The organism is Limnobacter sp. (assembly GCF_036846585.1).
In the GTDB taxonomy this organism is placed as follows: Bacteria; Pseudomonadota; Gammaproteobacteria; order Burkholderiales; family Burkholderiaceae_B; genus Limnobacter.
On sequence record NZ_DAIUBR010000007.1, the window covers coordinates 1 to 56,030 of the forward strand.

A 56,030-nucleotide genomic window follows, 5' to 3' on the forward strand; every position below is an offset into this window, starting at 1 on the left:
TTTCAGCGAATTAAATCAGTTCGGGTGATATCAGCCGAGTGACAGGGTGAACACCGTCACAGCCAAACCGAACCCCTGCGGTCAGACGATCTTGGCGTTGCGGAACAACTGATCAACGGTCAGGCGTGCAAGGCTGCCTTCATCGCGGGGGTCCGTGGATGAATACATGCCAACCTGCAGCGCATCAAGCACTGCAAACAGCCGGTTCACGCTGATGGAACCCGGGTTCTTCTCAAGAGAAGACACGGTTCGCTGGTCAATGCCCAGCCGTTCGCCCAGCTGTCTTTGGGTCAAGCCCAGTTCGCGTCTGCGCGTGCGGATCAGCACGGTGACGTCGCTTAAGTTTACTTTTTTCAGTGCCATATTGTTTCGAATTTGCAATGTAGTTACAGCTTGATGACTGACATTTTTTCCTGTGTCATGTCGCGCATGGTGTGGCCAATTCCGCCCACACCGTAGCCCGACTGCCGACGACCTGCAAACGGCATCCAATCAACGCGGAATGCGGTGTGGTCATTGACCATCACGGCAGTGGCATCAATTTCACGCACACACCGCATGGCGACATTCAACTTCTGTGTGAACACGGCTGCCTGAAATGCCACTGGCAAACTGTTGGCTTGCGCAATGGCATCGCCTAAAGATTCTGTACCGAATACACACACCACAGGGCCAAACACTTCTTGGGTACTTACTTTTGCGTCATGAGGCGGATTGAGCAACACAGTAGGGGCATAGGTGGTATCACCCAGCTTGTGCCCGCCACTGAACAACTGCGCGCCACCGGAAACAGCCTCATTAACCCACTGCTCAACGCGCTTGACTTCATTCGGGTTGACCAACGGACCACACTCGGTGTCGTCAAAAATGGCATTGCCCACTTTCAATTGTGCTGCGCGGTCTGCAATGGCCTGGGCCATAGCTGTGGCCATGTCTTCGGGCACATACACCCGCTGCACGCTGACGCACACTTGACCGGAATGATAAAAACCGCCCTTGACCAGCGCGGGGATCATGGCATTCAAATCGGCGCAGTCGTCTACGATGACAGGCGCAACACCGCCATGTTCCAGCGCGCAGCGCGTGCCGGGGGCCAGTTTGCTTTTAAGCCGCCAACCCACCGCCCCTGAACCAATGAAGCTGAAAAACGCCACGCGTGGATCGGTCACCATTTGCTCGGCTATGTCACTTTTGCAGGGTGCAAAACGACACCATTCTTCGGGCAGGCCCGCTTCATACAGCATATTCACGAAGGCCTTGCAGCTAAGCGGCGTGGCACTGGCAGGCTTCACCAACACGGGGCACCCGGCAGCAATTGCTGGGCCCACCTGGTGCACGATCAGGTTCAGCGGGTGGTTAAACGCCGACACGGCCACCACCGGGCCAATGGGTTCGCGGGTGGTAAACGCCATGCGACCCGCGCCGGCAGCGGTCAGGTCCATGGGGATTTCCGTGCCCGCAAGGTGGCCCAGTTCCTTTATGCACAGTTCAACACCATCAATAGCGCGGGTTACCTCTACCTTGGCGTCCATCAAGGGTTTGCCGCCCTCATTGGCAATTTGAAAGGCCAGTTCATCGAACTTGCCTTGCATCAACTGGGCGGTTTTTTTCAGAATGGCGATGCGCTGGTGCATGGGCAACCAGTTGGCGCGTTTTTTGTGCAGCTGGCTGGCGGTGCTCAGCCAGCCATCGATGGTGGGCCAATCGACCAGTGGCACTTCGCCGATCGGTTTCAGGTCAAAGGGGTTGACCACTTCAAGAATTGATTTGCTCATATCAAACACACCTTGGCTGCAAGTTCGTCGATCAATACTTTTTTGTTCTCGGAATAGTCCACGGGCACGTCCACAATGTGCACGCCACCCGCCTTGAACGCCCGGTCAAATGTGGGCACCAGTTCTGCAGCACTACCCACACGGTGGCCTGTCGCACCGTAGGCTTCGGCGTACTTTACAAAGTCGGGGTTACCAAATTCCAGGCCCCAGTCGGCAAAACCTGCGTGCTCCTGTTTCCAGCGGATCATGCCGTAAGAACTGTCATTCAAAATGGTAACGACCAGGTTCAATTTCAGGCGCACAGCAGTTTCAATTTCCTGGGAGTTCATCATGAAGCCACCATCGCCACAAATGGCCATGACGCGGCGGTCGGGGTACAGCATGGCAGCCATCATGGCCGAGGGCAAACCGGCACCCATCGTGGCCAGCGCGTTGTCCAGCAACACGGTGTTGGGCTCGTACGCCTTGTAATTTCGGGCGTACCACAGCTTGTAAATGCCGTTGTCCAGCGCAATGATGTCTTTTGCGCCCATGGCGCGGCGGGTTTCCGCAACCAAACGCTGGGGAATGACGGGGAAGCGATCGTCGTCAGCACCCTCTTTGATATGCAGCTCCACTTCTTCACGAATGCGGTTGAAGTAGGCCAGGTCGCACACGACTTTGCCGCCAATTTTTTGCGTGAGCTTTTGTACGGAACGGGCCACATCGCCCACCACTTCACACTGCGGAAAGTACACCTGGTCTACTTTGGCAGAACGGTAATTCACGTGAATTACTTTCTTGCCGCCAATTGCCATGAAAAACGGGGGCTTTTCAACCACGTCGTGACCCACATTGATGATCAGGTCGGCCCGCTCAATGGCGCAGTGCAAGTAATCGCCATCGGAAAGTGCCGCCGTGCCCAGAAAATGTGGCGAACCTTCATCGACTACGCCCTTGCCCATTTGCGTGCTGAAAAAGGGAATGCCGGTTGTTTCAATAAACTCCTGCAAGGCCAGGCGTGCCTGTTTGCGGTTGGCCCCGGCACCCAGCAACACCAGTGGCATGCGGGCAGACCGGATCATGGACACGGCCTCGTTCAGCACCACGTCGTCGGCCACGGCATAGTGGCGTTCACCACGCGGAATCACCGACGCGGTGGTAGGTTCTGCTGCAATGTCCTCAGGAAGCTCCAGAAGCACTGCGCCGGGGCGCTCTTCTTCGGCCACGCGAAAGGCTTCACGCACCAATGCGGGAATGTTGTTGCCATGAACAATCTGTTTGCTCATTTTGCAAATGGGCGCAAACAGGTTGACCACGTCGATGATTTGAAACTGCCCTTGCTTGGACTTCTTGATGGGCTTTTGCCCGGTGATCATGATCAGTGGAAATGCACCCAGGTGCGCATAGGCAGCCGGGGTGGTGAAGTTGGTGGCACCAGGGCCCAGGGTGGCCATGCACACGCCTGCGCGGCCGGTCAAGCGGCCGTAGGTGGCGGCCATGAAGCCAGCGCCCTGCTCATGCCGGGTCAGCACCAGCTTGATGCTGCTGTTGCGCAGGCTTTCAACCATGTCCAGGTTTTCTTCGCCCGGCACTGCGAAAATGTGTTTCACGCCTTCTGCTTCAAGGGCCTGTACAAATAAATCAGAAGCTTTGGTGCCGTGGCTGGACATGGGTGTTCTCCAAAAAGGTGAACGCCCAGTGTCTGCCTGTTAGGTTGTAATTTCAATACCCATGTCCAGTCTGCATGGGCTCATGCACAGATCAATCAAGCCACCTTTAGCGCCATTAAACCGGTCCGAATGTGATCGGCGATTCTGGGTTTGACCGTGTTGCCGCAACTGCCGGTCAATACATATTCAGCCGGGTTGAAACGCGCAACACGCATGCGGTACTCTGCGTTCAAGCCGGGGTACAGGGTGTTGTTGCGGCCATTGGGGCTGAGGTACCAGCTGGCACAGCCACTTTTCCACACGGTGTGGTCACTGCGGAAGTCCATCACGTTCACAAACTTCTGTTCCACCTCAGGCTTCACGGCAATGGCTTTCAGTTTGCGCTTCTGGCGCAGCTTGATGGCCTGAATCACGTAGTTGATTTGCGCTTCCGCATAAGCAATTACCGAGGTATGGCCCGGGCCGGTGAACGGGCCTACGAGGAAATACAGGTTGGGAAAACCGGCTGTTGAAATGCCCTGGTAAGCCTCTGATCCGTCTTTCCACTTCTCGTTCAAGCTGGCGCCGCCAATGCCCTTGGTGTCGATGGGTGAACCGGTGTGGCGTACCTCGTAGCCAGTGGCATAAATGATGACATCCAATTCATGCTCAACACCATCGGCGGTGCGAATGCCTTTTTCAGTGATGCAATCAATGGCATTGGTTTCCAGATGCACGTGTTCTTTCTGCATGGTGGGGTACCAGTCGGAACTGACCAGCACGCGCTTGCAGCCAAACTTGAACGTGGGGGTCAGCTTTTTGCGCAGTTCTGGGTCTTTCACCTTGCGAGCCAAATAGCGGCTGGACATTTTCTGGGGCTGAGCCTTGAACATGTCGTACTTCAAAATGAGGAAAGGTGCCGTCAGTTCATTGAACCAGTACACGCCCAGACGGTCCATTTTCATGTTGAAGGGCGCTTTGCGGTTCAGTGCCTTCTCGGCTTCTTCAATGTTGCGGTCGGGGCGCGGCATGATCCAGTTCGCGGTGCGCTGAAACACCACCAGGTTTTTCACTTTGTCTGCAATTGCAGGGCCCACCTGCACGGCTGTGGCACCGGTACCAATCAAGCCAACCCGCTTGCCTTCCAGTTCAACAGAATGGTCCCAGGCAGCGGTGTGCACGGTGGTGCCTTTGAATGTATCTGCGCCCTTGAATTCGGCCACCTTCGGTGCGCTGAAAGGACCAACCGCTGTGACCACATTGCGGGCCTGAATGGTTTTGCCATCGGCGGTGGAAATGTTCCACAAACCGGTTTCCTCATCGAACACCGAGCCTGTAATACTGGTGTTGAACTGGATGTGTGGGTATACACCGTACTTGGTGGCGCAATGGCGCAGGTATTTGTAAATTTCGCCTTGCTTGGCGTAGCTGTTGCTCCATTCGGCCCAAGGCTCGAATGAATAGCTGTACAGGCTGCTTTTTACGTCGCAGCCGCAACCGGGGTAGGTGTTGTCGCGCCAGGTGCCGCCAACATCGTGACCTTTGTCGAAAATCCTGAAGTTGGTTTCACCGGCTTTCAGTAGCTGAATGCCCATGCCCAGCCCAGAAACGCCCGCACCAACAATTGCAACTTCAAGAATGTTCTGTGTTTCTTGTGTCATGGAATGTGTCTCTTCTTTGAATAATTTTTGATGACTTCAGTGTAGGTGCTTGGTGGCAACGGGCGTGAGTGTGAAAAGTGACGACTTTGGAGTCAATTTGGGCCACAACTCAATCGGACTGATGCACAATCAACGCTGGTGGCAACTTTGCAGCAGGTGATTTATGGAATGGTTTCAAGCATTAACAACACTCGCCTTGGGCGGATTGTTCGGTGGCATCCTTGCCTTCTCGGCCTTGTTCGCGCCGCTGGTGTTTACCAAGCTGCCAATGGAACAGGCCGGGCCATTCATACGGGCTGTATTTCCTTGGTACTACCTTTATGTGATCGTTTTTGGTTTTCTCAGCGCTATTTTTGCAGGCCTTGCAGGTGGCGGGTTCTGGGTACTTGTGCCAAGTGCGCTGGTCGGCCTGGCCAGCGTGTACACACGGCAGGTGCTGATGCTTCAAATCAATGAGCTGCGCGACCGCGAACTGGCTGGCGACAAAGCGGCTGGCGCCGAATTCAATGTGAAACACCGCTTGAGCGTGATCATCAACAGTGTGCAGTTGCTGGTGGCAGGCGCAGTGCTGGTGTGCTGGGCATGGAACTGAAAGAACACCCGCAGCTTCGGCTGCTGGAACAAACCACCGTGGCGCAAGCCTACCCGCTGTTTTTCGTGAACTACGCCATGCAGCGTGGCTTTGAAGCCGGGCAGGTTTTAGAACACACCGGGCTAACGCTTGCGCAGCTGCAAGTACCCAATGGACGAATAGCGGCCGCGCAGCACGGGCTGGTGGTGATGAACTTGCTTGCTCTGTTCCAAAGCGAACACATTGCCATTGACATTGGCTTGCAAAGCAGCCTGACCAAGGCAGGTATGATCGGCTTTGGCCTGATGAGCTGTGCAAGCCTGCGAGAAGCCATTGAACTGGGCATTCGTTTTTTACCCACCAAGGTGCCCTTCTACACCATTGACACCAGCGAAGACGAACGCACTTTGGTGTGCCACATACGCGAAGCCATGCCGCTTGAACCCGTGCGCAAATTCGCCATTGAAAATTTTGTGATTGAAGCGTGGCGTTTGTTTGAAAGCCTGTTCAACCCCATGGGCAGCACGCGCGAGGCAAGCGGCATTGAACTGTGGTTCGATTGGCCAGAACCCGCGTACTACGCAAGCTACGCCAGCAGCTTGCCACGGTGTCGCTTCAACGCAGCGGGCAATCAAATTCGAATTCCATCCGCGTGGCTAGACCTGCCCTTGCCCACAGCGAATGCCACCACCGCACAAATGGTGATTCAGCAATGCGAGCAAGAGTTGATTGCGCTGGGCTTGGGTGACAATTTAAGCGGGCGCGTGAAGAACCTGTTGATTTGCCGCGAAGGCCACTACCCACAGCTTGAAGACATGGCCAACACGCTACACATGTCGGTTCGCACACTGAAACGCAAACTGCAAAATGAAGGGCGAAGCTTCACCGATTTGTTGGGTGAAGTGATTCAGCGCGACGCTTGTCTGCTGCTTGAAACAACACGGCTTACCGTGGATGAAATTGCACAACGTGTAGGCTACCAGGACCGCGCAAACTTCACACGCGCGTTCAAAAAACTGACGGGTAAAACACCGAGTGAATACAGGGAATGGGTGGGGCACTCGGGCAATTAAGCCATCAAAAAATGACTCACCAAACCCTGCGCATCCGCATCGTGTGGCAAGCTGACATGGGTAGTACCTTTCACAGTGGCCACCGAAGGCTTGACCGCAAAATGCTGCATCAACCGCAATGAAGAATCATGCGGCACCACCTCATCATTTTCGGCCAGCAACACAAACGTGGGGTTGCGAACATTTACGGCACATTCATTCGATTTGAACTTGCTGCGCAACAACAGCGACACGGGCGCAAGCGGTACCCGGCGCTTGGCAATGTCAATCAGGCTGTCGTATGGCGTCATCAAAACCAGCTTGTGAACAGGCGTGCTGGCGGCCAATTGCATGGCCACCCCAGTGCCCAGGCTACGCCCTATCACCGAAATTTGATTGCGGTCGCACCAGGGTTGCTCAGCAACCCATTTGTAAATTACACGGGCATCGGCCACCAGGTGTTTTTCGATTGGCGTGCCTTGGGAATTGCCATAGCCGCGGTAGTTGAAAAACACCATCGGCATATTCTTGAAGCCCTGCGCCTCGTTGAGCAGCCAGCGAACATCTTCACTGCGCCCGCCAAAATAAATGGCGCAAGGTGCTTTGCTGCCCGCACCACCCATGCCCGCAGGCATGCGAACCCAACCCTCCAGCTCAACACCGGGCGCAGCCTGCAAACGCAGCTCGGTGAATTCGTGCGCGTGGTGGGTCAGTACATCATGGTGCTTCAAGGCCGGGCTGAATATATGCTTTGTTTGACTGAAATACAGGTAAGTCCAGTACGCTGCGAAACCCATGGAGGCTGACAATGCCATGCGTGGCACCAAACGCGGCTCCACCAGGCGTTTTTCTTTTTCTTCGGTGTACTTCATCGCGGCACTTTCTTTACAAAGGGGTTACAGGTCACATACGTTAGTGTATTGAAACCAAATCGTCACAAAGGTTCAAAGTGCTTCGCAAAACCGCGTTAAATCAACGTTTGGAAGGAATTGCCCACATGACCTGTCACAATGACGAGTCATATTTCAGGAAATCTTCCCGGGACGAATTGGGGACACTTCCGTAAGTTGAATGATTAGGGAGAAGAGACATGACGTTAAAAATCACCGCATTGGCGCTGAGCATGGCAGTTGCACTGTCAGCCTGTTCCAAAAAAGAAGAGACCGTGCTGCCGGAAACTTCGGCACCTGTTGAACAAGCCGCGCCGCAAGCCGTGGTCTATGTAACCCACCAAGACGGCCCTGTGACTATTTATTCACTGGCCGACTACGCAAAAATTGGCGAAATAGCCGTGGGTGAAGGTGGCCGTGGCGTGGGCTTGACTGACGATGGAAAATTGTTGGTGGTGGCCGTAAAAGAAACAAAAGACCTTGCCATCATAGACACTGCAACCAACCAGGTGGTGCGCCGCATACCGGTAGGTATTAATCCCGAATTCGTCCGTGTGCTGGGCAAGCTGGCGTTTGTTGCATACGAGCCTTCAGCCAAAGGCGGCCCACCCCCAAAGCCCGGTTCAGCTGAGGCCAAAGCACTTGAAGAAGAACGCGAGGAAGGCGATGAGCTGCCCGCACAAGTGGCAGTAATAGATTTAGTGAAAGGCGAGAAGATCAAGGAGATAACCGCCGGGTTTGAGACCGAAGGCATTGAGTTTTCCGCCGATGGCAAACACATCATTGTGACCAACGAGGCCGATGAAAATGTATCGGTACACGACATTGAAACTGGCGAGAAAATCAAACAGATCGACACCGAAAGTTATGGCATTCGCCCACGCGGTGTGAAACGTTCACCCGACGGTGAGCAGTTTGTAGTCACGCTGGAATACGGCAACAAAATGCTGATTCTGGACAAGGAATACAATGTGGTGAACGAGGCACCCACAGGCGAAGTGCCCTACGGCGTGACCTACAACCGCGATGGTTCTGAAATTGTCGTGGCACTGGCACGTGGCAAAGCCATTCAGGTATTTGATGCAAAAACGCTGGAACTGAAACGCGAAATGCCCGTGGGAGATCGGTGCTGGCACTTCAGCTTTACACCCGATGACAAACAGTTGATTGTGGCCTGTGGCCGCAGCAACAATATTCTGGTGCTGGACTACGCAAGCGGCAATGTGATCAAAGATATTCCCGAAGGCAATATGCCCTGGGGCGTTATGGTTGCTCCGAAATCGGTTGGCTCACTGGATATTCCTGGTTAATCGGCAAGCAAGTAGCACTGGCACTAATTAATTTTTGTGAAGTGACTACGGTGGTTCTACTAAACAAAAAAGGAGTCTGAAAACGACTCCTTTTTTGTTTTCAGATTTTTTTAAACCCATGTACTCCTAAACGAATTTTCAGCGTTAATCAATGAAACGGTTGCCTTGACGCAACACATTCAAATAGTAAAACGCCCCTTGGGAGTTACATATGAGACGCGTATTCAATGTAATTGAATCAAACACCCCTGCCGTTCACGTTCAATTTAAAACCGCACCCGCAGACTGCGTGCCATCGATTCAACGCGAATGGGCCGAGGCCCTGCGTTGCGACTTCGGCCGCACCCGCGAAGCCATGCTTTGCAAACTTGCAGAAACCACGCAGGAACTGGTCATCAGCTACCCGAACGACCCAAAAATTCTGCTCTGGAATGGTGTGGTATTAACAGGCTATGCAAAGTCGCTGGGCGGCCTGGCCGGGCTTGCGTTGCTAAAGCGTGCGAAAGCATCGCTTGAACGCGCAATAACGCTGGCACCCAATGACGGTGCAGCTTATCTGTATTTGGGTTTGCTGTACGAAAGTACGCCAGAATCGCCCTACGGGTTTGGCGATGAAACCTTGGCCAGAACCCTTCTGGAACAGGGTTTGGCGCTGACACTGAACACGCCGAAAAAGCGTTTGCGGAGAATGGGTGCGCACTGAAGCAACCCCAAAAAAAGGAAAGCCGACTCTGCACAGCTTTCCTTTCTTGCTACAACAACTGTCAAGAAATTAACGGTTGGCGATGTACATGGTGATTTCAAAACCGAAACGCATATCTACAAATTGTGGGGTGGTCCAGCTCATGTCTACTTCTCCAAGTTTGTTTTATTAAATCGGCGGCTTTGTGCTGCCATGTAAAAAGCATACCGAACACAGCTCAGGAAATTTGCCCGACCTTCATTGCGTGAAGGACGGCGTGGTCAATCCCCACCCGATTGCAAGCTTGGTCAGCTCAATGTCGTTGCCCACATTCAATTTCTTTTTGATCTGATAATGAATGTTGTGAATGGTTTTTGCACTCAGGAACAACAACTCGCCAATTTGCTCGGCAGACTGCCCGGCCACCAACAGGCACAGTACCTCGAATTCACGACTGCTTAGTTCATCAAGCCCACCGCGATTGTCGCGAAGCCTGGAAAGTGCCATCAAACGAGAAAGGTCAGCGCTCATGAACGTGCGCCCGGCCAGCACCTCGCCGATGGCACGCAACAACACCTCGGGGCGACTGCTTTTGGTGACATAACCCTTCGCACCCGTGTCCATGCAGGCACGCGCCAGCTCAATTGAATTGTGCATGGTGAACATCAGGATCTTCGCATCGGGCCATCGCCCCAGCACCCGCTGAATCAAACTCAAACCCACAGGTTCAGGCATGCTGATGTCGCAAATAATCAAACCCGGCAATTCCTTTTGACAGGCTGCATAGGCGTCTTGCGCATTTTCTGCTTCATGCACCCGCCTGAACCCGCCCTGGGTTTCCAGCAAATGCCGATAACCCGCGCGCACCACCGCATGGTCGTCTACCAGCAAAATTGTGGCCTCGGTGTTTTGCATCATGCTTCCTTCAATTCAAAACGGGCTGAAACCAAAAACAGGCCCGCACTGGCCTGCGAATGAAACACCCCGCCATGCACCCGAACCCGCTCGGCCAACAGGTTCAGACCCATGCCCCCCGAGGGCACGCGGTGACCCTCCTGCCCTTTCGGCTTGCTCAGGGAATTCTCGATTGTCAAATCCAGCACCTTGCCAGTTCGGCTTAAACGAACATTCACGGCAGAACCCTCGGCAGCATGCCGCCTTACATTGGCCAAACACTCCTCGACAGTTCGGTACACACACAATGCCCTGTCTTTGCCCAGGCTGCTTAAAGCCGCGGCATCCAGTTGCAGGTTCACCGTCCAGCCGCTGCCGGAATTGATTTCCCAACGCGTACACAAGTCTTGAATGGCCATGCCAAGGTCGGCGCCCTCTAGCACGGGCGGGCACTTGTTCACCAAGACCGCCCGCATGCGCTCGAATGCACCTTCAATTTGTAGGTCGATTTCTTCCAGCTTTTCTTGAACCTCTGGCTCGCCGTGCTTTAACTGCGCACGCAACTGCGCACAGTTCACGGCGATCAGACTCAAAGACTGCCCAAGATCTGCGTGCACCAGGTGGGCCAATTCCCTGCGCTCTTCTTCCTGAACATCGAGCAACTTCATCAACAATTTGCGCCGGGTCTGCGTAAGCCGCCACAAACGCTCATTCAAACGGTTCACGCCCTGCGCAATGCGACCAAATTCCCGGGGCTGTACATCGGGCAATTGGTCTGGGGGTGGGCTGTCTTCTGAAATGGCAATCGAATCGAGTTTCTCAACCAAAGTAGCGGCGGGTTGCAATGCGCGGCCAATCACAACATAGGTGAGCGCAGCCAGGCTGGCCACAATCAACGTGCTGAGCAGCAGCAAATCGCGCAGGGTGTTCCAGAATTTGGTCAACACCAGTTGAGGGTCGGCGGTAATGTGCAGTTCACCGAAAGGCTGCCCCCACAAACCCACCGGCCTGGGTTCTGACTGTATTTGAACACCCAGCAGTTTCATGAGTTGTGCCTCAACCGGGTGCCCGGTCTGCTTCTCGCACCCTTCCTCGCGAACCTGGCCATTCCAGCCCTCGTAGCGAATACAGTACGGCGCCAGTTGCAGGCCGTACTGACTGCCCACCAACACGGGCGAGCCTTCAATCTCGGGGTTGATCTGCCGCCGGTACATGGAATATTCAACCATTTCATGCAGGCGTGTTGCGTCGCTGGTCAAGGCCTCGTCCACCTCATTGGCCGTTCGCAGCACCACATAGGCGGAAATAATCACCCAGCACAACAGGCCCAGGGTGATCATTCGTACCAGCAAGTAGCGTTTCAGGTTCATGGCAAGTGGATTCGATGTTTTGAATACACTACTGCAATTTTCTTGCCTGTCCTACCCAGTGACACCTGTTTCATGAACTTCAACACCCCCGGTACTGGAAATACCGGGCTACGCCAGGGAATCGGTTAACGCGGATCGCGGCCTTCTTCTTTTCCCGCAGTGATCCAATGATGAAGCGCGTCCCCGAAGCCTAGCGCACCGTATGCCTGCTTCAGGTCAGGGTAACGATTCATGTAATTTTGCACATTGAAATTTGGGCTGCCCACACGGCCCTCGCCGATGCCGTTGTTTAGCCAGTGATTAATGGCGCAGTGCAAGTCGCCCATGCCACATATTTGCACGATGTCGGGGTAAGTGGCCCGGTAAAACACGGGATCAAACTCAAAGCTACCTGCGCGGCCTTGGTAAATCCCATAATCCCGCCAGTGGGTGGCCATGTCCATATTGGCCTGCACCACGTCAGGGTGAGCATCATAGTAGTAATCCCAATCAAACACCGAGGCGGCGAAAATCGGGTCCGGGCCCTTCTTGTGTTTTTTCTTTTTCTTGCCCAACTTGGCTATGGCGTTGCCCGCATCATTGAAAGCCTTGGCCGCGGAATGGGTTGCTGAGTCGGCTACCTTGCGTGCCGCGTTTTTCGTTTGCTCGTATTGCACGCGCACGGCTTCAGCCTGCTGTTGTGCCAGCGCCTGTGCCAACTGCGCCTGTTGTTCCGCCTCTTTGGCCACACGTTGTGCCTCGGCAGCTGCTGCATTGGCTATTTTGTTCAATTCAGCCGTAGCAGCTGTGGCTGTGTAGCCCCCCAAGTGGGCAAACTCGGTCGAAATTTTTCGGTAAGCAGCTTCCAGTTCCTTGCCAATACAATTCTGGATTTTCGAAGGGTCTACATTTACCCCACCGTGCGCATCAAACACATCTGCCAAATTGGTGGTGGGCACAATGGCCAGCTCACCTTTAATCTCAAACGGATTCACGCAGGTGGCATTCACCGAAATACGCATATTGATGGGGCCATGCGCAACCTCCACCTTCTGCCCGGCAATATTGCCAATCATGGCAATTTCCTGCTTGTCTTTGTTGATCAACCAGGATTGAGCCATGTAGAAATCGAGTGGGCCCAGTGGTCCAATCTTCAGCCTGATTTTTTTACCCACTTCTGCACTCAAGCCTGAAAGCCCGGCGGTGCCCTGCATCCACCCCATTTCCTGCCCCATCACCTTCACATTGCCTGCGGCGTACATGAAGGGGCCATCTTGGGCCAGGGGGCCAAGCACCAGAAAGTTGAAGTACTTGTTGTCATCCGGAAATGGCTTGGTGCTGTCACCGAAAACATAAGCCGGTGCCGGGTTGGGGTTGCCCATCTGCATAACAGACAACGGTTTGACCATGGTCAACAAAGCGCCCTTGAACGAGTCAATGCCCTTGATGAAACCGCCACCATATTTTTTCAACCGTGGATCTGGCGAAGCCATGGCCACCATCACATGCGCCGCGTCTTCCATAGTGAAGCTTTGGGGGGTCGACATGCGAAAGCTGAAATCGGCCAGGTCCATGCCACCTGCAGGTGTCAGTGGGGTTTGAAATTGCATCAGCACTTTTTTGTCTTTGGCACCACTGAAGTACGCATTGCCCTTGTAGCCAAACGTCAATGCGTTGTTCAAAAAGAATGTGGCATCGGTCAGCCGCATTTGCGGCAAGCCCATTTTTACAGCAGCCCCAGGGCCAAACTGAAACTCTACGAATGCCTCGGGTTTCAGCGCGTCCATTCCGGCTTTCTTCATGGTGTCCCCGTGGGCAACCGCATCGGCCGCACCGGCACCTGCGCCCGCACCGGCCGTCAGGTCAGTGGGAATAGGCATTACCACCGCAGCACGCATCAGCATGTTGCTGACATCAGCGCCCAAGCTGGCCATGGCCAGTTTGAAAGCACCGCCCACATTGGCACGTGCAGCCAATTGCACACCGCTTGAAAATTCCAGCGAATTCACATTGAAGTATTTTTCACGCACCACATCGCGCAGGGCTTGCGGCATCTTGACCACATCCAATGCATAGTCAGTGGTAGAAATCGAAATCATCGGTGTATTTAGCGATGTCTGACCCAACACCTCTTGAACTTTTTTACTCAGAATGGCGGGCATTTTGACCGACTTGTCCACCACCAACAGCAATGTTTGCTGCGATTTTCCGCTGGTGAAAAAGTAGAGCTGCAAGCGGCCCGAGCGGGTCATGTAACACCCCGTCAAATTGTTGCCACAACTGGTTTCCTTCAGCGATGCAACCATGCCCTGCACATCGTCCTTGATTCCCGCAATTGGCAAACCATGCAGCATCTTTTTCAGGCTTGGCGTTATTTCAGGGGCACCTTTCGCGTGCGTAGGCTGGTAAATTGCGATTGCACTTGCCAAAAGAGCCGCTGTAACAAACCAGCTTTTCTTCATGCGCACAAACCGGGTCTTACCTTCTTGTTTTTCCTGTTCCATCCGCTATGCTCCAAAAAAAGGAGCCCTGATTATCAATGCGCATACGCACGAAGCATCTAGAGAGGAAGGGAACTTTCCCATGACTTAGCACTCTTTAACGAAGAGTGCTAAAATTGACCGGAAATTGGTTCATTCATTCGGAGATAACCGCAATCATGACCGCCACTGCATTAACTCTTGCTAACACCCGCGCCACTGGCAGCAGCCTGGCCGTGCGCGACCCATGGGCGCTGGTGGCCCGTGGCCCGCTTGGCAATCTTGATGCCTACATTTCGGCCACCCACCAAATCCCGATGCTGACGCCTGAGGAAGAAGTTGATCTGGGCGAACGCCTTCAGCGCGACAACGACCTGGAAGCAGCCCGCCGCCTGGTGCTTAGCCACCTGCGGCTGGTGGTTGCAGTGGCACGCCAATACCTGGGCTATGGCCTGCCCCACGCCGATCTGATTCAGGAAGGCAACATCGGCCTGATGAAAGCCGTGAAGCGTTTCGACACCACGCGTGGCGTACGCCTGGTCAGCTTTGCCCTGCACTGGATCAAAGCTGAAATTCACGAGTACATCATTCGCAACTGGCGCATGGTCAAAATGATCACTACCAAGGCGCACCGCAAGCTGTTTTTCAACCTGAACAGCTTCAAAAAATATGGCCAAACGCTTTCGCCCGACCAAATTCACGAGGTGGCCGAGGAACTGAATGTTCGCCCCGAAGATGTTTCAGACATGGAACGCCGCATGGCGGGCCATGAATTCAGCCTGGACCCTGTGATCGACGTAGACAGCGAGGAAAGCAGCTACAACCCCGTGCGCTACCTGGCCGCCGAAGGTGCCGAACCCACCGAGGTACTGGAAGGTGCCAGCATGGAGCGCCTGCACAGTGAAGGCCTGGATGTGGCGCTGGCCAGCCTGGACGAACGCAGCCAACGCATTATTTCCAGTCGCTGGCTGGCTGGCGAGAACGCCAAAACCCTGCACGACCTGGCCGCCGAGCTGGGTGTGTCCGCAGAACGCGTGCGCCAAATTGAAACCCAGGCCATGAAAAAAATGAAAACCGCCCTTCTAAAATACGAGAATGGTGAAGACTGAGCAAAACTTGTAATCATTTTGGGTGAAAACTGACCTACACTAAGGGCTTGGCGACAAGCCCTTTTTTATTGTCCACTACAAAAGCCACCACACCATGATTGAAGTTCACCACCTGGAACATTCACGCTCGCAGCGCATTATCTGGCTGCTCGAAGAACTGGGCCTGCCCTACAAGGTAACGCGCTACGCCCGCGACGCAAAAACCTACCTGGCCCCGCCCGAACTGTTGAAAATCCACCCCTTGGGCAAATCGCCGGTGATTACCGATGGGGACATCACGGTGGCCGAAAGCGGTGCAATCGTGGAATACCTGATCGACAAGGCCGGAGGCGCCAAGCGCCCCGCAGCCGGCACACAGGCTCACCGCGATTACACCTACTGGATGCACTTTGCCGAAGGCACCGCCATGCCCCCGCTGGTCATGACGCTGGTGTTCAACAAAATCGAAAATGCCCCAGTGCCCGCACTGCTCAAACCCATCGTGCTGCCCATTGCACGCGGTATTTCAAAGCAGGTTAAAAACAACTTCATTAACCCGAATCTTGAAAAACAATTCGCCTACATTGAAGGCGTGCTGACCAAGAATGAATGGTTCTGCGGCAGCGAAATGACAGGTGCCGATTTCATGATGAGCTTCCCCCTGGAAGCCGCCATAAGCCGCGCAGCGTCGATCAACAGCATGCCGAAAATTGCGGCCTACGTAAAACGCATTCACGCCATGCCCAGTTACAAAAAAGCACTTGAAGTGGGTGGGCCCTACAACTACGCTTGATCAACATGAACGCAGCAACAGAATCGCTGGAACAACTGGCAACAATCACCTCGGCTATCGGCAATGTGCAGCTGATTCGGGATGGCTTCTTTCTGCCTGCCCAAACGGGAATGATTCTGTTGCCGGGCGACCGGATTGTCAGCGGCCCAAACGCCAAAGCGGTGATCCAGTTCACAGGGGTAGACAATGCGTTGGTGATTGAAAACGACGCCGCAGCAACCTTCAATCTTGAAGTGCTTGAAAACGATCAGCCCCCGCAATGGATCGCAACAGACATGCTGGGCGAAGGTGTTTACTTCGAAGATCAGGCTGCAATTGAAACCACCGCGGCCACCGAGGAAAAAAGCAACATCTTCGGTCTGTTTACCACTAGCACAGAAGGTGATTCCACCGGTTTTCCTGTGCTGGAAAGCGTCGCTTTTCTGGGTGCCACCGCAGCCATATACAGCGACAACGAAAACAACACCACCACGGAAAGCAACACCAACGCTGCCGAATCGGAAACACCCAACAACCCGAACCCACAACCAACGCCAGAACCTGAGCCTGAGCCTGAGCCGGACCCCCAACCCGAACCGGAACCTGAACCAGACACGTTTGGCCCGATTCCCTTGGGCTCATTGCCCCTGCCAGAACAAATCAACGACCCACAGCAAACATTGCTCGCTATCAACTTAGTCTGACACGAAACGATCAGTTCCATTTACACGAAATAAGCATTGGTTCTGCACAACGGAATAAGAAATGTGCATACAACTATGCGTCGCGTGGATATAGCAATTGACTGAATAAGATGCGTATTTGTGTAATTGCAGCAAAGGACGCTTTGAATGACTGACAGCGAACGCTTCGAACTTGATTTCTCCGAAGCCAAAACGATCCCCATCGACTTGTCAAATACACGCATTGCTGAACCGGGAGCCGCCCACAGGTTGGCCAACATTTGGAGCTTTTCCGCGCCGCCCGGGCACAACAATGCCAGCGGCCCGTGTGCCTTGGGCACAGTGCTTCACTTTTACGGAATTGGATGGAACCACCTGCCGCGGGAACAAAATGGTCGCCCCGTGAACGATCCGTTTGTTGAAGAATTAATACGCTGGAGCAACACACCGAACTTGCTTAGCGGCAGTTTGGGTACTTCGCCCGCCATGATGCTTGCAAGCCTTCACAAAGCCGAACTGAACGCGAACTGGTACGCAGGCAACCCGAAGGAACAGACAATGCAATTGATTGAAGATGAAATTCGCTTGGGCCAACCAGTGATTGTTTTGATTAACCACGGGCCTTCCGGGCATCCCCTGCTGCTGGAATGGCAGGTGGCATTCCAGATCGAAGACAACATGATTTGGACAAAGCACTGTGCTGGAAGGAACGCTGAAAAACGATGGCCGATTGAGAAATTTCTCAATAGCCTTGAAATGGACCTGCCCCAGCTAAGCGGCAGCGTCATCACCATTCAAAAAGAATAATCACTTGCCGTCGAGAATTTGCGCAATATCGCTGACCACAGGCGCGGAATCGGCATTGTGGCGTACCAGCAAACGGGCGCGGCCCTGCTGGTCAAACACATAGCTGGCCGACGTGTGGTCCATCAAGTAATTGCCAGGGCTACTGCCCTCTACTTTGCCTGCGAACACGCGCAAGCCAGCCAGCAAGGGCTTTAATTCTTCAGAAGACCTGGCGGTGAGCGCATCAAAAGTGGGGTTAAACTGGGGTACATAGTTGCTCAGCAATTCGGGGGTATCGCGTTCAGGGTCAACCGACACAAACAACACTTGCAGGTTCTCGCCTTTCTCGCCCAGCCTGGCTTTTACCTCGCTCCATTGCTGCATGGTGATTGGGCATACGTCGGGGCAATGGGTGTAGCCGAAAAACATAGCCACCACCTTGCCCTTGTAGCTTTCCATGGTGCGCTCGGTGCCCGACAAGTCTTTCAACTTGAAGTTGGCCACCAAGGCTGAGCCCGTGATGTCGGTGTTGGTAAAACTGGCTGGCCCCACATTGCATGCGGCCAACAAAACCACCACACCCAACGCTGAACCGCGCACCACTTTTTGAAACTTCTTGAACATGCCAGCTACACCATCACATAGTGATCGACCAACAAGGCCGCAAACAAAAACGCCAGGTAGGCGATGGAATACGTGAATGCCTTTTTGGCCAGAGCATCGCTGTAATTTTTCCAGATTTTGTAACCGTAGCCGATGAAAATAGCATTCAAAACAACAGCACAGACCAGGTAAAGCAGCCCGCTCATTTTCATGGCGTAAGGAATGGCTGTGGTGGCCGCCAGCATGATGGTGTACAAAAACACATGGAACTGGGTGAAAGCCGCCCCGTGGGTTACAGGCAGCATGGGCAACCCGGCACGCGCGTATTCCTGTGTGCGGTACAAAGCCAAAGCCCAGAAGTGCGGGGGCGTCCACACAAAAATAATCAGGAACAACACCAAGGCTTCGGCCGACACGCTATTCGTAACTGCAGCCCAACCCAGCACAGGTGGCATGGCTCCGGAAGCACCGCCGATCACAATATTCTGCGGGGTGTTGGGTTTCAACAGCAGGGTGTAAATAACGGCATAGCCCACAAATGTGGCCAAGGTCAGCCACATGGTCAGCGGGTTCACAAACACGTATAAAATCCACACACCGACGCCACCTACCATGCTGGAAAACACCAGCGTTTGGACGGAATTCAATTCCCCACGCGGCAGGGGGCGCGCGCGCGTGCGTGCCATGGCTGCATCAATTTTCTGCTCCACCAGACAATTGAATGCTGCCGCTGCGCCAGCAACCAGCCAAATACCCAAGGTACCGGCGATCAGCACCTGCGCATCGGGCAAGGTGGGCGTGGCCAAAAACATGCCGATCACAGCACAAAACACGATCAAGGCCACCACACGTGGTTTGGTCAATGTCCAGTACTGCTTGGCGACGTGGAGAAATCCACTCGCGGCTTTGGCTTTGTCGGCTTTTGTTGGTGCTGATGGCATGGTGGGCCTTATGAAATTCGATGGCGATTGCCCGCAACCCGATAGTTTACCAAGATCAGGGTGACCAGCAACAGCGCTGCCCCCCCATTGTGCGCCACTGCCAACCACAATGGCAATTGGAACACCACGTTGCCAATGCCCATTGCGATTTGCAATGCAAGCACTGCTGCCACTTTAATGGCCAATGGTTTGGTGCCCGGGTTGCGCCACAAGGCAAACGCTAAAAAGCCCAAAATGGCTGTAACCACCAACGCGCCCACGCGGTGAATAAAGTGAATGGCGGTGAGCGAAGCCACATTCAAAATGTCCCCATTGGGCGTTTCGCCCAGCTCGCGAACAATGTGAAAGGCGTGATCAAATTCCATATGCGGCCACATGCTGCCGTGGCAACTCGGGAAATCAGTGCACACCACCGCAGCGTAGTTGGTGCTGACCCACCCTCCCAGAATAATTTGGGCAATAACGGCAAGCAAACCCAAGCGGGCCAACAACCGCAGCTTACGGACATCTTGAACCGGTGCAACGGTTCGCGCAGGGCTTGTTTGGCGCAGCCACAACCAGGTCAACATGCCCAGGATGGTCATGCCGCCAATCAAGTGCCCGGTCACAATGGCGGGCTTAAGCAGCATGGTCACGGTCCAGGCCCCGAATGCACCTTGAAGGCACACTGCAAAAAACAGCCAGGTTGCCAAGGCAGGCGATTGTTTTAACTCGCTGCGTTTTTTCCAGGCCAACGCCATGATGCCAATGATCAGGATTCCCAGAAATGTGGCCACATAACGGTGCACCATTTCTTTCCAGGCTTTTGGAATGGACACCGGGCCATGATCGCCACCCTGTATTTGAACAGCTTCGGCAATTTCCTCGGCTGCATGGGTCGGCGTCAGCTTGCCGTAGCAACCGGGCCAATCTGGGCAACCCAGGCCCGCGTCGGTCAAGCGCACAAAGGCGCCCAACATGATCAAAAGAAAGGTTAGAACTGTGGTGAAGGCGACCAAACGTTTGTAACTGCTCATGCTGCTCTCTTGCTTATCCAATGTTCGAAGCCCACAACAGGCGGCTTACGTCTTTGCGAAACTTGTCGAACTCAAGGGTGTGGTTCGGCGGAAACCGCATCATCACATGGCCCAGCGGGTCGGCCACAAACACGTGGTCTCGCACGGTGCCAATGTCGCCACTACCTTTGCTGCCCACAATGCCCTGCTCCAGCGGCAGCCAGCTTTTCAACTGCTCTTCACTGGCACGCACAAAATGCACGTTGGGAAACTGGCGCAACAGAAGGGTTTCCAGGGGGGCATCATCGGTCACAAACACCACGCGCTCAATGCGCCCCTGCTCCTTTCCCTTGGATGCGCGGGCCTGGCGCTGGAAATACAGCGTGTTCTGGCACACTGCGTCGCACTGGCTGTTGATGACCTGAATCAGCACCCACTTGTCTGCAACCTGCTGCATGGTGAAATCGTCACCATTGATGTTCTTGAATACGTCGGTGGACACATTCACCTGCGGGTCAAGAATAGTGCCGTAGTTGTTGGTGCCATCGGGCTTGTTGAAAAAATACAGGTAAAAGGCCGCCACAATGGGCAGTGCACAGGTGAGAAACACCAGCAGTAAGGTGATGCGGCTCTTGTTCAGCTTCGCTGGCGCGTTGGCTGCATTCATGTTTTATTTCCCTTGTAAAACTCGCGATATACAAAAAACAAAGTCAACAGCACCAACACCGCCGACATGGCAAACCACTGAAAGGCATACCCCTTGTGCTTGGCCACCTGTTCCTGCAGGGGAACGGCAACATGGTAAAAACCATCCACCTGTTGCGCTGTTTCAGGCTGTGCTTTCGTTTGAACGGTTTGCGCAACCGGCTGCAGGGTCACTACAAAATTGCTGACTGACTGCCCTGCCAGCTCGGCAAACTTGTCAACACTGAAATTCGACCACACCTGAAAGCCGTTGCTTTCTTCCACATAAATTTCATCGGCACTGCCCAGATGCAAGCCACGCAGTTCAGCCGATTGGGCAAAACGCGGCAAAATGGTGCCACGCAATTCAACAGGTTCACCACCCCCGGCAGAACCCGACGGCATACCGGGTGCGCGCCGTGGATTGGCAGGGTCGCGCAACAACAGGCCGCGATCAACCGGAATCAAAAAACCCGCACCTTCTGGCTGAAAACCCTGCACCACCTGCACAGCCGGGCGACCATTGATTTGACGATTGTCTATGTATATCAGGGCTTTGGCATCGAAGGTGCCCCGCAGTTCAATTTTCCGGTAGGACAAATTGTCCAAGTCCAGCCGTGCACTGGCTGGCGAAATCGGCGAAGCCGCCAAGGCACGCGCCTGTACGTCAAACAGCGCCTGCTTTTCCTGTGCACGGCCCGTTTGCCACTGCCCCAAACTAAAAGTGAGCCACACCAAAGCCGCACCGATCAACACGGTAAAGGCAAGCTTTGTCTTGCCGGGTGAATTCACTGCTTTAACCATGACATACTTCCGGATGTGTGTTGTACACGGTTGGTTTTTGAAGGGTGTTCATCATGAAGTTGATCATTGGCCTGGCATTTCTGGGCATTCTGGCAAGCTTGGGTTCGGCGCTTTTTTTTCTGATGAAAGACAAAAGCAAATCGAGCCGCACTGTGAACGCATTGACCATGCGTATCGGCTTGTCCATTGTACTGTTTCTTCTCATCCTCTTTTCCTGGTACATGGGATGGATTGAATCCACAGGTATTCGATAAATTCAAAACTCAAAAAAAAGCCACCGGAAATGTTCCAGTGGCTTTTTCCATTGTTGTTCCCAGCGGTGCTGGCTTACAGCCAGTAAACCACCACATACAGCCCCAACCACACCACGTCAACGAAGTGCCAGTACCAAGCGGCCGCTTCGAACGCAAAGTGGCTTTGCGGCGTGAAGTGTCCCTTGATGCAGCGGATCATGATGAAGAACAGCATGATGGCACCAATCGTCACATGGAAACCGTGGAAACCAGTCAACATGAAGAAGGTTGAACCGAAGATACCGGAAGTCAGCTTCAGGTTCAGGTCTTGGTAAGCATGAATGTATTCATATGCCTGAAAGCCCATGAAAATCGCACCCAGCAATACAGTCAAGGCCAAACCACCGATCAACTGACTGCGCTTGTTGGCGATCAGTGCGTGGTGTGCCCAAGTCAGGGTCAAACCTGATGTAAGCAACAAGGCTGTGTTGATGGTTGGAATGGGCCATGGGCCCATGGTCTGGAATGCATCAATGGTGCCAGCAGGGCCGGTGTTGGGCCAATTGGCAGTGAAGTCAGGCCACAGGAAGGCCTTGTTGTCGATGTCGCCAAGCCAGGGCATTGCAATTTGACGCGCATAGAACAAGGCGCCAAAGAATGCGGCAAAGAACATCACTTCGGAGAAGATGAACCATGACATGGACCAGCGGAAAGAAATGTCCACGCGATCGCTGTACTGACCGCTTTGGGATTCGCCAACTACGTGTTTGAACCAACCGGTCAACACGTAGATCAAAATGGCCATGCTGAGCGCAAACGATGCTGGCCCCCAGCTTACTCCGTTGACCCATTGCGACATGCCCAAAACGAAAAAGAACATGGCAACCGCGCCAAGCACGGGCCAGTGGGACAACCCAGGCACAAAGTAATATGGTGCATTCGCACGCATGGTGGTTTCTCCTATTTCTTTAAATTTAAATGCTTCAATACTTCGAAGGCAGGTTCCGTGCTGCTTATGCAGAGCCCACCACATAATTCACCAAAGCCAGCAGGCCCAGCACAAACACTGCAGCTGCAAGCACACCAACAACAATGACGTGAATGGGGTTCAAATTCTGCATGTCTTCGGAATGGCTTTTGCTCTTCCGGACACCAAAAAAGGACCACAACACAGCCGACAGGGTTTGCAAAAAAACAGCCTTGTTCGCTTTGCGCGATGCGGCCTGTTTGATGTCTTCCGACATTATTGTGCAACCATGGCTGTGGCACCCGCCACTTCAAAAAACGTATAACTCAAGGTGATGGTGTGTACGTCTTGTGGCAACTTCGGGTTGATCACAAACACCACCGGAAACTCTTTTTTCTCACCTGACTTGAACGGCTGCTGCTTGAAGCAAAAACATTCCAGTTTAGTGAAATGTTCAGCCGCCTTGGTCGGCAAATAACTGGGTATGGCCTGGCCTGCCGTGTCTTTTGGCAGGTTGTTGTGCACCACATAATTCACGGTAACCAATTCACCGGGGTGAACAGTCATTCGGTTGGTTTCAGGTTTGAACTGAAAACTTCCCCGCTCATTTGCGTCAAAAATCACTTCAATGCTTCGGCTTTTGTCCACCTGGGTGTTCTTCACAATGTCGGCCGCATTTTTGGTTTGCGGCGTCAGCACGTTGATCCCGGTGATCTCGCAAATGGCCTTGTAAATTGGCACCAATGCATAGCCGAATGCAAACATGGCCACCACAATCACCAAAAGGCGCAGCAGCATCTGCTTGTGCAAACCGCCTGTTTTCTGGTTATGTTCCTGTGCCATGCTGCCCTACCTTCAGTTCACCAAACTCAGAATGCTGGGTTCCATCACCTTGCGGATCAGGATACCCAGAAAAAACACTGCTGCCACTGAGAGCAAAATCAAACCGGTGCGCTTGTTTCGCTTGGCCTTTTCTTTCTCTTCAGGCGTCAAAATCATTTCCTTTTCGGTAAATTACTTCACCAAAGGTGGTTCTTCAAACGTGTGGAACGGGGCTGGTGATGGAACTGTCCATTCCAGGCCTTCCGCACCTTCCCATGGGCTTGCAGGTGCTGGCTCGCCTTTCTGGAATGCCCATGCACGCAGAACACACCACAGGAAGATCAACTGGGACAAACCAAACCAGAACGCACCAACGGTGGCGATGGCGTGGAAGTCAGTGAACTGTGTGGCGTAGTCGGCGTAGCGACGTGGCATACCGGCCAGACCCAGGAAGTGCATGGGGAAAAATGTAACGTTGAAGCTGATCAGTGAAGACCAGAAGTGCAGCTTGCCCAGCTTTTCGCTGTACATGCGGCCAGACCACTTGGGCAACCAGTAGTACGTGCCCGCAAACAATGCAAACAGTGAGCCCGCTACCAACACATAGTGGAAGTGCGCAACCACGTAGTACGTGTCTTGCAATTGAATGTCAACCGGTGCCACAGCCAGAATAAGACCGGTGAAGCCGCCCATGGTGAACACGAAAATGAAACCGACTGCAAACAGCATGGGGGTTTCGAATGTCATGGAGCCACGCCACATGGTGGCCAGCCAGTTGAACACTTTCACGCCCGTGGGCACTGCAATCAACATGGTTGCGTACATGAAGAACAACTGGCCGGTTACTGGCATGCCGGTTGTGAACATGTGGTGCGCCCAAACAATGAAGGACAGGATCGCGATGGACGACGTGGCGTACACCATGGAGCTGTAACCGAACAGGGTTTTGCGGGCGAAGGTGGGCACGATGTGCGACACAATGCCGAACGCTGGCAAGATCATGATGTACACCTCGGGGTGTCCGAAGAACCAGAAGATGTGTTGGTACATCACGGGGTCGCCACCGCCAGCTGCGTTGAAGAATGACGTGCCGAAATGGCGGTCAGTCAACACCATGGTAATTGCACCGGCCAAAACAGGCATCACGGCGATCAACAGGTAAGCTGTGATCAGCCAGGTCCATGCGAACATCGGCATTTTCATCAGGGTCATGCCGGGAGCGCGCATGTTCAGGATGGTGGTGATGATGTTGATGGAGCCCATGATCGAGGAAGCACCCAGAATGTGCATCGCGAAAATGGCGGCGTCCATGCCGGGGCCCATTTGTACGGACAGAGGCGCGTAAAGCGTCCAGCCAGCAGCAGTTGCACCACCGGGCATGAAGAACGATGCGGTCAGAATGATGGCCGCAGGGATCATCAGCCAGAAGCTGAAGTTGTTCATGCGGGCGAAAGCCATGTCTGAACAACCGATTTGCAGCGGGATCATCCAGTTGGCGAAACCCACAAACGCGGGCATCACGGCACCGAACACCATGATCAAGCCGTGCATGGTGGTCAGCTGGTTAAAGAATTCCGGCTGAACTAGTTGCAGGCCGGGCGCAAACAGCTCTGCGCGCAGCATCAGGGCCAACACGCCGCCTTCCAGCAGCATGATGAACGAAAAAATCAGGTACATGGTACCGATGTCTTTGTGGTTGGTTGCGTACAACCAACGGCGCCAACCATGCGGGTGGTCGTGCGCGTGGTCATGGTCGTGGCCATGTCCGTGGGTCAAATCTGCCGCGGTAGTGCTCATGTAAATCTCCTAAGCAATCTATTAACGTGCAGCCGTAACAGCACTTGGCTGAACAACCGGGTCGGTACCTGTGCCAGCGTTGGCCCAAGCGTTTCGTGTGTATGTAATGACTGAAGCGATTTCAACATCGCTCAACTGCTTCCACGCTGGCATGCCAGCGCCCTTGCCATTCAGCAAGATTGCAATTTGGTCAGCCTGCGGGCCTTTGATCGAGGCCGCGCCAACCAGCGCAGGGAATGCGCCTGGAATACCTTCACCGGAAGCCTGGTGACAAGCCGCACAGTTGGCGTTGAAAACCTGTTCACCACGAGCAACCAGATCTTCCTTCATCCATTCTTTGGTTGGGTCGTCTTGCTTGGATTTCATTTCATCCAGCTTGGCCTGAACCCACTTGGAATAGTTTTCCTCAGACATTACTTCTACAACGATCGGCATGTAAGCGTGGTCTTTGCCACAAAGCTCGGCACACTGACCGCGGTAGATGCCTTCCTGCTCGGCTTTGAACCAGGTGTCGCGAACAAAACCGGGGATCGCATCCTGCTTCACGCCAAAGGCGGGAACCATCCAGGCGTGAATCACGTCGTTTGCGGTGGTGACCACACGCACTTTCTTGCCAACAGGCACCACAACGTGGTTGTCCACTTCCATCAGATAATTTTCACCGCGGGCCACTGCCTGGCCCTGGTGGTCTTCAATCTGGTCGCGTGGGGTGGACAGCGTGGACAGGAAGGAAATGCCTTCGCCTTCGCCAGCCAGGTATTCATAACCCCATTTCCACTGGTAACCGGTGGCCTTGATGGTCAGGTCAGCGTTCGATGTGTCTTTCATCGCGACCACTGTTTTGGTGGCAGGTAAGGCCATGCCGATCACAATCAGAAAGGGGATGATGGTCCAGGCAATTTCAACTTTCACGCTGTCGTGGAAAGAGGCCGATTTCGCACCCTTTGATTTGCGGTGCGCAAAGATTGAATAGAACATCACGCCGAATACGGCAACGAAAATAACCAAACAGATTACCAACATCAACGTGTGCAAATCATAGATTTGACGCGCGATTTCAGTAACCGGCTCGACGAGGTTGTACTGCAAGGGCTGCCCAGAAACATTCTGGGCAAACGCTGCACCTCCGAAGGATGTCATCGCAATTGCGGCAGCTGCTGCTACTACTTTGCGAATACCCAAGGACGACTTCAACATGGCGATCCTCAATCTCAAAAAAAATATCAAACTGGTGGAAGCCACATGCCTACACAGGGCATGCAACCCTTGCCAACGCCGCTTTCAGCTCACGATGCAGCGCTGACTTGTCTTTTTCGGCAATGAACCTGCCTATTTTTACTTGTTGACCCTTGTAACTGAACACCAAGGGCTCTTTGTATTTTCCGTTGTAGCTCAAACTGGCCCATTGGGGTGACCATTCAAGCTGGGTCAGCCTGGAACCGTCGGCCTTCACCAGAAGCAACTGGTTTGGCTGAAGCGCGATCATTTCGTAATCGCCTGCATGCCTTGCATAGACCACGAATGCCGTGCCCACCAACAACAATTCAATGCCCGCAAAAGGCAGCACAATCCAGAAGCCCGCCAACAAAAAGCCTGTCGCCACAACCAGGGTGATGAAACAGAGACTTAAGTACCACTGCAAAAGCTGTTTGGGACTTAGCGAACAGTTGCGCCTGAAGACCCATTTACTACTTTGCGGCAGATTTGCCTGACTTGAACTTTCTGGAATCATGCCCATGTACCTCTTGAGGAGCATTCATTCAGACCCTATGCACACTCAAAAGAGTGCATAAAAACCTTCGAATTATAGGCTCAAGGCTCTAAAGCAAGCAACAACGCAGTTGCAATCCGAGCCAGTTTTCCCGGAAATTAATTAGAAACAATGGGCTACATTTAAAAATGCTGCAGAGCAGCACGCTATTTGGACCCTCTGCGTCCCTTGATGTCTGAAACTTTCACCGTCGCAATATCGGTTTTTGCCACTCTTTTCACTTTCCAGGCATGCCCGTACACCAGTTCGAGTGTCAGCGGAATTCGACCTGTTTCAGCGTTGCGCAAACCTTCGAGACAAATCAGAGCCTCGTTGTAACGCGCGGGGGTACGCAAACCTTTTTGCCTTTGTTGCAGCGAATTTCCTGTCAAGGCCCGCCAATCCGCCAGAAGCTTTTCCGGCGTGGTGTAGGTCAGGATCAGTTTTTCCATTTCCATAACCGGGTCTGAAAAACCCTGCTTGCCCATCAAGTCGCCAATGTCGTGCATGTCGACGAAGTCCGGAAAGACTTCACCCAGCGACTGCGCGACGCCATGCAGCTCCTTGCCCGTGTCGGGCCCGAAACAACTGAAAAACACCCCACCCTCGGGCTTTAACACGCGCAACCATTCGGCCAGTTGCTGGCCCGGGTCTTCAACACCGTGCAGCCACAGGGGCGACCAAACCATGGCTTGGCTTGCATCGCCCAAGGGCAAGGGGCTGTTGACCGCCAGGGCGGTGGCGTGGCTTGCTTTTGGCGCGGCTGGGCGCCCCGGCCACAGCTTGGCCAAAAAGGATGCGGCCGCCTGATCCACCGGCGCCACCGGCAATTCAATGGCATGGGGGGCAAATACGGTGAACTGGCGACCAGCAAACAGGTTTTTAACTTCTGGCAGCGTGGCAGGGTGTAACCAGCCTTGATGCACCACCCCTCCCTCGACCGGGCGCATGATCTGCGCACGCGCCAACATGCGTTTGTTGACCTCTTCGAGAATGAAGGGCAAAGGCGCACCCACCCGGCGCAACCATTGCTGCGCCAGCTCGGCATTCGACCGGGGTTGTTTCCAATACTGCGAGGACATTGTGAGAAATACCATGTTGCCAAAACAATTGTGCAACCTATTCTATAGAACTTGCCAAGGGATGGGCGATGCCGTGCTGCCAAGGCGCTGCGTGGCCTGTCATGCCGGGATCAAAAACCCGCATGCCAACCAGTTGGCGCGCTTTGCATGCTGCGCCTGCATTCACCTGCTGGAAGGCATGTCCAATGTTCGCTGCAGACGCTGTGGATTGACGCTTGGCCCACGGCCACAGGCTTTCGGTTGGACACATTGCAGGCACTGCAAACCCGAGGTGGCGGGCAACGTGGACCAACAATCCGGCTGCGTGGTGTGTTGCGATTACACGGCCCCGTTTGACCAGTGGATAGCGCAACTGAAATACGGAAAGGCGCACGGATTGGGAGCATTCATGGGGACGTGGCTTGGCCTGAACACCCAAAAGGCAGGCTGCGCACTACCCGATTTGCTGATCCCCGTGCCCGGCAGCCAGGAAAAACTGAAACAGCGAGGCTATAATCAAGCCGCGCTGATTGCCAAACACGCAGGGCGACATATCCAGCGGCCGGTGTACACAGACTGGCTTGTTAAAACAGGCGAGGCCCGCGCGCAGGCAGAGCTTGGCCGGGGTGAACGGCTACACAACCTGCGGGGTTTGTTTCGGGCCACACGCCCCATGCCTGCTGGTTTGCGCATTGGCCTTGTGGACGATGTAATTACCACGGGCGCCACCCTGCAAAGTTGCGAAGCGGCACTGCGCAAGGCAGGTGCAAAATCGATTTTATTAATGGCTGTTTGCAGGACCCCAGAATGATCCACGTGGTGTTGGTTGAACCCGAAATTCCACCCAATACGGGCAATGTGATTCGCCTGTGCGCCAACACGGGTGTGCAGTTGCACCTGATTGAGCCCTTGGGCTTTCCGCTTGAAGATGCGCGCATGCGCAGGGCCGGGCTGGATTACCATGAATACGCCCGCATGCAAGTGCACACCAGTTGGCAGGCTTTTCTGGACACTTGCAAGCCAACCCCGGAACGCTGCTTCGCCATAACTACCAAGGGCACACGATCGCCTTTCGAAGTGCAATTCAAGGCCGGAGATTATTTGATGTTTGGCAGCGAGACGCGCGGGCTTTCAGAGGATGTTCGGCACTGGTTTACCAAAGAAAACTGGCTGCGCTTGCCAATGCGCCCGGAAAGCCGTTCGCTGAACCTGTCGAATTCAGTGGCTGTGGTGGTGTATGAGGCGTGGCGACAGCTTGGGTTTGAAGGCGGAGCCTGATCGGCGCGAGTCTCAATCACTTGCCTGAAAACCTGTTGATCCCTTTTTGATATTCACACTGACTCACCAAGGCAAGAAATCATTCGGCGTCTTCAGACCTGGCTTCACGCGACAACAATCGAAGAACGCCCTCTCCGGGGCTAACGCCCTCAAAAAGCACCGCATTCACCGCTGCGGTTATCGGCATGTCAACGCCCAGCCTGGTTGCAAGCTCCTTGACCACGGGCGCACACTTCACGCCCTCGGCAACCTGCCCCAATTCCTTGAGAATGACGTCTAGCGACTTGCCCTGGGCCAACATCAAACCGACTCGCCTGTTTCTGGACAGATCGCCAGTGCAGGTCAAAATAAGATCGCCAAAACCGGAAAGTCCGTTCAGGGTTTCAGCTTGCGCCCCCAAGGCCACAGCAAAGCGCTTGATTTCAGCCATGCCGCGGGTAATCAAGGCCGCACGGGCATTCAGGCCCAATTGCATGCCATCGCCAATACCCGTGGCCACGGCCATGATGTTTTTCACGGCACCGCCCACTTCGGCACCCACCAAATCGTCCAGTTCATACACCCGCAAAGCGGCGTGATGCGCTGCACGGACCATGGCCTGGCGTGTTTTTGGGTCAGCCGATGCCGCAGTAAGGGCGCAAGGCAAACCGCGCGCTACTTCTGCCGCAAACGATGGGCCGGTCAGGGCGCCACCACAAGGCTTGCCCAACACTTCTTCAACCACTTGGTGCGGCATCAGTCCTGTGCCCACCTCGAAGCCTTTGCACAACCAAGCCACTGGCGGCCATTGCTCAATGGGCGCGATTTGAAGCAGGTGCTCAAGGGTTTGGCGCAAGGCGCCCATGGGCGTACCCAACACCCACAAGGCATCAGCATGGCCCAAAGCATGTTGGGCAGCCAAAACGAAGTCGCCCTGAACTTTCAGGGCCGGGCTTAATTTGATGCCCGCAAGGTAACGGGAATTTTCGCGCTGATTGGCAATCGATTCCAGCACAACGGGGTCGCGCCCCCACAACACCACATCGTGCGCTAGCGACATGTGGGCAGCCACAGCGGTGCCCCACGCACCGGCACCAAACACGGTGATGTTCATGCGCGCAGCCAATTACGCAGTGGTAATGATGCCGGAACCGTTCTGCTTGGCGCCTTGTGCCTGTTCTTGGGCGGCAGCCAGGCGCTGCTGGTAGAACTGCTCGAAGTTGATGTCTGACAAATGCACGGGCGGGAAGCCGGTGCGGGTGATCAGGTCGGCGACGTTTGCACGCAGGTAGGGATAAATCATGTTGGGGCACAAAATGCCCAACAGCGGATCGAACTGATCTTCCGGCACATTGGCAATTTCAAAAATGCCTGCCTGCTTGCATTCCACCAGAAAAGCGACTTTGTCATCGATTTTCGCTGTCACGGTCACGGTGACTTCGGATTCAAAAATGTTTTCAGCCAGGCGCTGGGCACCCACATCCACCGACACTTCAATTTTCGGTGGGTTTTTCTCGAGGAATATTTGGGGTGCGTTGGGCAATTCCAGTGAGGCGTCTTTGATGTACACGCGCTGCATTTGGAACACGGCTTCTGAGTTCTGTTCGGCCATTTGCTGGCTCCTATCAATGAATGGATAAACGGGTTTTGCGTGGCTTATTCAGCCGAACCCAGTAAAGGCAACAGCTTACCAGTTCGATCCAGATCAAACAGGTCGTCGCAACCGCCCACATGTGTGCTGCCGATGTAAATTTGCGGCACCGTGCGGCGGCCGGTTTCAGCCATCATTTTTTCTTTCTGGGCAGGATCCAGGTCCACACGGATTTTCTCGATGTTCTGCACGCCGCGCTCGCTCAACAAACGTTCGGCACGCAAGCAAAACGGACACACTGCACTGGTGTACATGCGAACGGGAGAATGTTTGCTGCTCATTTTTTACCTGCCTTGACCTTGCTCTGGCTTGCCTTGACTGGCGCATCGCCGGCTTGCTGCACTTTTTTCACGGGCATTCCGGCTTCCTTCCAGGCATTCAAGCCACCATCAAGCACAAACACGTCGGTGTAACCCGCCGCTTTCAATACAGTGGCGGCCGCACCGGCGCGGGCGCCTGTTTGGCAAAGCACGATCAACGGTGTTTCCTTGGTTTTGGCCAGTGTATTGGCTTTGTCCTTCAGGTCTTTGACGGCCACGCGCTTGGCGTTGGGCACCATGCCCGAATTGTTCACGAAATCGTCGTCGCGAATATCGACCATGACTGCCTTGCGCTGGTTCAGCATCAGCGTGGCCTGGGGCACCGTAACACGGGTGCCGCCGCCTTTGGTAAGAATTGGCCAGATCAACATAAGGCCAGAGCCTACGGCGAGGGCGATGAGCCAACTGTTTTGAATCAAAAATTCCTGCGACATAAATCCTGCAATAAGTGGGTCTTGATGGGTTGACCATTATATCCCCTTGAATCGAGGCTAAAATGGAGGTTTGCCTAATTAGACAGCAACTTAAAGGCCCCGAACATGTACAAACTTGTATTGATGCGCCACGGCGAGAGCCAATGGAACCTGGAAAACCGATTTACTGGCTGGGCCGATGTGGACCTGACCGACAAAGGCCGCGAAGAAGCTCGCAAGGCTGGCGACCTGCTGAAAGCCGAAGGCTACACTTTTGACCTGGCCTACACTTCGGTGTTGAAACGCGCCATTCGCACCCTGTGGATTGCCCTGGACCAGATGGACCAGATGTGGTTGCCCGTGGTGCACGCCTGGCGTTTGAATGAACGCCACTACGGCGATTTGCAAGGCCTGAACAAATCAGAAACCGCCGCCAAATTTGGCGAAGAACAAGTGCTGATTTGGCGCCGTGCCTACGCAATTGCGCCCAACCCGCTGAAGGTGGACGATCCCCGCTTTGCAGGCAACGACCCCCGCTATACCCGCCTGAAACCCGAAGAAATTCCCCTGACCGAGTGCCTGAAAGACACGGTTGATCGGGTTATCCCACTGTGGAAAGAAGGCATTGCCCCGGCCATCAAGGCTGGCAAGAAGGTGCTGATCGCCGCGCACGGCAATTCACTGCGCGCACTGATCAAGTACCTGGACAACCTGAGCGAAGACGATATTTTGAAGGTGAATATTCCAACCGCACGCCCCTTGGTGTACGAACTGGATGAAAACCTGAAGCCAATTCGCAGTTATTACCTGGGCGACCAGGCCGAAATTGAGGCAGCCATGGCTGCTGTGAAAAACCAGGGCAAGGCCAAGTAAAAACCAGTGCACACCTATTCCCGTTTGATTGTCTGTATTGGTGGAGCCTTGCTGATTGGCGCCCCCCTGACCGCCCCGCTGCCAGCTGCTGCACAAAGTGCCGTGCGCGACCCCGCGGGCGTCAAACAGGAACGGGATGAGGTTCGCCGCAAACTGGATGCGCTTAAGAAGGCCATCAAGGAAACCAGCGGCGAGAAGAAACAGGCTGCCAAGGCATTGGATTTGCTGGAAAAAAGACTGGAGCAAACCCAAAACCGCTTGAACACACTGGACAAAGACCGCGACGCACTTGAAGCAGACATCAACAAACTGGCGAGCGAAGAAATTCAACTGCAAAAAGACCTGGAAAACACCCAGGCGCGGCTAGCCGTTGTGATGCGCAATCAGTACCGCCGCGTAGAAGTAAACCCGACGCAAGCCTGGCTTGCAGGCAAATCTGCCAGCCAGGCTGCACGTGAAAGCTATTGGTATGAGCGCATTTCTGCGGCGGAACGTGATTTGGCAGCGCAACAGGCAGCGCAGGCCCGTGAACTGGAGGCCATTCGACTGGGCCTGGAGAAAAAACAGGACCGGCTGGACAACACCATTGCCGAGCAAACCAAAAGCCGGCGTGAATTGGTGGCGCAGCGCGAAGAGCGCAACCAACTGATCGAAGACCTGAATTCAAAACTGAAGAATCAGGAACTGGAACGCAAACGCCTGCAACGCGATGAAGCACGCTTGAGCAATGTAATTACCCAGCTGACCCGTGCCATTGAAGAAGCCAAACGCAAACAGGCGCTGGCAGCACAACAGCAAAAACAACAGGGCCAAACCGGCGGAGGCCGCAAATCACCAGAAAAACCGGAATACACCGCCCCACCCCCCATGCCTAACACGGGGGAGTTCGCAAAATTGAAAGGCAGGCTTGTTCTGCCCGTGCAAGGCACTGTGGCCGGGCAGTTCGGACAAACCCGATCGAAAGACGGTCAAGGCCCATCTTGGAAAGGCATTTTTATTGCAACTGAGGCTGGGCAAGGCGTTCGGGCTGTTGGCGCGGGCCGCGTGGTGTTTTCAGAATGGCTGCGCGGATTCGGTGAGATTGTGATTATTGACCATGGCGACCAGTTCCTGAGCGTGTATGGCAACAATGGTAAATTATTGAAAAGATCCGGGGATTCCGTGAAAGCGGGTGACACCATTGCTGAAACGGGCAACAGCAGTGGTAACCTTGATACGGGTTTATACTTTGAACTAAGGCATCAGGGACAACCCTTCGATCCTGTTTCGTGGACCAAAGGTCGGTAGGAATTATGCGTCAAAAATTACGGCAAATCAGTTTGGTATCGGTGGGTGTGGTTGCCGGTGTGTTGGTCAGCGTTGGCATCAGCGCAGTGGCCCAACGGCAGCAACCCGAGGCATTGCCCTTGAACGAATTGCGCCAGTTCACCGAAGTGTTTGGTGCCATCAAGAATTTTTACGTCGAGCCCGTGGGCGACGACAAGCTGTTCAACGGTGCCATCAGTGGCATGGTGTCCAACCTTGACCCCCATTCCAGTTACCTGGATGCAGAAGCATTCAAGGAATTGCGTGTGGGCACGCAAGGTGAATTTGGTGGACTGGGTATTGAAGTGGGCACCGAAGACGGCTTCATCAAGGTCATTTCCCCGATTGAAGACACCCCCGCCGCAAAAGCCGGCGTGAAAGCAGGCGACTTGATCGTGAAAATTGACGACAAGCCGACCAAGGGCATGAGCCTGTCCGATGCGGTCAACCTGATGCGCGGCAAACCCAAAACCGAAATTCGCCTGACCCTGCTGCGCAAGGATGTCGAAAAGCCAATTGAAGTTAAAATCATGCGCGATGTGATCCGCGTTCAAAGCGTGAAGTCCAAAATGCTGGACGACAACATTGGTTACGTGCGCATTACCCAATTTCAGGAACACACGGGCGAATATTTGGTGAAAGCCATCAACACCCTGCAAGGCAAAACCCCCATGAAGGGCTTGGTGCTTGATTTGCGCAACGACCCCGGTGGCTTGCTGAACGCTGCCGTGGGCGTGAGCGCTGCATTCCTGCCGCAAAACACCTTGGTGGTTTCAACCGACGGTCGCACTGAAGATTCCCAGCGCAAGCTGGTGGCCGGTCCTGAAGACTACCTGCGTGGCCGCGAAAAAGACTACCTGAAAGAATTGAGCCCGATTGCCAAAACCGTGCCCATGATTGTGGTGGTGAATGGTGGCTCGGCTTCCGCCTCCGAAATTGTGGCGGGTGCCCTGCAAGATCATGGCCGTGCGAAGGTGCTGGGTACACAAACCTTCGGCAAGGGTTCGGTGCAAACCATTTTGCCACTGAACAACAACACGGCGATCAAACTGACCACCGCGCGTTACTACACGCCGAATGGTCGCAGCATTCAGGCCAAGGGCATTGAACCCGATTACCTGGTCACTGAAACCCCTGAAGGCGACATCATTGAACGCGTTCGCGAGGCGGACCTGACACGCCACTTGAGCAACGACAAGGGTGAGGAAACACCAAGCGAGAAGAAGTCGGAAAGCAGCAAGAATGCGGACATGAAGCCGATTGTGTTTGGCGAAAAAGACGACTACCAATTGCAGCAAGCCTTGAATTATCTGAAAGGCAAACCTGTTGTGCAAAACCGCAAGGCCGACCAAACCGCAAAAGTGAAAAAGTAAACAGCCTGACAATGGAACTGCGAGACCTGAATGACGAGGAGCTACTTCGGTACTCCCGTCACATTCTTCTGGATGAAATCGGGATTGAAGGTCAATCGCGCATTGCCAGTGCCAAGGTGCTGGTGGTTGGCGCGGGTGGTTTGGGCTGCCCCAGTGCACTTTATCTGGCCAGCGCGGGCGTTGGCACCATTTACATTGCAGACGACGACGAGGTCGACCTGACCAACCTGCAGCGCCAGGTGTTGCACACCACCGCCCGCGTGGGCATGGCCAAAGTAGAATCGGCCAAACAACACCTGAATGACCTAAACCCCTGCAGCACCGTTGTGCCAATTCCCCACCGCCTTGAAGGCGAGGAACTGGAGCAACTGGTTGCGCAGGTGGATGTGGTGCTGGACTGTTGTGACAACTTCAAAACCCGCCACGCCGTGAACCGCGCCTGCGTGAAATTCGGCAAACCTTTGGTTTCTGGTGCGGCCATTCGGCTGGACGGCCAGCTGGCCGTTTTTGAACTGAATAACCCGGAAGCACCCTGCTACCATTGCCTGTTCCCGGAAGGGGATGATGTTTCTGAAGTGCGCTGTGCCACCATGGGTGTGTTCGCGCCGCTGACCGGTGTCATTGGCACACTGCAAGCCAGCGAAGCGTTGAAAATTCTGGCCGGGTTTGGGCAGCCCATGTACAGCACCTTGCAAATTTACGATTCCCGCAGCTGTGAATTCACCAAGGTGAAAATTCGCAAAGACCCAAAGTGTGGGGTTTGCGAGGCTTAAAACCTCGCCGTGCGAATGGCCTCAAACTGCCGTATGCGGTGTTTCACCCGCCCGGTCAAACCACGCGGTTTGAACCCCAGCCCGGGAAACGTGATCCAGCTGGTTTGTATGCCATGGCGTGCAGCCTGCTCCAGGTGCCCAAAGGTGTCGTCAACCAACAGGGTTCTTCGCCCCTTCAACTTGCTTTTCAGGTTTGGCCATAAAATGGACGCAGGTTTTGGGCGCCAGGTTTGATGAACCACCATGTCTTCGATGGCGATCACCGCGTGCAGGTGCCGGTACAGGCCAAGCTCCTTGCACAAGGCCACCGCGTAGGCGCGGGGCGCATTGGTCAGCATGATGCGCACGCCATTCAAGGTGCGCAGGCGATGTGGCACACTGCCGTGGCGTGAACTTAAGCGCTTCAGTTCGCCAAACTGGTGGGTGTTGGCCAGAAAGTGATGGGGATTGGTTTGGTGATGGCGCATCATGCCCAGCAATGTGGCGCCATAACGCAACCAGTATTGGGTGCGCAGGTCGCTGGCCTGCTGCGGATCCAAAACCAGGTGCTTGACCAGATACTGGGTCATTTGGCGATTGATCTCGGGCAGAATATGGGTGGACGCGTGGTGCAGGGTATTGTCCAGGTCGAGCAGGTACACCTTGCCAGACAGGCCCGCATGGGGACGACGAATATAACGAATGCGCAAAACGAATGAACCTGAAGTTGAGTTTTCATCCTGAATTTTGTCAGGACACCTTGTGCCATTCTGACACTGCGCGGCGGTGCGGTCTAGACAACCACTGCCCGCCCGAATTGTTGGGCAATCTCAGCAGGCTGTCGGCATTGCTGGGGGAAATTCAACAGTCCCTGAATATTCGAAGTGGTGCGTTAAAGATCAACAGCGGCTTTCGGGCCGAGGCCTTGAATGCGCATGTAGGCGGTGTGCCCAATTCCCAGCATTGCCTGGGTTTGGCGGCCGATGTGGTGTGCCCTGAATTTGGTCCACCCTGTGACTTGGCCATGGCGATTGCACAATTGCCATGTGAGTTTGATCAACTGATTCTGGAGTTTGGCAAATGGGTGCACGTATCAATAGCACCTTTGGACCAAACACCCCGGCGGGAATGCCTGAGCATTTTCAGCAAAGACGAAGGTTATCTGGAAGGTATTGTGAAGCGATGAATAAAAACAATGTGTTGAAGCTGACCGTGTTAATGGCGTTGTGTTTTGGTACCGCTGCTGGTGCCCATGCTGCCCAGGCCACATGCAAAGGCATGGGCAAGCAGGTAGAAGACGCCGATTTGCGTTTTTCACTAGGCCACAGCCAAATCCCTGGCGAATTGGCTGTCAGCACACACAAACTGCGTGTGGCAGGCACGCAGTACAAACTGGAATCGATATCGCAGGCCAAGGGGTTTTTGGCGCTTCTGTATTCAGGCCAATTGACGCAGAAAAGTGAAGGCTTGGTGGATCCGCAACTGGGCCTGACCCCGCTGTACTATGCTGAACAACGCGGCAAAAAACCTGTGGCGGAATCCATGCTGAATGCCGAAACTCAGCGGGTGCTGTTCAAGCGCAATGGCGAATCAGCACCTTACGAAAAAGGCCTGCAAGACCGCCTCAGCATGATTTATCAAATATCAGCCCGCCTGCGCTGCAACGGCAGTTTGGCGGTGGGCGACACCCTGACCTTGCGGGTAATGAGCACAGGCCGCTTGAGCAACGAGGTGTTTACGCTGCAAAAGAAAGAAGACATGAAGCTGGATTTTGGTCAGGGTGACCGGCGTTTAAACACACTCCAATTCGAAACCAGCCCTGAAGAACCCGGCGATGAAATTGTGCGTATTTGGTATGCGAAAGACCTGAACTGGCAACCCGTGAAAATCCAGATTCAGGATGCCGAAGGCAAAGCCTTGACCCAAACACTGATTGGCATGGGCAAGCCCCAACCGTAATTCTAAGCGCTAACCGTTCGCAGGCACGCGGCGCAGCATGTTGGGATCTGCTTCCAGAATGGGCAGGTTGACTTGGTGGCGCTGCCCACTGCGGCGCATTACCGCAAAGGTGGGCCCGACTTCTTCCAGGGTCCAGCCATTGGCCACTTCATCGCCAACGCGCCTGGACTGGGCGGGCTGGCCCTCAATTGACATGACCGCAGCGCCCTTGCCTTCGCTGTTGGCAAAAATGCCCAGCAAACTCACCGAGGGCGGTGTCAAGCCACCTGCAGTTTCCACCCCCATCAAACGTGCTTCAGGCGATTGGTCGATCTGGTATTTGGCAGATGCCTGCGCAGGCATGGCAGGTGCCACTTGGGGGGCTGGCGCAAACAACTGGATAAGCACCCACACAGCCAAGGCCACACAGGCAAGCCACAGCAGCGTGCGCAAACCCGGAACCAGGCGAGGCGAGGGACTGAAGCTGGCAACAGGTCGTTTTAAGGCGAGTTTCATGGCAAGACTCAAAGAAAATGCACGGGAACAGGTGATGGAATGCATCATAACCCGCAAGCGGGCAACGGTTCAAAAAAACCTGTTCCGTGACAACCATGCTGGCGTTACCGGTCAACCCGGGGCAACGGCACCCCACACGCTGTAGCAAGCCTGGTGCGGTTCGCTGTCAAATTTTCATAAAATGGGTGTAACCTTCGACAAGGATAATTTTGGATCTTTATTACGGTTGTTTATGAAAAAATCAAATTTGCATCAAAAACATGTTCAGGGAAAACGCCTGAGCAAGGGCTTCACACTGATCGAAATCATGGTGGTGGTGGTGATTTTGGGTATTCTGGCCACGCTGGTGGTGCCGAAAATCATGGGCCGCCCCGACGAAGCCCGTGCCGTGGCGGCAAAACAGGACATCGCATCCGTTATGCAGGCGCTGAATTTGTACCGCCTGGACAACAGCCGTTACCCCACGACCGAGCAAGGCCTGCAAGCCTTGGTCGAGCGCCCCACAACCGAACCCCAACCCCGCAACTACAAGCAGGGTGGTTATTTGGGGCGCCTTCCCGTTGATCCATGGGGCAGCAATTACCAGTTTCTGAGCCCCGGCATCAATGGCGAAGTGGATGTGATGAGCTTTGGTGCAGATGGCAAAGCCGGTGGCGAGGGCGTGAATGCCGACATTGGTTCCTGGAGCCTCTAAGCAGGGTTTCACCCTGCTTGAATTGCTGGTGGTGATCGTCGTGCTGTCGATCGCCGCCGGCCTTATTGTGGTTCGGGGCACGCCTGGCGATTCAAATTACCTTGAGGCGGACGCGAAGAAGCTCTCGCAGTTACTGCGTATTGCGCAACAAGAATCGCTCTTGAAATCCAAAGACATTCGTTTTGTGGCCGGGGATGAGGGTTACACCTTTGAAGAATTCACGGGCAGCCGTTGGGTACCTGTAAGCACCGAGCCCATGCTGCGCGCGCGCCAGTGGGACAACGGCCCATTCAAGGTGACCTTGATCAATGAAGGTCTGGAAAACAGATTCCTGACCCTTGAAAGCCAGGCCGGGCTGACGCGGCAGGCCATTGTGCTTCAGCGCAACCAGGTGCAGGTGGTACTTGAAAGCCAGGCCAGCGGCGTGTTTCGGGTGGGCAAACCCAACACGGTGCTGAACAGGAACAGCCAAAGCCTATGAATGCGCAGCGCGGTTTCACCCTGATTGAAGCATTGGTTGCCATGACAATTATCGCCGTGGCGCTGATCGCCTGCCTGAAAGCAGCTGGCAACTTGAATATTCAGCAAGACGACATGATCAAGCGCCAGTACGCACAATGGAGCGCCAAGAACACGGCGAACTTCATTCGCGTGGCGGGCGTATTCCCCAGTGCGCAAACGGCGCAGCACGCTTGCCCGCAAGGCAACTTCCGTTTCACCTGCCTGGTTGAAATTACCAACACCCCCAACCCGAATTTCAGACGGGTTGAGGTGCAGGTGAAAGATGCATTCGAAGGCGATGCGGGCAACCAGTTGGCCAGGTTGGTGATTTTTCTGAGCAGCGCACCATGAACAACCAGCGCGGCTTTACATTGCTGGAAGTTCTGATTGCCTTGGGCATTGTGGCCGTAATTTCCATTTTGTCCTGGCAAGGCTTGGAAGAGGTTCTGCGTTCGGCCAACCGGGTTACCCAGGTGGACGAACAAGTACAAACCGTCAGCGCGGTTTTTTCCCAGCTTGAAAAAGACCTGGGCGCACTGGAATTAAGCACCGAACCACCCACGCCAGACAGCGATTTGGTGGAGGTGACCGGCAACGGCCTGTTGATTCAGTACACCCAACGCAAAACCAGTGAACCCGCTTACCGGGAGCGTGTGGAGTGGATTCTGAACGAAAACGGCCTGCTTCGCATTGCACGGCGTGAACTGAACCCGGACCAACCTTCCATTAGCGAGCCCATTGCCACCCGTGGTTTGCAGGTGCGCCTGTTGCGTGAACCCGGCGGCTGGACCAGCCCTGTCATTTTCGGCAACCACGCTGCACAAGAACGCAGCGACCTTGAACTGCAAGGCCCGGCTTTGCAACTGAACACAGGGGCGCCAGCCAACCAGCCGCCCGTGGATGGCGAACCCCCGGAAATACCCCAGGCGCAAACCGTGCAAAGCCTGGTACGGGCTGTAGAAATCAGCTTGACCCAGCCCAACAACCAGGCGGTAAGCCGTGTGTTCCTGACCGGCGGGGTGTACTGATGACAAACAGGAAGAACCAGCCACAAGAAGGTGCTGCCGTGGTGATGGCGCTGTTCATTGTGGTGCTGTGCACCTTGGCGGTAAGCCCCTTGATCTGGAATTTGTTTGCCACCGCGAAAACCATTTCAGTGGCTGCAGCACGCGACCAGGCTGACGCGGTGAGCCGAAGTGGCGTGGACTGGGCCAGGGTCATTCTGCGCGAAGATGCCCGTGTGTCCACTACCGACACATTGACCGAACCCTGGGCAGTGCCACTGGCCGAAAGCCGGATCAATGAAGGCTTGTTGCGCAAAGAAGAGAATGCCACCGAGGCCGATGACAGGGAGGTGGTGCTGACAGGGCGCATTGAAGACGCGCAGGGACGCTTTAACCTGCGCAACCTGGGTGCCGACAACGCGCGCCAGCTGATGTGGCTGAACGGTTTTACCAAACTGTGCGATTTACTCAGTGTGCCCGGCGATCAACGCGCCTTGCTGGTTCAAACACTGAACAGCATGTTCATGCCCAAACTGACCAACCCCGAGGAACAAGGCATTAACCCCAACGAGCCGCCTTTGCTTGCGGCACTGCGCTGGGAAGAATTTCGGGGCAAGTACGGAATTTCAGAGGAAACCTGGGATCAGCTTCGGCCCTACGTGGTGATACTGCCCAAGGCCACCGCGGTGAACGCCAACACTGCATCGGCCGAAGTGCTGTATTCAATCATTGAAGACATCAGCTTTGGGGATGCACAACGCTTGCTGGCCCAGCGCGAAAGGGTCACATTCCGCAATGTGGCCGACATTCGCAGTGCCTTGAACGCGAATGTGACCATAAACAATGATTTAATAACAGTGAACAGCAATTACTTTCTGGTAGAAGGCACTGCGCAGGTGGAGGAAGCGTTGATCCGTACGCGGGCATTGCTCGAGCGGCGCGACCAACGCGTGTTTGTGATGTGGAGACAATAATTGAACAACAACCAACCCCTGTTGGTGATTTGGTGGCCCAAGGCCCTGGACCAAACCCGAGCCGAAGAAGAAGGCCGAACCATTCGCGTTCGATATGAAGTATTGGCACGAAGTGGCGACAAACTTCACGGTGGTGACGAAGCCCTGAACAAACTGCCCAAAGACCTGCCTTGCCTGGTGTTGGTGAACCCCACCGAGCTGGGCCTGTTTGCCGTGGTGCCCCCGAAATTATCAGGCGCCAAGTTGAAAGAGGCCCTGCCCTTTCTGGTTGAACCGTACCTGCTGAACGAACCCGAAGAAAACCATGTCAGCCTGTGGTCCAATTTACCCAGCCACGCCAACGGCGCGAGACTGGCGGCGGTGTTGGGAAAAATACGGGCACGCAGCATTGTAAGCACGTGCACACAACACGGATTGAAACTGGCGGGCTTAAGCTGTGAAACCCTGCGTGAACGCACCGGCAGTGAGGGCGCGGCCTGGTTAAGCGGGCAAGATTTTATTTTGGTCGATGGAATTGACACCCCTTTGCTAACCCCGACTGGCCAGCCCGCCGTGCTGAAAGTGATGTTGCAGCGCCGTTTGCAACAGCTTGGGGCACCCATGATTCAACTAAGCAGCAACGACCATGCGTGGTTGCACAGCCAGGTGGACGGTGCACTGGGCGAGAACAAAATTCAAGCCACTGACCGCGCACCCGTTGAACCCCTGCCCCGCCTGCTGACCAAAAGCCTGCTGGGCGCCGATGAACTTCGCAAAATGGGCATGCGCCCCATGGCCAACCAAGGTGGCTTGAGCAAGCTTTTAACCCCTGCACTGGTATTGGCTGCGGTTGCTGTGTTGGGCTTGAATGCATTGGCTTTCAAGGCCGAGCGCGCCAACGCCGCGATTGAAACACAAATTACCGAAAGCTACACGCAGGCTTTGCCCAACATCCCCATGGTGGCAGACCCATTGCTGCTGATTGAACGCGAGAAACGCAACCTGAATGCAGGACTGGACACCAGCAATGCACAAGGACTAAGCGCCCTGCTGCACGAGGTAGGCCAGGCCATGGACCAGGCACCCTTTAACAGCATGGTTGATTTCGCCTGGGCCGACAACACACTAAGCGTGCGCTTTAATGCAAACGTAACGGAAGAACAGCAAGGAGCAGCCCTTCAAAAACTGAAGGCCCGCAGGTTGGACGCAAAGTGGTTGACCGGTGCGAAATCGAATTTGCCTGTGTTGCAAGTGAAAAAGGGAGCCACGCGATGAAAGCCGCTTCCCTTGTGAACAAATTACAAAACCGGCTCGACCAGTTAAACACGCGCGAACGCAAGTTGGTGACCCACGGCGGTTCACTGGCCGCTGTGTTGATTGCCTGGTTTGTGTTGATTGAACCCGCCCTGCTGACCGTGCAGCAAGCCCCGGCCAATCAGGCCGCACTGGTGGACAAGGCGGGGCAGGTTATGCGTGCGGCCCAAGACCTGGAAGCCCTGCGTGGCGCGCGTTCACGCGTGGTGGTGCCTGAAAGCGATTTGCAGGCCCGGTTGCAACAACTGCTGGATGAACAGGGCATTACCGAACAGGCGAACCTTGTGCGCACTGAAGAAGGCGACATTCGCGTGGAATTCAACAATGTGTCAGCCAGCGGTTTTCTGGCCTGGGTGGCGCGTGCAGAGGCCATTTCAAGCCTGACCCTGAATATGGCTGAAGTTGAGAAAGTGGAAGCTGGCGTGGTGAAAGGCTATGCAACCCTGCTACCGGGTACCCAGGGCAACCCGGGCGCTGCGAAATGAGATGGATTCGTCAGCTTTGGCCCTTTGCCTTGATTGCGCTGGCCGTGCTGGTGTGGAATTACCCGGTCTATGCCGTTGCGGGGAAGATTGAAACGGCAAGCGGGGGCAAGGTTCAGGTGTTGAGCAGCAGTGGCTCGGTTTGGGCTGGGCAAATGCAACTGGGGCTGTCCGACGGTGCCCGTGTTTACTCCATACCTGAGGCTGTGCAATGGCGGCTGAAATTTGGCCAAGGCGGTAACTGGCTGACAATTGCTGTGGAACACCCAAAATTGGTTGCTCCGCTGCATCTGGGATTCAACGGCGAAGGTATTACTGTAGATGGCGGAGAACTTCGCATGCCTGCATCGTGGTTGGGGGCAACGGGCGCGCCATTCAATACCATTCGACCGGAAGGCCTGTTGCAGTTAAGCTGGGCTGCATGGCAAAGTGGGGGCGGTTTGCAAGCCACACTGAAATGGCTGGACGCGCAATCGGCTTTGGCCAGCATTCGGCCATTGGGGGAATATGTCATCACCGTGACAGGAAACCCTGATACAAGGATAGACATGACACTGGCTACCAACAAAGGCCCCTTGATGCTTGAGGGAAGTGGGCAGTGGACAAACGGACAACGATTTGTATTCAATGGGTATGCCAGTGCACAGGAACGCAGCAAGGAGGCGTTGACCGGGCTGCTCAGCCAGATGGGACGACTTGAGGGTGATCGATATCGCCTGGGTGTATTTTGATGACAGCAACAAAAACAAAAGGAACAGTGAGCTTGAACACTGCACACACGTGGCGCTTGAAACGCTCATTTTTGAACCTTGCCCTGATGTCGATGGGATTGGGTTTGGGGCTTGCCAGCCATGCGCAAAACCTGAATTCGCAAAGGCAACAACCCGTTCAAAACAGCCAGGAAGACAAGTTTGCCCTGAATTTCGTGAATGCCGAAATTGACGCTGTGGTGCGTGCCATCGGTTCATTCACCAACCAGACCTTTGTGGTTGACCCGCGCGTGCGGGGCACCATTTCACTGGTATCGCCTGAACCACTGAGCGCCAGGGATGCGAAAAATGCACTGCTGGCTGCGTTGCGCCTTCAAGGTTTCACCATTGTTGAAAGCGGTGGTGTGGCCCGTGTGCTGCCCGAAAACGATGCCAAAGTTCAGGCCGACAACAATGTAGACCCCCGCAAGGCAATGAACCAAAGCGGCAATGCCATCGTAACGCAGGTGTTTCAGCTGAACTATGAATCAGCCACTGCACTGGTGCCAGTGTTGCGTCCCTTGATTGCACCCAACAACACAATTGCGGCCTACCCCAACAACAACACACTGGTCATTACCGATTACGCCGACAACCTGCAACGCATTGCCCGCATTATTGCCAGCATTGATGGCCCCTATTCCGGCGATCTGCAAATCGTTAACCTTGAGCATGCACTTGCTGTGGACCTGGCCGCCATTCTGGGCCGTATGCTGGACGAAGGCAACCGTGGCACCGGCGCTGCGGTAGACGCAGGCCAGCGCCTCTCCGTGATGGCCGACCCTCGTACCAATTCACTGCTGCTACGCACGCCAAGCAAGGCCCGGTTAAACCTGGCCAAGGCACTGATCGCCAAACTGGATCAACCAACCAAACAGCCGGGCAATGTGTGGGTGGTGTACCTGAAAAACGCCGAAGCCGCGAAACTGGCAAAAACACTGCAGGCTGTGCTAAGCAGCAGCCCGATTTCAGACAACACCACATCCAGTTCACTTTCATCAGGCAGCGGCCTGGGTGGCGGTGCAGGCGACACATCGAACACCAACAACAGCACACGCAACGTCACCAACGGCAGCCCGGGCTTGGGGGGCGGTTCCAGCGGGTTGGGTTCATCACTGGGTGGGGGCACTTCCAGCGGACAGCTTAGTGCAGCCTCTGGCAATGTTGAACTGAACAGTGGCGGCATCGTGCAGGCCGACCCCTCAACCAATTCGCTCATCATTACTGCGCCGGAACCGATTTACCGCAACCTGCGTTCCATCATTGAGAAGCTCGATGTACGCCGCGCGCAGGTGTTTGTTGAATCGCTGATTGTTGAAGTATCCACCGACAAAGCTGCTGAATTTGGCATCCAGTTTCAAGGTCTGTCGGGTGTGGGTAGTGACGGTGTCAGTGTTATTGGGGGCACCAACTTCAACGACCCCGGTTCTGGCAGCAACATTCTGGGGGCTGCGGCCAACCTGGGTTCCGTGGGCCGGGGCTTGAACATTGGGGTGATTGACGGGCAGGTGAACATTCCCGGCATTGGTACCATTTCCAACCTGGGCTTTTTGGCCCGCGCACTGGAAAGCAAAGCCAACGCCAACATTCTTTCAACGCCAAACATTTTGACCCTGGACAACGAGGAAGCCAAAATCGTAATCGGCCAGAACGTGCCCTTCATCACCGGGCAGTTCACCAACAGTGGCGGCAACGGCGCGACAGTAAACCCGTTTCAAACCATTGAGCGGCAGGACGTCGGTCTGACCCTGCGGGTGAAGCCCCAGGTGTCGGAAGGCGGCATTGTGAAGCTGGGTATTTTTCAGGAAGTCAGTTCCGTGGTGGACAGCACCAACGTGTCGGGCATCATCACCAACAAACGGTCCATTGAAAGCAATGTGCTGGTTGAAAGTGGCAACATCATTGTGCTGGGCGGCCTTGTTGAGGATCGTGTTACCGGAAACGAAGAAAAAGTGCCGGGCCTGGGCGATGTGCCCGTGCTGGGGCAGTTTTTCCGCTACGACAACCGGCGCCGCCAGAAAACCAACCTGATGGTGTTTTTGCGGCCCGTGGTGGTACGCAACGAAGACCAGGCGCAAAGCATTGTGACCAACCGGTACGACTACATGCGCCAGTTGCAACAGCAAAACCAGCCCGAGAAACGTTTTGCCCTGCCCGACATGCAGGCACCCGTTTTGCCTGCGCGTGAGCCACAACCCGTGCAAGGCAATGGGGACAGCATCAACCTGACACCCAGCAGCCGCATTCTGGTGATTCCGCGTGCCAGCTCATCCAGTAACAAGGAAATCAATTCCAACCTGGGCACAGGGCCCACCGGGGGTAACAAGCCGTGACCGAGCTGCGCTTCAACCCACAAACGGTGGGCAGGCTGCATTACGGCTTTGCAAGGCAAAACCAGGTACTGTGTCTGGACGCACAAAGTGAATTGTGGCGTTTGGCGTTTAGCCCGCGCACACCCAGCCATGCATTGATTGAAGCGCAACGCGTGGCCCCCTGCCCCATTGACTGGGTGTTTTGCGAAGACGCAGTGGTGCTGGAAAAAACAATCAACCAGGCGTATTCCAACCAGGAAACCAGCGCGGCCGCAGTGGCCGATGAAGTGGCTGGCGACCTGGATCTGGACCAGTTGATGCAAGACATTCCCGCCGTGGAAGACCTGCTGGAAACCGAAGACGACGCGCCCATTATCCGCATGATCAATGCCTTGCTAACGCAAGCCAGCCGCGATGGTGCTTCAGACATTCACATTGAAGCGTTTGAAACCCATTCGGCCGTGCGCTTTCGTGTGGATGGCACGCTGCGCGATGTGTTGCAGCCCCGCCGTGAGTTGCATTCCGCGCTGATTTCCCGGATCAAGATTATGGCAAGCCTGGACATCGCCGAAAAACGCCTGCCACAAGACGGCCGCATTACCCTGCGCATTGGTGGCAAGCCCATGGATGTGCGGGTATCTACCCTGCCCACAGGCCACGGCGAACGGGCGGTGCTGCGTTTGCTCGACAAGGAAGCAGGTCGGCTGGAACTAAGCCGCCTGGGCATGCCCGAGCACACGTTGAAAGAAATGGACCGCCTGTGCAACATGCCACACGGCATTATTCTGGTGACAGGGCCAACAGGCTCAGGCAAAACCACCACGCTGTACGCCGCGCTGTCGCGCATTGACTCGTCCACCACCAATGTAATGACAGTGGAAGACCCGGTGGAATACGACCTGCCCGGCATCAGCCAAACCCCGGTGAATGCCAAAATCGACATGACCTTTGCGAAGGCTTTGCGCGCGATTTTGCGCCAAGACCCCGACGTGATCATGATTGGTGAAATTCGCGACCTTGAAACTGCACAAATTGCGGTTCAGGCCTCGCTGACTGGTCACCTGGTGTTGGCCACCCTGCACACCAACGATTCCGTCAGCGCCGTGACACGTTTGGTCGACATGGGCGTAGAGCCGTTTTTGCTGTCGTCCAGCCTGTTGGGCGTACTGGCCCAGCGCCTTGTACGCCGCCTGTGCCCGAATTGCAAAACAAGCACGCTGGATGAACAGGGCCACACCCACTGGCATGCCAACGGGTGCGACCAATGCAGCCACACAGGCTACATTGGACGAACAGGTGTGTACGAATTGTTCACCATCGACGATGAATTGCGCACCATGGTGCACAACGAAAACGCCGAAGCGGAAATGCGCCAGCGCGCACAGGCCAAAGGCATGAAGAACATGCGTGAAGATGGCCAGCGCTGGGTTGAAAGTGGAACCACCACGCTGGAAGAATTGCTGCGCGTGACCAGAGACTAATACCATGGCCGTGTTTCGATACGAGGCGTTGAACGCCCAAGGAAAAACAGTCAAAGGCTCGATGGAAGCCGACTCACCCCGCGCCGCACGCAACCAGATGCGCATGCAGGGCATGACCCCCATCGAGGTGCTGGAAGTGGGCAGCGCCAAAATGACTGGCAAAAAAGCCGGGCGTTTTGACCGAGAACTGAGCAACCGTGAAGTGGTGCTGTTGACCCGCCAACTGGCCAGCCTGCTGCAAGCCCGCCTTGCGCTAGCGCAAGCCCTGGCCGCGCTGGTGGAACAAGCCGAGAAACCCTTGATTCGCGAACGCATCAACAGCATTCGCTCCGAAGTTGTTTCAGGTACCCCCTTAAGCCAGGCCCTTGCGCAATACCCAAAAGCATTTCCGGAAATGTATGTGGCCACGGTGGCCGCTGGTGAAAACACCGGAGATCTGGGCGGTGTGTTATCGAAACTGGCCGATGCGCTGGAAGCCCGCCAGGCCTTGCAACAAAAAGTAAGCGCTGCATTCATTTACCCCGCCATTGTGACGTTGGTTGCATTGATGGTGGTGATTGGCCTGCTGACCTATGTAGTGCCACAAGTGGTGTCGGTGTTTGAAAGCAGCAATCAGGAATTGCCCACCATCACGGTGGTGATGATCGCCCTTTCGGACCTGTTGCGCAGCTGGGGCTGGTTAATGGCCTTGGTGATCGCGCTTGCAATTTATCTGTTCCGCAATGCCCTGAAAAACAAGGTCTTCAAACTGAAGTTTGACGAAACCGTGCTGACCATTCCCGTGGTGGGCCCCTTCATCCGCGCTGTAAACACCGCGCGTTTGGCATCCACCCTGTCCATTCTGGTGGGCAGTGGCGTACCCATATTAAAAGCATTGGCTGCAGCCAACCGCACACTGGGCAACAGTGCGCTGCAACTGGCCATGGTCGAGGTGCAGGAACGCGTGAAAGAAGGCAGTGGTTTAAGCAAGGCCATGGGCAAAAGCGGCTTGTTTCCACCCGTGCTGACACACCTTGTGGCCAGCGGTGAAGCGACAGGCCAGTTGGCCGCCATGCTGGAACGCGCCTCGGAAAGCCAGCGCACCGAAGTGGAACGCAAGGCCATGTGGCTGACCAGCCTGATGGAACCCATTCTGATTCTGGTGATGGGTCTGATTGTGTTGCTGATCGTGCTGGCCGTGATGATGCCGATTATTGAAGTCAACCAGCTGATTCAATGAACATTCAAACCAACAAGGAAACTGGCGAGGATGTGATCCGTGTGATGTTGGTGGATGACGACGAACTGATTCAACAGGCCCTTCGCCAAGCCATCGAAACGCACCCGGAACTGGCGCTGCTCGGGCAAGCCTACACGCTGAATGAGGCCATGGTAGCCGTGCAAGAACTTCAACCCGATGTGGTGCTGGTTGACCTTGGGTTGCCCGACGGCAGCGGGCTCGAATTGATCCGCCATATTCATCAGCACATGCCTGGCTGCGAGAGCATGGTGCTCACCGTGTTTGGTGATGAATCACATGTGATGTCGAGCATTGAAGCCGGGGCCACCGGCTACCTGACCAAAGACACCCGCACCGCCGACATTCTGGACCGGTTAAAACAACTGCGTGCGGGTGGATCACCCATCAGCCCGGTGATTGCGCGCCGCCTGCTCAATCGGTTCAGGGGATCCACAACCCTGCCCGCCAGCAAAGTGACGGGCACTGAATTCACCCCCTTGTCGGAACGAGAACAACAGGTGCTTGAAATGGTGGCCAAGGGTTTCATGCAGGCTGAGATTGCTGAAATAATTGGTGTGTCCATCAACACGGTAAGCACTTACATCAAACGCATTTACAAAAAGCTGGCAGTGAATTCCCGTACCAGCGCGGTGCACCGCGCCAATGCCCTGGGTTTGATCAATTTAAAAGACTGCTAGGCACTTATGGCCCAGGCTGACGCCCCCCCTGCAAACCCAAGCTGGTTGAAACGACTCGGCCTGTTTTATGTATGTGCCACACTGATCGCCTTGGCGGGCGCTGCCATCCTGTTTTATCAAATTTCCAAAGCCACACCCACAGACCCCGGCGCCCTTGAAGTCAAAGTCGCCCGGTTTTCCGAACAGGCCGCATACAAAACCCGCCCACCCAAAGCGCTGGAACAGGCCTTGCGGGTGCAACTGCCCCACCGCATCGACCACATGCTGAGCAGCCCAGGCGGCTTTTACTGGTATGAATTCGACTTCACAACCCTGCCCGAAAACAGGCTGGAGGCACTTTACATTCCGCGATTCGCCATGAATGCCGAGGTGTACCTGAATGGCGAACGGATTGCTTTTTTTGGCCCCATGACCGGTGAATTTGCTGAACGCAACTGGAACCGGCCGCAGATTGTAAACCTTGGCCCCCATATGGTTCAAACCGGTCAAAACACGGTGGCAATCCAGGTGCGCGCTTTTCCGGATTACCTGGCCGGTTTATCCTCGGTATGGCTGGGTTCCGACGAAAACCTGCGGGAAGCCTACCGTTCACGCTACGAAGTACAAGTTACCTCGGTCTACCTGAGCACCGCTTTTGTGTTGGGTGCGGGCATCGTGCTGAGCATTCTCATTGGCATGGGAAAATCGCGCAGCGGTTTGCTCATGCTGCTGGCCGCCACCTGCTTTTTGTGGGGGGTTCGAAACCTTGCCTTTCTGACCACAGTGCCTCCAGTTGGGCACGGCACCTGGATCCAGATCACGCAAGGCGGTTTGCTGCTGTTTGCAAGCCTGATTGTGCTGTTGATTTTGTTGTACTGCCAGGTGTCGCGAAAGCGGCTGGAATGGAAAATATGGTGGACTTACTCCCTCAGCTTTCCGGTGTTGTTGCTGATCAATGAAAACTGGGCGCTTCGCTTGGTGGCCTACTACGGGGTTCTGGGCCTGTGCATGTACACCTGGAACGTGTATCTGCTGGTGCTTCACGGCAACAGCAAACAGTCACTGGCGCCCCATGCATTTGGATTTGGTTTGTTGTGTTTCATGGCGCTCAGCGTGTCAGACCTCCTGTTTCTGGCAGGTATCCAGCCGTTCGACGGATACTTTTTGAACCAGTACATGGGCATCGCGATGTTTCTTGCGATGAGCTATTTTTTGATCGAGCGCTACAGCAACATGCTGAAAGAATCTGACAGATTCAACGAAACGCTGCAAGGCCGGTTGATGGAACGTGAAGCCGAACTGGCCGAGCAGTATCAACGCCTTCAGAAAATTGATGAAGACAAAGTAAAAATGGCTGAGCGGCAACGCTTGATGGCCGACATGCACGACGGTTTGGGCGCACACCTTGTGGCAGCCATTCACCACCTGCAATCGTCTAATTTCAACAGACGAAACACGCTGAATCTGCTTGAATCGGGGTTGCGGGATTTGCAATTGACCATTGATTCGCTTGAGCCCATTGAGCAAGACCTGACAACCCTGCTGGGGGCATTTCGCTACCGGATTTCAGACAGCATGCGAAGTGCCGGCATTCGACTGCATTGGGCAATTGATGAAGACATTCCTGCAATTCCCTACCTGGATGCGCGCAACTGCCTGCATGTGCTGCGTATTGTTCAGGAAATTTTCACGAATATCCTGAAGCATGCGCAGGCCACCGAAGTAAGCCTGGAGGTGTCAAGGGGACCAAAATATGTGGGTGTGCAGATACTGGACAACGGGGTAGGATTTGAACTGGACGCTCAGCACGCAGGGCGAGGTTTAAACAACCTCAAGCAACGTGCGGCCAGCTTGGGGGGTAGCATCGACATGTCAACCGCAACCGGGCTTGGCACTCGATACCTGCTCAAATTACCGTTGACCATTCAAACCTGACCACCGATGAACGCGCAAGACCTGGATCAATTTGAATCAAAGCCTTTCGGCGTGATCCTGGTCGAGGATGAACCTGCAACCCAGGATCACCTGGTCCGCGTGATCGAATCATCCACCCGGTTGAAGCTGCTGGGCGTGGCCAGCACAGCGCAGGACGCCTATTCCCTGCTGTTCATGACCAGCCCCAAAGTTGTGTTGATTGATCTTGGTTTGCCAGACTCATCGGGCATTGAGATCATTGACTGGTCGAGCAAGAACAAACCAGAAACAGAATGTTTGGTGATCACCACGTTTGGCGATGAAGACCACGTGGTTCGAAGCCTTGAAGCCGGCGCAAGTGGTTATTTGCTGAAAGACTATTCCAGTGACCAACTAATCGAACACATTCTGGAAGTGGCCAACGGCGGTTCGCCCATCAGCCCGCTGATTGCACGGCAACTGCTGTTCAAGATCCAGCAAGAAAGTATCACTGAACATCTCCACGTGCAAGCCATGGCCGACCTTGATAAAACCCGGAAAGCATGCTGCATCACAGACCGTGAACTGACCGTAATGCAGCAAGTGGCGCGTGGTTTCACCGCGCATGAAATTGCAGGACAAATGGGTATTTCAACCCACACCGTGGCCACCCACGTGAAACGCATTTACAAGAAACTCCACGTACACAGCCGCTCAGAAGCAGTGTACGAAGCAACCATGCTTGGGCTTCTCGACCTTTGAAGCCAACAACCACCGATACCTGGTTCGCCTGGCGATTCTCCCTGCTATTCATGCTGAGCCTGTTCATCGTATTGTGGGGCACATTCAACGCACCCCTACATGCATTGGGCAATGACAGCACACGGCAATCTGGTTATCTGCTTGACCACGCCCGCGTACTGTTTTCCGGCAACCCAGACCTTACAGCAGAAGAAGTATTGCAGCGAAGCGGGAAGAAAACAGTCATTCTTCCCGACTCCTGGGATGTGACACAGCAAAATTTCGAGGGGCAAGGCTGGTACCAGATCGAGTTCCGCCTCGACCCGGCGAAACCCAAACCCGACGCGCTGTTCATGCCCAAAGCGATCATGAACGCACACGCGTACCTGAATGGCCACTGGATCGGCGGGCATGGTTCGATGCGCGGCGAGATTGCACGCCACTGGAACTACCCTTATCTGTTTCAGTTTTCCCCCGCCCTGTTGAACCAGAACAACAATGTGCTATTGATCCAGGTGGCTGGCTACAAAAACTACCGCAGCGGCTTGGGCCGTGTGTGGTTGGGCCCAAGTGAATTGCTTGAACCGCTTTATGCCTCGTCTTACCGCTGGCAGGTTACCGGCTCGATGCTGGCCACGCTCGTGGCTTTCTGCAGCGGTTTGTTGTTGCTGGTTTTTGCACAGGTTTTTCGCGAACAGGAAGGATTCTTTTTCCTCAGCCTGGCTGTGATCATTTTTGCCCTGCGCAACACGGGTTATTTTTTGAACTGGACCCCACTTCCACACGCACAATGGGGGCAACTGGTTCACAGCCTGCACGCATGGTTTGCATGCCTGTACGGCCTGTTCCTGATTCAATACATGGGCCTGAAGCGGATGTGGATTCGCAAGGCACTGTGGGTGTATGCCATCGGAGTGACCGTGTTGACCTTCGGGGCTGGCAGCCAGGAAATATTGCAATTCACTTTTTGGCTGCTACTGCCCATTATTCCAGTCATATTTGTTTTGAATTTGATGCTGCTTGGCCAATCCTGGCAACACAAGAATTTCGAAGGTGCCATTCTTGGGTGCAGTTCAATGTTGTTTGTGTTGTTGAGCATTCGCGACCTGAGCATCATGCTGGGCACCTTGCCGGTTGAATCGGTTTTGCTGTCACAGTACACGGGCATTTTGCTGTTTGTATCTGCTTGCTGGATCATCTTCCGACGTTACAAGTCGTTGCTGGAAGACCTCGAAACATCCAACGAATTCTTGAATTCAGAGCTGGCCGTGCGGGAACAACAGCTGTTTCACCAATTCAACCTGCTTCGCAAAATTGAACAGCAACGCACACAAGATGATGAGCGACGGCGCATTATGCAAGACATTCACGATGGCGTGGGATCAAGCCTTGTGTCGGCCCTGAACCTGACTGAAACCCGGCCACTGGGCCAAGAGGAAATGCGCGAGGTACTGCAGGAATGTCTGGATGACCTTCGCATGGCCATTGATTCGCTGGATCCGCAAAGCGACGACCTGCTGGCACTGCTGGGCAATTTCCGCTGGCGATATGAACGCCGATTGAAAGCCTGCGGGGTGACCTTGCTGTGGACCGTGACCGACATTCCAAAACTGGAGGGTTACAGTTCGCGCGACCTGTTCGATTTGCTTCGCATTGTGCAAGAAGTTTTTGCCAACATCCTGAAACATGCCAAGGCGTCGAAAATTGAATTGAGCGTGCGGTGGGATGAAGGGAACAGCAAGGTATTGTTGAACATCAGCGACGATGGCATTGGCATGCCCACCAACACGCTTGGCCGAGGACGCGGCTTGGCGCACATGAAAATACGCGCAAAGTCCATTCGCATTGAACTGTACACGGGCGTTGGCATTGAGGAGCGTGGCGTGGGGGTGTTCATGGCCATTCCAAGAATGCGCAAAAAATGATGCTGCTTACTGAAGCTTGTTCCACACCGCGCGGCCTGCGCGGCTGATGTAAGGCTTGCCAATGCTGCCGGATATCCAGGCACCTGTTTGCACCAGCCTGTTCAAATCCAGCCCGGTTTCAATGCCCATGCCATGCAGCATGTAAACCACATCTTCAGTGGCCACATTGCCTGTGGCACCCTTGGCGTAAGGGCAGCCGCCCAGGCCAGCGATCGAGCTGTGGAAGGTGGCCACACCCAGTTGCAGTGCCGCCAAAATATTGGCCAGTGCTTGCCCATAGGTGTCATGAAAATGGCCCGCCACATGTTGCAGCCCCACGCTGTGGCCCACGGCTTCAAACACTTGGCTAACCCGTAGCGCGGTGCCCACGCCAATGGTGTCGGCCACATCGAATTCCTGCACGCCAATGCCCTGCAGGCGCAAGGCCACCTCAGCCGCGCTTTGAATGGGCACATCGCCTTGGTAAGGGCAACCCAGTGCGCATGAAATAGAGCCACGCAAATGAATATTGTGCGCGCGGGCCAGTTCAGCCACCGGCTTGAAACGCTCAATACTTTCTGCGATGGTGCAGTTGATGTTTTTTTGCGTGAAGGCTTCCGACGCCGCGGTGAACACCACCACTTCCTGCACACCCGCTTCAATGGCGGCTTCCATGCCCTTCAAGTTGGGCACCAGGGCCGAGTAGGCGACTTTGTATTTTTCAAGCACTGGCATTGCTTTCAAACCAGCCAACACATCAGCCCCATCGGCCATTTGCGGCACCCACTTCGGCGACACAAACGCTGCTGCTTCCAGCCTGCGAATACCTGCCTGGATCAACTGCTTGCACAGATCCACTTTGATGGCTGTGGAAATGGGTGTTTTTTCGTTCTGAAGGCCATCGCGCGGACCGACTTCGACGAGGGTGACTTGGGTGGGAAGTTTGATCATGCTCATGTTGACTTGGCGTCGTCTGAAAAATGAATAAGCTCTGTGCCTTCCGTCACCTGATCACCCACCGGGTGGGGAATGGTTTGCACCACGCCATCACAAGGTGAATTCAGGGTATGTTCCATTTTCATGGCCTCCAGGCCGATCAGGGGCTGACCTTTTTTCACAGTGTCGCCCACCTTCACAAACACGGCAAATACTTTGCCCGGCATGGGGGCGGCCACACCGTGTGCGTCATGCCCCTGGTCTGCGTGAATGTGCGCCGGGTTTTGCCATTGCAGGTTTGCTTGTTCTGCGCCCACGTGCACGCTGAGGTTGTCGCCGTGCCAAATCAAATCAAATACGCTGCCTGCATTCGCACCATTTGTGATGGTGCCTTTCAAGCGGGGCAAGGCAATCAAATTGCCACTGTTGTGCAACGTACAAATCAATGCAAATTCGCGGCACTGAATGTGCACAACATCGCCTTGCGCAGC

General features: G+C 54.7%; 63 protein-coding genes (1 of these 63 running past the window's edge). 33 read left to right on the forward strand and 30 right to left on the reverse strand.

Going from position 1 to position 56,030, the window contains the following annotated elements; genetic code table 11:
• Positions 1–81: 81 nt before the first annotated feature.
• From V7028_RS04900 to V7028_RS04915, 4 genes are all read right to left on the reverse strand, one after another.
• Positions 82–363 carry a helix-turn-helix domain-containing protein gene (locus V7028_RS04900; RefSeq protein WP_305563951.1) on the reverse strand — a complete coding sequence of 94 codons (282 nt, stop codon included), beginning with the start codon at positions 361–363 and terminating at the stop codon, positions 82–84.
• Positions 364–386: 23 nt separating this feature from the next.
• Positions 387–1,775 carry an aldehyde dehydrogenase family protein gene (locus tag V7028_RS04905; RefSeq protein WP_334118987.1) on the reverse strand — a complete coding sequence of 463 codons (1,389 nt, stop codon included), beginning with the start codon at positions 1,773–1,775 and terminating at the stop codon, positions 387–389.
• Entirely contained in the window at positions 1,772–3,427 is a 1,656-nt protein-coding gene (locus V7028_RS04910) for an acetolactate synthase large subunit (protein WP_334118988.1), read from the reverse strand. Before V7028_RS04910 ends, V7028_RS04905 begins: the two co-directional genes overlap by 4 nt.
• Before the next feature lie 95 nt (positions 3,428–3,522).
• Entirely contained in the window at positions 3,523–5,067 is a 1,545-nt protein-coding gene (locus V7028_RS04915; protein WP_334118989.1) for a flavin-containing monooxygenase, read from the reverse strand.
• 163 nt (positions 5,068–5,230) lie between these two features.
• Here V7028_RS04915 and V7028_RS04920 point away from each other — a divergent pair, with 163 nt between their 5' ends.
• Complete coding sequence (locus V7028_RS04920) at positions 5,231–5,659, forward strand: DUF4149 domain-containing protein (protein WP_334118990.1); 429 nt, start codon at positions 5,231–5,233, stop codon at positions 5,657–5,659.
• Positions 5,650–6,711 carry an AraC family transcriptional regulator gene (locus V7028_RS04925; protein WP_334118991.1) on the forward strand — a complete coding sequence of 354 codons (1,062 nt, stop codon included), beginning with the start codon at positions 5,650–5,652 and terminating at the stop codon, positions 6,709–6,711. Before V7028_RS04920 ends, V7028_RS04925 begins: the two co-directional genes overlap by 10 nt.
• Here the strand turns inward: V7028_RS04925 and V7028_RS04930 are convergent.
• Positions 6,708–7,562: an alpha/beta hydrolase gene (locus V7028_RS04930; RefSeq protein WP_334118992.1), complete on the reverse strand. Its 855-nt coding sequence runs from the start codon at positions 7,560–7,562 to the stop codon at positions 6,708–6,710. The genes V7028_RS04925 and V7028_RS04930 overlap by 4 nt on opposite strands.
• Before the next feature lie 218 nt (positions 7,563–7,780).
• Here V7028_RS04930 and V7028_RS04935 point away from each other — a divergent pair, with 218 nt between their 5' ends.
• Both V7028_RS04935 and V7028_RS04940 read left to right on the forward strand, forming a co-directional pair.
• Positions 7,781–8,890, forward strand: a complete 1,110-nt coding sequence (locus V7028_RS04935) for a cytochrome D1 domain-containing protein (protein ID WP_334118993.1) — start codon at positions 7,781–7,783, stop codon at positions 8,888–8,890.
• Positions 8,891–9,101: 211 nt separating this feature from the next.
• Positions 9,102–9,593 (forward strand): hypothetical protein, encoded by a 492-nt coding sequence (locus V7028_RS04940; protein WP_334118994.1) that lies wholly within the window; start codon positions 9,102–9,104, stop codon positions 9,591–9,593.
• A 69-nt stretch (positions 9,594–9,662) separates the two neighbouring features.
• Here V7028_RS04940 and pqqA read toward each other — a convergent pair whose 3' ends face one another.
• From pqqA to V7028_RS04960, 4 genes are all read right to left on the reverse strand, one after another.
• Positions 9,663–9,737, reverse strand: a complete 75-nt coding sequence (gene pqqA / locus V7028_RS04945; protein WP_008247588.1) for a pyrroloquinoline quinone precursor peptide PqqA — start codon at positions 9,735–9,737, stop codon at positions 9,663–9,665.
• A 93-nt stretch (positions 9,738–9,830) separates the two neighbouring features.
• Complete coding sequence (locus tag V7028_RS04950; protein ID WP_334118995.1) at positions 9,831–10,490, reverse strand: response regulator transcription factor; 660 nt, start codon at positions 10,488–10,490, stop codon at positions 9,831–9,833.
• The gene (locus tag V7028_RS04955; RefSeq protein WP_334118996.1) at positions 10,487–11,836 is read right to left on the reverse strand and encodes a sensor histidine kinase; all 1,350 of its coding nucleotides are present in this window, start codon (positions 11,834–11,836) and stop codon (positions 10,487–10,489) included. Before V7028_RS04955 ends, V7028_RS04950 begins: the two co-directional genes overlap by 4 nt.
• Before the next feature lie 125 nt (positions 11,837–11,961).
• Positions 11,962–14,319 (reverse strand): lectin, encoded by a 2,358-nt coding sequence (locus V7028_RS04960; protein WP_334118997.1) that lies wholly within the window; start codon positions 14,317–14,319, stop codon positions 11,962–11,964.
• 155 nt (positions 14,320–14,474) lie between these two features.
• Here V7028_RS04960 and rpoH point away from each other — a divergent pair, with 155 nt between their 5' ends.
• From rpoH to V7028_RS04980, 4 genes are all read left to right on the forward strand, one after another.
• On the forward strand, positions 14,475–15,404 hold the full coding sequence (rpoH, locus tag V7028_RS04965; protein WP_334118998.1) for an RNA polymerase sigma factor RpoH: 930 nt from the start codon (positions 14,475–14,477) through the stop codon (positions 15,402–15,404).
• Positions 15,405–15,498: 94 nt separating this feature from the next.
• Positions 15,499–16,176: a glutathione S-transferase gene (locus V7028_RS04970; RefSeq protein ID WP_334118999.1), complete on the forward strand. Its 678-nt coding sequence runs from the start codon at positions 15,499–15,501 to the stop codon at positions 16,174–16,176.
• A 5-nt stretch (positions 16,177–16,181) separates the two neighbouring features.
• A complete protein-coding gene (locus V7028_RS04975) occupies positions 16,182–16,859 on the forward strand; it encodes a hypothetical protein (protein ID WP_334119000.1) in 678 nt (225 codons plus the stop codon).
• A 147-nt stretch (positions 16,860–17,006) separates the two neighbouring features.
• On the forward strand, positions 17,007–17,645 hold the full coding sequence (locus V7028_RS04980; RefSeq protein ID WP_334119001.1) for a hypothetical protein: 639 nt from the start codon (positions 17,007–17,009) through the stop codon (positions 17,643–17,645).
• Here the strand turns inward: V7028_RS04980 and V7028_RS04985 are convergent, their stop codons facing one another.
• The 5 genes from V7028_RS04985 to V7028_RS05005 are packed head-to-tail and all read right to left on the reverse strand — an operon-like array spanning position 17,646 to position 21,651.
• Complete coding sequence (locus V7028_RS04985) at positions 17,646–18,248, reverse strand: SCO family protein (RefSeq protein WP_334119002.1); 603 nt, start codon at positions 18,246–18,248, stop codon at positions 17,646–17,648.
• 5 nt (positions 18,249–18,253) lie between these two features.
• Positions 18,254–19,168, reverse strand: a complete 915-nt coding sequence (gene cyoE, locus V7028_RS04990) for a heme o synthase (RefSeq protein WP_334119003.1) — start codon at positions 19,166–19,168, stop codon at positions 18,254–18,256.
• A gap of 8 nt (positions 19,169–19,176) precedes the next feature.
• Positions 19,177–20,184 carry a COX15/CtaA family protein gene (locus tag V7028_RS04995; RefSeq protein WP_334119004.1) on the reverse strand — a complete coding sequence of 336 codons (1,008 nt, stop codon included), beginning with the start codon at positions 20,182–20,184 and terminating at the stop codon, positions 19,177–19,179.
• Between the two features lie 13 nt (positions 20,185–20,197).
• On the reverse strand, positions 20,198–20,830 hold the full coding sequence (locus V7028_RS05000; protein WP_334119005.1) for an SCO family protein: 633 nt from the start codon (positions 20,828–20,830) through the stop codon (positions 20,198–20,200).
• Positions 20,827–21,651: an SURF1 family protein gene (locus V7028_RS05005; RefSeq protein WP_334119006.1), complete on the reverse strand. Its 825-nt coding sequence runs from the start codon at positions 21,649–21,651 to the stop codon at positions 20,827–20,829. Before V7028_RS05005 ends, V7028_RS05000 begins: the two co-directional genes overlap by 4 nt.
• A 53-nt stretch (positions 21,652–21,704) precedes the next feature.
• Between V7028_RS05005 and V7028_RS05010 the strand changes: the two genes are divergently transcribed.
• Positions 21,705–21,905 carry a twin transmembrane helix small protein gene (locus V7028_RS05010; protein ID WP_334119007.1) on the forward strand — a complete coding sequence of 67 codons (201 nt, stop codon included), beginning with the start codon at positions 21,705–21,707 and terminating at the stop codon, positions 21,903–21,905.
• A 73-nt stretch (positions 21,906–21,978) separates the two neighbouring features.
• Here the strand turns inward: V7028_RS05010 and V7028_RS05015 are convergent, their stop codons facing one another.
• From V7028_RS05015 to V7028_RS05050, 8 genes are all read right to left on the reverse strand, one after another.
• Complete coding sequence (locus V7028_RS05015; protein ID WP_334119008.1) at positions 21,979–22,833, reverse strand: cytochrome c oxidase subunit 3; 855 nt, start codon at positions 22,831–22,833, stop codon at positions 21,979–21,981.
• Between the two features lie 64 nt (positions 22,834–22,897).
• On the reverse strand, positions 22,898–23,128 hold the full coding sequence (locus V7028_RS05020) for a DUF2970 domain-containing protein (RefSeq protein ID WP_334119009.1): 231 nt from the start codon (positions 23,126–23,128) through the stop codon (positions 22,898–22,900).
• Entirely contained in the window at positions 23,128–23,694 is a 567-nt protein-coding gene (locus tag V7028_RS05025) for a cytochrome c oxidase assembly protein (RefSeq protein ID WP_334119010.1), read from the reverse strand. Before V7028_RS05025 ends, V7028_RS05020 begins: the two co-directional genes overlap by 1 nt.
• Before the next feature lie 12 nt (positions 23,695–23,706).
• Positions 23,707–23,850 (reverse strand): cytochrome oxidase small assembly protein, encoded by a 144-nt coding sequence (locus V7028_RS05030; RefSeq protein ID WP_334119011.1) that lies wholly within the window; start codon positions 23,848–23,850, stop codon positions 23,707–23,709.
• 15 nt (positions 23,851–23,865) lie between these two features.
• On the reverse strand, positions 23,866–25,470 hold the full coding sequence (gene ctaD / locus V7028_RS05035) for a cytochrome c oxidase subunit I (RefSeq protein ID WP_334119012.1): 1,605 nt from the start codon (positions 25,468–25,470) through the stop codon (positions 23,866–23,868).
• A gap of 21 nt (positions 25,471–25,491) precedes the next feature.
• Positions 25,492–26,667 (reverse strand): cytochrome c oxidase subunit II, encoded by a 1,176-nt coding sequence (gene coxB, locus V7028_RS05040; protein ID WP_442918682.1) that lies wholly within the window; start codon positions 26,665–26,667, stop codon positions 25,492–25,494.
• Positions 26,668–26,716: 49 nt separating this feature from the next.
• On the reverse strand, positions 26,717–27,226 hold the full coding sequence (locus tag V7028_RS05045; RefSeq protein ID WP_334119013.1) for a DUF2244 domain-containing protein: 510 nt from the start codon (positions 27,224–27,226) through the stop codon (positions 26,717–26,719).
• A gap of 161 nt (positions 27,227–27,387) precedes the next feature.
• Positions 27,388–28,302, reverse strand: coding sequence for a methyltransferase domain-containing protein (locus V7028_RS05050; RefSeq protein WP_334119014.1), 915 nt, complete (start codon positions 28,300–28,302; stop codon positions 27,388–27,390).
• A gap of 61 nt (positions 28,303–28,363) precedes the next feature.
• On the opposite strand from V7028_RS05050, the gene V7028_RS05055 reads away from it, so the two are divergent.
• Together V7028_RS05055 and trmL are read left to right on the forward strand one after the other, a co-directional pair.
• Positions 28,364–29,092 carry a ComF family protein gene (locus tag V7028_RS05055; protein WP_334119015.1) on the forward strand — a complete coding sequence of 243 codons (729 nt, stop codon included), beginning with the start codon at positions 28,364–28,366 and terminating at the stop codon, positions 29,090–29,092.
• Positions 29,089–29,559 (forward strand): tRNA (uridine(34)/cytosine(34)/5-carboxymethylaminomethyluridine(34)-2'-O)-methyltransferase TrmL, encoded by a 471-nt coding sequence (trmL, locus tag V7028_RS05060; RefSeq protein WP_334119016.1) that lies wholly within the window; start codon positions 29,089–29,091, stop codon positions 29,557–29,559. Before V7028_RS05055 ends, trmL begins: the two co-directional genes overlap by 4 nt.
• Before the next feature lie 79 nt (positions 29,560–29,638).
• Here trmL and V7028_RS05065 read toward each other — a convergent pair whose 3' ends face one another.
• From V7028_RS05065 to V7028_RS05080, 4 genes are read right to left on the reverse strand one after another with little or no spacing between them, the layout of a single operon-like run.
• Positions 29,639–30,652, reverse strand: a complete 1,014-nt coding sequence (locus tag V7028_RS05065; RefSeq protein ID WP_334119017.1) for an NAD(P)H-dependent glycerol-3-phosphate dehydrogenase — start codon at positions 30,650–30,652, stop codon at positions 29,639–29,641.
• Positions 30,653–30,664: 12 nt separating this feature from the next.
• Positions 30,665–31,150 (reverse strand): protein-export chaperone SecB, encoded by a 486-nt coding sequence (secB, locus tag V7028_RS05070; RefSeq protein ID WP_334119018.1) that lies wholly within the window; start codon positions 31,148–31,150, stop codon positions 30,665–30,667.
• Between the two features lie 44 nt (positions 31,151–31,194).
• Positions 31,195–31,470, reverse strand: coding sequence for a glutaredoxin 3 (gene grxC / locus V7028_RS05075; protein WP_334119019.1), 276 nt, complete (start codon positions 31,468–31,470; stop codon positions 31,195–31,197).
• Positions 31,467–31,880, reverse strand: coding sequence for a rhodanese-like domain-containing protein (locus V7028_RS05080; protein WP_334119020.1), 414 nt, complete (start codon positions 31,878–31,880; stop codon positions 31,467–31,469). Before V7028_RS05080 ends, grxC begins: the two co-directional genes overlap by 4 nt.
• Before the next feature lie 168 nt (positions 31,881–32,048).
• On the opposite strand from V7028_RS05080, the gene gpmA reads away from it, so the two are divergent.
• Genes gpmA through V7028_RS05100 form a run of 4 tightly spaced genes read left to right on the forward strand, consistent with a single transcriptional unit; the run spans position 32,049 to position 36,246 of the window.
• Complete coding sequence (gene gpmA / locus V7028_RS05085; protein ID WP_334119021.1) at positions 32,049–32,795, forward strand: 2,3-diphosphoglycerate-dependent phosphoglycerate mutase; 747 nt, start codon at positions 32,049–32,051, stop codon at positions 32,793–32,795.
• A gap of 6 nt (positions 32,796–32,801) precedes the next feature.
• Complete coding sequence (locus V7028_RS05090; RefSeq protein ID WP_334119022.1) at positions 32,802–34,082, forward strand: murein hydrolase activator EnvC family protein; 1,281 nt, start codon at positions 32,802–32,804, stop codon at positions 34,080–34,082.
• 2 nt (positions 34,083–34,084) lie between these two features.
• A complete protein-coding gene (locus V7028_RS05095) occupies positions 34,085–35,473 on the forward strand; it encodes a S41 family peptidase (RefSeq protein ID WP_442918685.1) in 1,389 nt (462 codons plus the stop codon).
• Positions 35,474–35,499: 26 nt separating this feature from the next.
• Positions 35,500–36,246, forward strand: a complete 747-nt coding sequence (locus tag V7028_RS05100) for a HesA/MoeB/ThiF family protein (protein ID WP_334119095.1) — start codon at positions 35,500–35,502, stop codon at positions 36,244–36,246.
• On the opposite strand, the gene V7028_RS05105 is transcribed toward V7028_RS05100, so the two are convergent.
• Entirely contained in the window at positions 36,243–36,935 is a 693-nt protein-coding gene (locus V7028_RS05105) for an HAD family hydrolase (protein ID WP_334119024.1), read from the reverse strand. The two genes, V7028_RS05100 and V7028_RS05105, sit on opposite strands and share 4 nt — an antisense overlap.
• A 5-nt stretch (positions 36,936–36,940) precedes the next feature.
• Between V7028_RS05105 and V7028_RS05110 the strand changes: the two genes are divergently transcribed.
• Positions 36,941–37,411: a D-Ala-D-Ala carboxypeptidase family metallohydrolase gene (locus V7028_RS05110; protein ID WP_334119025.1), complete on the forward strand. Its 471-nt coding sequence runs from the start codon at positions 36,941–36,943 to the stop codon at positions 37,409–37,411.
• Complete coding sequence (locus tag V7028_RS05115) at positions 37,408–38,184, forward strand: DUF3108 domain-containing protein (RefSeq protein ID WP_334119026.1); 777 nt, start codon at positions 37,408–37,410, stop codon at positions 38,182–38,184. Before V7028_RS05110 ends, V7028_RS05115 begins: the two co-directional genes overlap by 4 nt.
• A gap of 9 nt (positions 38,185–38,193) precedes the next feature.
• Here the strand turns inward: V7028_RS05115 and V7028_RS05120 are convergent, their stop codons facing one another.
• A complete protein-coding gene (locus V7028_RS05120; protein WP_334119027.1) occupies positions 38,194–38,679 on the reverse strand; it encodes a type II secretion system protein N in 486 nt (161 codons plus the stop codon).
• Here V7028_RS05120 and V7028_RS05125 point away from each other — a divergent pair.
• The 16 genes from V7028_RS05125 to V7028_RS05200 all read left to right on the forward strand — a co-directional run bounded on the left by V7028_RS05125 (position 38,678) and on the right by V7028_RS05200 (position 54,624).
• Positions 38,678–38,824, forward strand: coding sequence for a hypothetical protein (locus V7028_RS05125; RefSeq protein ID WP_334119028.1), 147 nt, complete (start codon positions 38,678–38,680; stop codon positions 38,822–38,824). The genes V7028_RS05120 and V7028_RS05125 overlap by 2 nt on opposite strands.
• A gap of 87 nt (positions 38,825–38,911) precedes the next feature.
• Positions 38,912–39,373 carry a type II secretion system major pseudopilin GspG gene (gspG, locus tag V7028_RS05130; RefSeq protein ID WP_334119029.1) on the forward strand — a complete coding sequence of 154 codons (462 nt, stop codon included), beginning with the start codon at positions 38,912–38,914 and terminating at the stop codon, positions 39,371–39,373.
• Entirely contained in the window at positions 39,345–39,854 is a 510-nt protein-coding gene (locus tag V7028_RS05135) for a prepilin-type N-terminal cleavage/methylation domain-containing protein (protein ID WP_334119030.1), read from the forward strand. Before gspG ends, V7028_RS05135 begins: the two co-directional genes overlap by 29 nt.
• The gene (gspI, locus tag V7028_RS05140) at positions 39,851–40,225 is read left to right on the forward strand and encodes a type II secretion system minor pseudopilin GspI (protein ID WP_334119031.1); all 375 of its coding nucleotides are present in this window, start codon (positions 39,851–39,853) and stop codon (positions 40,223–40,225) included. Before V7028_RS05135 ends, gspI begins: the two co-directional genes overlap by 4 nt.
• Positions 40,222–40,902: a PulJ/GspJ family protein gene (locus V7028_RS05145; protein ID WP_334119032.1), complete on the forward strand. Its 681-nt coding sequence runs from the start codon at positions 40,222–40,224 to the stop codon at positions 40,900–40,902. Before gspI ends, V7028_RS05145 begins: the two co-directional genes overlap by 4 nt.
• Entirely contained in the window at positions 40,902–41,852 is a 951-nt protein-coding gene (gspK, locus tag V7028_RS05150; RefSeq protein WP_334119033.1) for a type II secretion system minor pseudopilin GspK, read from the forward strand. The genes V7028_RS05145 and gspK overlap by 1 nt, the downstream gene beginning before the upstream one ends.
• Positions 41,853–43,106: a type II secretion system protein GspL gene (gene gspL, locus V7028_RS05155; RefSeq protein WP_334119034.1), complete on the forward strand. Its 1,254-nt coding sequence runs from the start codon at positions 41,853–41,855 to the stop codon at positions 43,104–43,106.
• Entirely contained in the window at positions 43,103–43,630 is a 528-nt protein-coding gene (gene gspM / locus V7028_RS05160) for a type II secretion system protein GspM (protein WP_334119035.1), read from the forward strand. The genes gspL and gspM overlap by 4 nt, the downstream gene beginning before the upstream one ends.
• Positions 43,627–44,358 carry a type II secretion system protein N gene (gene gspN, locus V7028_RS05165; protein ID WP_334119036.1) on the forward strand — a complete coding sequence of 244 codons (732 nt, stop codon included), beginning with the start codon at positions 43,627–43,629 and terminating at the stop codon, positions 44,356–44,358. The genes gspM and gspN overlap by 4 nt, the downstream gene beginning before the upstream one ends.
• Before the next feature lie 26 nt (positions 44,359–44,384).
• Positions 44,385–46,709: a type II secretion system secretin GspD gene (gene gspD, locus V7028_RS05170; RefSeq protein ID WP_334119037.1), complete on the forward strand. Its 2,325-nt coding sequence runs from the start codon at positions 44,385–44,387 to the stop codon at positions 46,707–46,709.
• Positions 46,706–48,169, forward strand: a complete 1,464-nt coding sequence (gene gspE, locus V7028_RS05175) for a type II secretion system ATPase GspE (RefSeq protein ID WP_334119038.1) — start codon at positions 46,706–46,708, stop codon at positions 48,167–48,169. The genes gspD and gspE overlap by 4 nt, the downstream gene beginning before the upstream one ends.
• Positions 48,170–48,173: 4 nt before the next feature.
• On the forward strand, positions 48,174–49,388 hold the full coding sequence (gspF, locus tag V7028_RS05180) for a type II secretion system inner membrane protein GspF (RefSeq protein WP_334119039.1): 1,215 nt from the start codon (positions 48,174–48,176) through the stop codon (positions 49,386–49,388).
• Positions 49,385–50,086 (forward strand): response regulator transcription factor, encoded by a 702-nt coding sequence (locus tag V7028_RS05185; RefSeq protein ID WP_334119040.1) that lies wholly within the window; start codon positions 49,385–49,387, stop codon positions 50,084–50,086. Before gspF ends, V7028_RS05185 begins: the two co-directional genes overlap by 4 nt.
• 6 nt (positions 50,087–50,092) lie before the next feature.
• Positions 50,093–52,000, forward strand: a complete 1,908-nt coding sequence (locus V7028_RS05190) for a sensor histidine kinase (protein WP_334119041.1) — start codon at positions 50,093–50,095, stop codon at positions 51,998–52,000.
• Positions 52,001–52,006: 6 nt separating this feature from the next.
• A complete protein-coding gene (locus V7028_RS05195) occupies positions 52,007–52,720 on the forward strand; it encodes a response regulator transcription factor (protein WP_334119042.1) in 714 nt (237 codons plus the stop codon).
• Positions 52,717–54,624 (forward strand): sensor histidine kinase, encoded by a 1,908-nt coding sequence (locus tag V7028_RS05200; RefSeq protein ID WP_334119043.1) that lies wholly within the window; start codon positions 52,717–52,719, stop codon positions 54,622–54,624. Before V7028_RS05195 ends, V7028_RS05200 begins: the two co-directional genes overlap by 4 nt.
• Positions 54,625–54,630: 6 nt before the next feature.
• Here the strand turns inward: V7028_RS05200 and V7028_RS05205 are convergent, their stop codons facing one another.
• Both V7028_RS05205 and V7028_RS05210 read right to left on the reverse strand, forming a co-directional pair.
• Entirely contained in the window at positions 54,631–55,551 is a 921-nt protein-coding gene (locus tag V7028_RS05205) for a hydroxymethylglutaryl-CoA lyase (RefSeq protein ID WP_442918686.1), read from the reverse strand.
• Positions 55,552–55,556: 5 nt separating this feature from the next.
• Positions 55,557–56,030, reverse strand: partial view of an acetyl/propionyl/methylcrotonyl-CoA carboxylase subunit alpha gene (locus V7028_RS05210; protein WP_334119045.1) — the 3' end only. 1,581 nt of this gene lie beyond the right edge of the window; the window shows 474 of its 2,055 coding nt (coding positions 1,582–2,055); its start codon lies off the right edge, out of view — the gene reads right to left on this strand; its stop codon occupies positions 55,557–55,559.

Excerpts from the sequence above, each read along its gene's own strand:
- V7028_RS04900 (WP_305563951.1), bottom strand. The coding sequence starts at position 363 with ATGGCACTGAAAAAAGTAAACTTAAGCGACGTCACCGTGCTGATCCGC.
- V7028_RS04905 (WP_334118987.1), bottom strand. The coding sequence starts at position 1,775 with ATGAGCAAATCAATTCTTGAAGTGGTCAACCCCTTTGACCTGAAACCG.
- V7028_RS04910 (WP_334118988.1), bottom strand. The coding sequence starts at position 3,427 with ATGTCCAGCCACGGCACCAAAGCTTCTGATTTATTTGTACAGGCCCTT.
- V7028_RS04915 (WP_334118989.1), bottom strand. The coding sequence starts at position 5,067 with ATGACACAAGAAACACAGAACATTCTTGAAGTTGCAATTGTTGGTGCG.
- V7028_RS04920 (WP_334118990.1), top strand. The coding sequence starts at position 5,231 with ATGGAATGGTTTCAAGCATTAACAACACTCGCCTTGGGCGGATTGTTC.
- V7028_RS04925 (WP_334118991.1), top strand. The coding sequence starts at position 5,650 with ATGGAACTGAAAGAACACCCGCAGCTTCGGCTGCTGGAACAAACCACC.
- V7028_RS04930 (WP_334118992.1), bottom strand. The coding sequence starts at position 7,562 with ATGAAGTACACCGAAGAAAAAGAAAAACGCCTGGTGGAGCCGCGTTTG.
- V7028_RS04935 (WP_334118993.1), top strand. The coding sequence starts at position 7,781 with ATGACGTTAAAAATCACCGCATTGGCGCTGAGCATGGCAGTTGCACTG.
- V7028_RS04940 (WP_334118994.1), top strand. The coding sequence starts at position 9,102 with ATGAGACGCGTATTCAATGTAATTGAATCAAACACCCCTGCCGTTCAC.
- V7028_RS04950 (WP_334118995.1), bottom strand. The coding sequence starts at position 10,490 with ATGATGCAAAACACCGAGGCCACAATTTTGCTGGTAGACGACCATGCG.
- V7028_RS04955 (WP_334118996.1), bottom strand. The coding sequence starts at position 11,836 with ATGAACCTGAAACGCTACTTGCTGGTACGAATGATCACCCTGGGCCTG.
- V7028_RS04960 (WP_334118997.1), bottom strand. The coding sequence starts at position 14,319 with ATGGAACAGGAAAAACAAGAAGGTAAGACCCGGTTTGTGCGCATGAAG.
- rpoH (WP_334118998.1), top strand. The coding sequence starts at position 14,475 with ATGACCGCCACTGCATTAACTCTTGCTAACACCCGCGCCACTGGCAGC.
- V7028_RS04970 (WP_334118999.1), top strand. The coding sequence starts at position 15,499 with ATGATTGAAGTTCACCACCTGGAACATTCACGCTCGCAGCGCATTATC.
- V7028_RS04975 (WP_334119000.1), top strand. The coding sequence starts at position 16,182 with ATGAACGCAGCAACAGAATCGCTGGAACAACTGGCAACAATCACCTCG.
- V7028_RS04980 (WP_334119001.1), top strand. The coding sequence starts at position 17,007 with ATGACTGACAGCGAACGCTTCGAACTTGATTTCTCCGAAGCCAAAACG.
- V7028_RS04985 (WP_334119002.1), bottom strand. The coding sequence starts at position 18,248 with ATGTTCAAGAAGTTTCAAAAAGTGGTGCGCGGTTCAGCGTTGGGTGTG.
- cyoE (WP_334119003.1), bottom strand. The coding sequence starts at position 19,168 with ATGCCATCAGCACCAACAAAAGCCGACAAAGCCAAAGCCGCGAGTGGA.
- V7028_RS04995 (WP_334119004.1), bottom strand. The coding sequence starts at position 20,184 with ATGAGCAGTTACAAACGTTTGGTCGCCTTCACCACAGTTCTAACCTTT.
- V7028_RS05000 (WP_334119005.1), bottom strand. The coding sequence starts at position 20,830 with ATGAATGCAGCCAACGCGCCAGCGAAGCTGAACAAGAGCCGCATCACC.
- V7028_RS05005 (WP_334119006.1), bottom strand. The coding sequence starts at position 21,651 with ATGGTTAAAGCAGTGAATTCACCCGGCAAGACAAAGCTTGCCTTTACC.
- V7028_RS05010 (WP_334119007.1), top strand. The coding sequence starts at position 21,705 with ATGAAGTTGATCATTGGCCTGGCATTTCTGGGCATTCTGGCAAGCTTG.
- V7028_RS05015 (WP_334119008.1), bottom strand. The coding sequence starts at position 22,833 with ATGCGTGCGAATGCACCATATTACTTTGTGCCTGGGTTGTCCCACTGG.
- V7028_RS05020 (WP_334119009.1), bottom strand. The coding sequence starts at position 23,128 with ATGTCGGAAGACATCAAACAGGCCGCATCGCGCAAAGCGAACAAGGCT.
- V7028_RS05025 (WP_334119010.1), bottom strand. The coding sequence starts at position 23,694 with ATGGCACAGGAACATAACCAGAAAACAGGCGGTTTGCACAAGCAGATG.
- V7028_RS05030 (WP_334119011.1), bottom strand. The coding sequence starts at position 23,850 with ATGATTTTGACGCCTGAAGAGAAAGAAAAGGCCAAGCGAAACAAGCGC.
- ctaD (WP_334119012.1), bottom strand. The coding sequence starts at position 25,470 with ATGAGCACTACCGCGGCAGATTTGACCCACGGACATGGCCACGACCAT.
- coxB (WP_442918682.1), bottom strand. The coding sequence starts at position 26,667 with ATGTTGAAGTCGTCCTTGGGTATTCGCAAAGTAGTAGCAGCAGCTGCC.
- V7028_RS05045 (WP_334119013.1), bottom strand. The coding sequence starts at position 27,226 with ATGCTCCTCAAGAGGTACATGGGCATGATTCCAGAAAGTTCAAGTCAG.
- V7028_RS05050 (WP_334119014.1), bottom strand. The coding sequence starts at position 28,302 with ATGTCCTCGCAGTATTGGAAACAACCCCGGTCGAATGCCGAGCTGGCG.
- V7028_RS05055 (WP_334119015.1), top strand. The coding sequence starts at position 28,364 with ATGGGCGATGCCGTGCTGCCAAGGCGCTGCGTGGCCTGTCATGCCGGG.
- trmL (WP_334119016.1), top strand. The coding sequence starts at position 29,089 with ATGATCCACGTGGTGTTGGTTGAACCCGAAATTCCACCCAATACGGGC.
- V7028_RS05065 (WP_334119017.1), bottom strand. The coding sequence starts at position 30,652 with ATGAACATCACCGTGTTTGGTGCCGGTGCGTGGGGCACCGCTGTGGCT.
- secB (WP_334119018.1), bottom strand. The coding sequence starts at position 31,150 with ATGGCCGAACAGAACTCAGAAGCCGTGTTCCAAATGCAGCGCGTGTAC.
- grxC (WP_334119019.1), bottom strand. The coding sequence starts at position 31,470 with ATGAGCAGCAAACATTCTCCCGTTCGCATGTACACCAGTGCAGTGTGT.
- V7028_RS05080 (WP_334119020.1), bottom strand. The coding sequence starts at position 31,880 with ATGTTGATCTGGCCAATTCTTACCAAAGGCGGCGGCACCCGTGTTACG.
- gpmA (WP_334119021.1), top strand. The coding sequence starts at position 32,049 with ATGTACAAACTTGTATTGATGCGCCACGGCGAGAGCCAATGGAACCTG.
- V7028_RS05110 (WP_334119025.1), top strand. The coding sequence starts at position 36,941 with ATGAACCTGAAGTTGAGTTTTCATCCTGAATTTTGTCAGGACACCTTG.
- V7028_RS05115 (WP_334119026.1), top strand. The coding sequence starts at position 37,408 with ATGAATAAAAACAATGTGTTGAAGCTGACCGTGTTAATGGCGTTGTGT.
- V7028_RS05125 (WP_334119028.1), top strand. The coding sequence starts at position 38,678 with ATGGCAAGACTCAAAGAAAATGCACGGGAACAGGTGATGGAATGCATC.
- V7028_RS05120 (WP_334119027.1), bottom strand. The coding sequence starts at position 38,679 with ATGAAACTCGCCTTAAAACGACCTGTTGCCAGCTTCAGTCCCTCGCCT.
- gspG (WP_334119029.1), top strand. The coding sequence starts at position 38,912 with ATGAAAAAATCAAATTTGCATCAAAAACATGTTCAGGGAAAACGCCTG.
- V7028_RS05135 (WP_334119030.1), top strand. The coding sequence starts at position 39,345 with ATGCCGACATTGGTTCCTGGAGCCTCTAAGCAGGGTTTCACCCTGCTT.
- gspI (WP_334119031.1), top strand. The coding sequence starts at position 39,851 with ATGAATGCGCAGCGCGGTTTCACCCTGATTGAAGCATTGGTTGCCATG.
- V7028_RS05145 (WP_334119032.1), top strand. The coding sequence starts at position 40,222 with ATGAACAACCAGCGCGGCTTTACATTGCTGGAAGTTCTGATTGCCTTG.
- gspK (WP_334119033.1), top strand. The coding sequence starts at position 40,902 with ATGACAAACAGGAAGAACCAGCCACAAGAAGGTGCTGCCGTGGTGATG.
- gspM (WP_334119035.1), top strand. The coding sequence starts at position 43,103 with ATGAAAGCCGCTTCCCTTGTGAACAAATTACAAAACCGGCTCGACCAG.
- gspN (WP_334119036.1), top strand. The coding sequence starts at position 43,627 with ATGAGATGGATTCGTCAGCTTTGGCCCTTTGCCTTGATTGCGCTGGCC.
- gspF (WP_334119039.1), top strand. The coding sequence starts at position 48,174 with ATGGCCGTGTTTCGATACGAGGCGTTGAACGCCCAAGGAAAAACAGTC.
- V7028_RS05185 (WP_334119040.1), top strand. The coding sequence starts at position 49,385 with ATGAACATTCAAACCAACAAGGAAACTGGCGAGGATGTGATCCGTGTG.
- V7028_RS05190 (WP_334119041.1), top strand. The coding sequence starts at position 50,093 with ATGGCCCAGGCTGACGCCCCCCCTGCAAACCCAAGCTGGTTGAAACGA.
- V7028_RS05195 (WP_334119042.1), top strand. The coding sequence starts at position 52,007 with ATGAACGCGCAAGACCTGGATCAATTTGAATCAAAGCCTTTCGGCGTG.